Below are 56,908 nucleotides of genomic sequence, written 5' to 3'. Positions count from 1 at the left end.
GAGCGGGAAGCCGGTGGCGGGGCGGAGGAGCCCGGCGAGGTAGCGGCCGAGGGCTCTGGACTCGCGGGAGGTGCCGTCCACGCCGATGCGGGTGGCGCTGGTGAGGGTGTACGGCTCGCCCTCGGGGGTCACGGAGGCGGGGACGGGCACGATCCGGCCGAGCGGGCGGACCTCGGGCTCGGCAGCGACGGTACCGGTGTCCGCGGCGGCCTCGCCGCAGGCGACACCGGTCGCCGCGACCAGGAGCAGGGATCCGATCAGGCGTGGAATCCTTCGGCGCTGTGTCACGGGCGGCTCCCCTTCGGGCGTTGGACGCGTCTGTCGGGTTCTATATCCGCACGGTCACCTTGCGTACCGCCATGACTCCGATCAGTTGAGGTCTGGACCAATCGGCCGGATCGAGGGCCGTATCGCGACCCCCCTGCCCGATATCGGGCAGGATTCTTGCGAAAATGGACCGGGCGCCTCAGTATTCATGGGTGCTCGAACGCCGCTCGTCGCACGACGACCTCATCGACCATCTGGTCCGCAGCACCGCGCTCCAGCGCGGTGAGGCCGCCCGGGTGGTTCTCGACGTGCTGGCGTACTTCGACGAGACGACCGAGGAGTTCGTCCGCCGCCGCCACCGCGAACTGCAGTCCGGCGGCGCCGTGAACGCCGAGATCTTCGAACGGATCTCGGGCGAACTGCCGCACCGGGCCGTGGCGCCGCAGGAGCTCTCGCTCCGGCAGCTGCGCCGCATCGTCTACGGCTGAACCGGCCGGGCACACTCACCGATCTGGAGGGGTAACACCTATATGTGCGGAATCGTCGGTTACATCGGTAAGCGTGACGTCGCCCCACTGCTGCTGGAGGGCCTGGCCCGACTGGAGTACCGGGGTTACGACTCCGCCGGCATGGTCATCACCAGCCCCAAGGCCGCCGGCCTGAAGATGGTGAAGGCCAAGGGCCGCGTGCGCGACCTGGAGGCCAGGGTCCCCAAGCGCTTCACCGGCACGACCGGCATCGCCCACACCCGCTGGGCCACCCACGGCGCGCCGAGCGACGTCAACTCGCACCCGCACCTGGACCCCGAGAACAAGGTCGCCGTCGTCCACAACGGCATCGTCGACAACGCCCAGGAGCTCCGCGCCAAGCTGGAGGCCGACGGCGTCGTCTTCGCCTCCGAGACGGACACCGAGGTCATCACCCACCTCATCGCCCGCTCCCAGGCCGACACCCTCGAGGAGAAGGTCCGCGAGGCGCTCAAGGTCATCGAGGGCACCTACGGCATCGCCGTGATGCACGCGGACTTCAACGACCGCATCGTGGTGGCCCGCAACGGCTCCCCGGTCATCCTGGGCATCGGCGAGAAGGAGATGCTCGTCGCGTCCGACGTCGCCGCCCTGATCGCCCACACCCGCCAGGTCGTCACCCTCGACGACGGCGAGATGGCCACCCTCAAGGCCGACGACTTCCGCACCTACACGACCTCGGGCGCGTCCACCACCGCGACCCCCGAGACCGTCGAGTGGGAGGCCGCCTCCTACGACATGGGCGGCCACGACACGTTCATGCACAAGGAGATCTCCGAGCAGCCCGACGCGGTCGACCGCGTGCTGCGCGGCCGGATCGACGACCGCTTCTCCACCGTGCACCTCGGCGGCCTGAACCTGGACGCCCGCGAGGCCCGCACCATCCGCCGCATCAAGATCCTCGGCTGCGGCACCTCGTACCACGCCGGCCTCATCGGCGCCGGACTCATCGAGTCCCTGGCCCGCATCCCCGCCGACGCCGAGCCGGCCTCGGAGTTCCGCTACCGCAACCCGGTCGTGGACCCCGACACCCTCTACATCGCCGTCTCGCAGTCCGGTGAGACCTACGACGTGCTCGCCGCCGTCCAGGAGCTCAAGCGGAAGGGCGCCCGCGTCCTCGGCGTGGTGAACGTCGTCGGCTCCGCCATCGCCCGCGAGGCCGACGGCGGCGTGTACGTCCACGCCGGCCCCGAGGTCTGCGTCGTCTCCACCAAGTGCTTCACCAACACGGTGACCGCCTTCGCCCTGCTCGCCCTGCACCTGGGCCGCATCCGCGACCTGTCCGTCACCGACGGCAAGCGGATCATCGAGGGCCTGCGCAAGCTGCCCGCGCAGATCGAGGAGATCCTCAAGACCGAGGACGAGATCAAGAAGATCGCCGCGGAGTACGCGGGCGCCCAGTCGATGATGTTCATCGGCCGGGTGCGCGGCTACCCCGTCGCCCTGGAGGCCTCCCTCAAGCTGAAGGAGATCTCCTACATCCACGCCGAGGCCTACCCGGCCTCGGAGCTGAAGCACGGCCCGCTCGCCCTCATCGAGCCGGCCCTGCCGACGGTCGCGATCGTCCCCGACGACGACCTGCTGGAGAAGAACCGCGCCGCCCTGGAGGAGATCAAGGCCCGCAGCGGCCGCATCCTCGCGGTCGCGCACCAGCCGCAGGCGAAGGCCGACCACACCATCGTCGTGCCGAAGAACGAGGACGAGCTGGACCCCATCCTGATGGGCATCCCGCTCCAGCTCCTCGCCTACCACACGGCGCTCGCCATGGGCCGCGACATCGACAAGCCGCGCAACCTGGCCAAGTCCGTCACGGTCGAGTAGCAGCGACCTCGGGGCCTGTCCCCCCGAGCCGCGCCGCCGGGCCTGTCCCCCGGCGGATCTCGGCCTGACACACAGCGGTCCCCGTGCACACCCAGGTGCACGGGGACCGCTGTCCTTTGCGCGGTGGAGCGGGGTGGATCAGCCGGCGGCCGGAGCGCTCGCCGCGCGCCGGAGGGACGTCGGCCAGCCCGCCACCGCCGCCGTGGCGCCGTACCAGGCGACGACGCCGGCGACGGCGGCGACCCAGCCGCCCGCCTTCCCGAGGGCGCCGTTGTCGAGGACGGCGCCGACGCCGAGCAGCAGCAGCGCGACGAACAGCAGCCCGTACACGCCCTGTCCGAAGAGTCCGCTGCCCGCGGAGGCCATGGTCAGCGTGAGCGCGAGGAGCGCCCACAGGAGGAGGAACAGGCCCGCCGCGTCGGCCGAGCCGGTGGCGCCGACGCCGGTCCCCCAGGTGAACCAGAAGGCGCCGAGCGCCGCGTACGCCGTGCCCTCTCCCTTGTCGCCCGCCCTGAGCGCGAGCAGGCCGACGAGGAAGAGCGTGACCCCGCCGACCCAGGTGGCGAGGCCCGCGGCATCCGCTGCCGCGACGTTGTCGATGACCCCCGTGCCGCCCAGGCCGAAGGCCAGCAGGGTCAGTCCGAGTGCGAGGTGTCCGAGAGTGGAGGCGGTGTTTCCCGCGGCGACGTCGTTGTTCACGGCGGGCTCCCTTCAGGTGTGCAGTCGTGCTGCGTGAGCTGCGTGTTCCGGTGAGCTTTATGTACCCTTCACAAGCGCACAATTCACCTGAGGAAGGCCGAATTTATGGCCGGATGACGGTAGTTGGGGAAGCGATCTGACACACCGTGAGGGACGGCACCGGACCGGGTGTCCCTACGGGGCCTCGGCCGGGCACGACGAAGTCCCCCGGAAGGGTGACGCGGGGGGCTTACGGGATGACGATGACGGGCCGCTGGGCGCGGCGCGCGAGGCGGCCGGCCACCGAGCCGAAGATCCGCCCGACGATCCCGTGCGTGGAGCCGACCACGATGGCGTCGGCCGAGTACTCGCGGCCGACCTCCTCCAGCTCGTGGCAGATGTCCCCGCCGCGCTCGACGAGGATCCACGGCACCTCGGAGAGGTGCTCGGCGCAGGCCAGCTCCAGACCGAGGACCTCGGTGCGGTGGTCGGGCACGTCGACGAAGACGGGCGGCTCGCAGCCGGCCCACACCGTGGTGGGCAGCCGGTTGGCCACGTGCACGATGATCAGGCCCGATCCGGAGCGCCTGGCCATGCCGATGGCGTACGCGAGGGCTCGCTCACTGGACGTGGAGCCGTCGAAGCCGACGACGACGCCGTGCCGGAAGGCCGGGTCGCAGGCGTGACGTGGCTGTTCCACCGCGAGGGGGTCGACCGTGGAATCGGCGACGCGCTTGCGGTCCGCGGGTTCGGGGAATTCGTGACCGGCCATCGGTGTCTCGGCGAAGAGGGTCCTCGTGCGAAGGGACGGGGAAAAGAGGGGACGAACGACGGGTGACGGCGGAGCTGTGTCCGGGAATCATCTTCCCAACCCCATACCCCCAAGGGTACGGCGCCACTCCTCTCCTGCCCAGAGCCCGCCCTGTCACGCCCGGCGTGCCCGCCGCTCGCGGGCGGCGCTCCAGGGAGCATGCACGAGCGGCTCGCGATCTGGCAATGCCGGTTGTGCCCTACAGGCGTCCGTACGGGGGCCAAACGGACGTCGCCCAGAGTGACCGGAACGTTCCGCTCCTCGTTGCCACAGGTCCAGCCCACCGTCGCAGGGAGCCCGCCCGTGCCCGCACCATCGACCGCCGCCGGCCAGACCTCCGCCGCCCCCTCCTCCCCCACCCTCGGCGCCCCCCGCGGCCGCCGCCGGGCGCCCGCCCCCGCACCGACCTCCGCCCCGGTCGCGGAGCCGGACCCGGGACCGGCGGCGGGAACGGGAACGGGAACCAGGGGCCCTGCCGACGACGTCGTCCGCTGGGCGGTCTTCTGCTGCGTCCTGGTCCCGGTGGTGCTCGTCGTCTACGGCACCTCGCTCGGCGGGGCCGCCGGGGCGGCGCTCGGGCTCGTCTCGGTGACGGCGGCCTGCCGGGTGCTGCTGCGCCGCTCGGAGCGCGGACTGCGCACCGAAAGCGGCCGCGGCGGCCGCCGCGATCAGGCCTGAGCGGGGCGGGAGCCGCCCCCGCACCCCTTCGAGTTGACAGGTTCGTACACCCGAACCCATATGTTTTCAGCCAAGTTCCATCCGTCGGCGAGTCCTTGGCGGAACGATTGGCCAACCCCGGTAAGGGCACCGGCGAAAGCCCCGTACCCAGGCCCCGTACCCCCCATGTACGGGGTCATTCGCGGTCGCGCCCGCTTCTCCGCGCCATGGGGAGGAGAGAGTTCGCGATCGATTGCTTCACGCCAAGTTGCCTTGTCGACAATCCACCGGATGGAGAACTTGTCACGCCGGCGCCACGGGACACAGTAGATTCGATCATGGGTACCGAAGACTGGGGTCTCGTGCAAAACCGAGGGGAAACGTGCAGGAGCGACACGACCAGGGAGACGCGAACACCGAGGGGGGCTTAGCGTCATGAGCCAGGACTCCGCCGCACCGGAGGTCGCACGGAAGCTGTCCGGGCGCCGCCGTCGCGAAGTCGTCGCGGTGCTGCTGTTCAGCGGCGGCCCCATCTTCGAGAGCTCCATCCCGCTCTCCGTGTTCGGCATCGACCGGCAGGACGCCGGAGTGCCCCGATACCGGCTGCTCGTCTGCGCCGGCGAGGACGGACCGCTCCGGACCACGGGCGGGCTCGAACTCACCGCGCCGTACGGCCTGGAGGCGATCAGCCGCGCGGGGACCGTCGTCGTCCCGGCCTGGCGGTCGATCACCTCGCCGCCGCCGCCGGAGGCACTCGAAGCGCTGCGCCGCGCACACGAGGAGGGGGCCAGGATCGTCGGCCTCTGCACCGGTGCGTTCGTCCTCGCCGCGGCCGGCCTGCTCGACGGCCGCCCGGCGACCACGCACTGGATGTACGCGCCGACGCTCGCCAAGCGCTATCCGTCGGTCCACGTGGACCCGCGGGAGCTCTTCGTCGACGACGGGGACGTACTGACCTCCGCCGGCACCGCGGCCGGAATCGATCTGTGTCTGCACATCGTGCGGACCGACCACGGCACCGAGGCCGCGGGCGCGCTGGCGCGCCGGCTGGTCGTCCCGCCGCGGCGCAGCGGCGGCCAGGAGCGCTACCTCGACAGATCTTTACCGGAGGAGATCGGCGCCGACCCGCTGGCCGAGGTCGTCGCCTGGGCGCTGGAGCACCTCCACGAGCAGTTCGACGTGGAGACGCTCGCCGCTCGCGCGTACATGTCACGGCGGACCTTCGACCGCCGGTTCCGCTCGCTGACGGGCTCGGCCCCCCTCCAGTGGCTGATCACCCAGCGGGTGCTCCAGGCGCAGCGGCTGCTCGAGACCTCCGACTACTCGGTCGACGAGGTCGCGGGCCGGTGCGGCTTCCGCTCCCCGGTGGCTCTGCGCGGCCACTTCCGGCGGCAGCTCGGCTCCTCGCCGGCCGCCTACCGGGCGGCGTACCGCGCCCGGCGGCCGCAGGGCGAGGCCGGCACGGCCGTGCTCGACCCGATCGTGCCCGCCCAGGTCCCGGCGGGCATCCGGCGCCCGTCGCTCGACCCGGGCAAGCCGCAGTCCGACGCCTACGCCCCCGGCCGCGCCTCGCTGCCGGGCCAGCGCAGCGCGCCGTAGTCACGACCCGCACGGCCACAAGCCGCGCACCGCAGGGACCGACGGGCGCCCGGGGACACCTCCCCCGGGCGCCCGTCGGCCTGCCACGAGCCCGGCCCGATCGGCACGGCACCCCCTAAGGTGGACACATGAACGATCGCATGGTGTGGATCGACTGCGAGATGACCGGGCTCTCGCTGACGGACGACGCACTCATCGAGGTGGCCGCGCTGGTCACCGACTCGGAACTGAACGTGCTCGGCGAAGGGGTGGACATCGTGATCCGCCCGCCGGACGCGGCCCTGGAGACCATGCCCGAGATCGTGCGCCGGATGCACACGACCTCGGGCCTGCTCGACGCGCTCGCCGAGGGGACCACCCTCGCCGACGCCGAGGCCCAGGTGCTCGCGTACATCCGCGAGCACGTCAAGGAGCCGGGCAAGGCGCCGCTGTGCGGGAACTCGGTCTCCACGGACCGCGGCTTCCTCGCGCGGGACATGCCGGCCCTGGAGAGCCACCTGCACTACCGGATCGTCGATGTGTCCTCGGTCAAGGAGCTGGCCCGCCGCTGGTACCCGAGGGCGTACTTCAACAGTCCGGAGAAGAACGGCAACCACCGGGCGCTCGCCGACATCCGCGAGTCCATCGCCGAGCTGCGCTACTACCGCGAGGCGGTCTTCGTCCCGCAGCCCGGACCCGACTCGGAGACCGCGAAGCAGATCGCGGCCCGCCACGTCCTGCCCGCCGAATAGCCGCCCGCTCGCGCCCTCGGAACCCGCTCGGGAAAACGTGGGCGCGAGCACCCTCCAGGACCCTGTAGACTTCTTCTCGGCCGGTCAGGGAAACCTTCGGGAAAACCGCCGGTCATGGTGGGTATAGCTCAGATGGTAGAGCACCTGGTTGTGGTCCAGGATGTCGCGGGTTCGAGTCCCGTTACTCACCCTGAAGGCCCAGGCCCCGGTTCGAAAGAACCGGGGCCTGGGTCGTTTTCGTGTTCCTCACGCGCAGGTGAGGGCTACCGGGGGTCGGGTGGGCGATGGGATGGGAGCGCTCCCGCTACCAAAGCGCCGTCAGAACACGGTCAAGGTCCCTACGTCGTCGAAGACGTTCGACGACGCTCGGCCGAACGGGTGAGCGGGAGCGGTGAGTTCCGCCTCCCCGGCGAGCTGCCCCCGGCCGCGCGGAAGGCACCGCACTACGGTCGGACGCCATGGGGTGGAGACGGAGCCGGGACCGGAGACGGACGCGCGGCGGGGCGTACGGACTCGCCCTCGGCCTCCTGCTCGGCCTGGGGCTCTCCACCGGCTGCGCGACCGACCCCGCCGAGCCGCGCCCGACGGGCGCCCGCACCCCGGCCGACGGCCGCGGCCGGCCGGTCACCCTCACCGTCGGCGTGTTCGGCACCTTCGGCTTCCAGGAGGCCGGCCTCTACGACGCGTACATGCGGCTCCACCCCGACGTCGCCGTCCGGCAGACCTCGCTCACCCGCAACGACGTCTACTACCCGCAGCTGCTCACCCACCTCACCGCCGGCTCCGGCCTCGCCGACGTCCAGGCCGTCGAGGTCGGCAACATCGCCGAGGTCCTCGACACCCAGGCGGACCGGCTCGACGAGCTCGGCAGCGCCCCCGGCGTCGACCGGCGGGCGTTCCTGCCGTGGAAGTGGGCGCAGGGCACCACCCGCGACGGCCGCACCCTCGGGCTCGGCACCGACATCGGGCCGCAGGCCGTCTGCTACCGCAAGGACCTCTTCGCCCGGGCCGGACTGCCCACCGAGCGGAACGCCGTCGGACGGCTGTGGGCCGGGGACTGGCGCAAGTACCTGTCGGTGGGGGTCCGCTACCGCGAGCGGGCTCCGGAGGGCACGGCCTTCACCGACTCCGCCTCCGGGGTCCTCGCGGCCGTCACCGGCGGTGTGTCCCCGCGCTTCTACGACGAGCGGGGCGATCTGATCGTGGCGGAGAACCCCGCCGTACGGGCGGCCTGGGACCTCGCCGCCGCGTTCGCCCGGCAGGGACTCACCGCCCGGCTCCAGCAGTTCACCCCCGGCTGGGACCAGGCCTTCGCGAACGGGGCGTTCGCCACCCTCGCCTGCCCCGCCTGGATGCTCGGCTACATCGAGGACAAGGCGGGCCCGGCCGGGCGCGGCCGGTGGGACGTGGCCCCGGCACCCCGGCCCGGCAGCTGGGGCGGCTCCTTCCTCGTCGTGCCGTCCGCCGGGCGGCAGCGCGCCGAGGCGGCCCGGCTCGCCGCCTGGCTGACGGCGCCCGCCCAGCAGGCGACGCTCTTCGCCCGGCGCGGCAGCTTCCCGAGCGCCTCGGCCGCGTACACCCTCCCGGCCGTGGCGGACGCCCGCCACCCGTACTTCGGCGACGCCCCGGTCGGCGCGATCTTCGCCCAGGCCGCCCTGGGTGTCCCCCGCGCTCCCATCGGCCCGAAGGACGCCCTGGTCTGGCAGGCCCTGGCCGACGTCGGGATGCTCCAGGTCGACCAGACGGGCCGGTCGCCCGAGTCGGCGTGGCGGGCGGCGATGAAGGCGATCGACAACGCGCTGGACCGGTGAGCGGGATGCCGGTGACGAGGACCGCGACGGGCTCCGCGCACGGGCCCGGTCCGCACGGCCGGGCCGCCGGCGCCCGCCGTCCGCAGGGCCGTTCCGCGCCTCGGCGCACGCGGACGGGCTCGCGGTGGACGCCGTACGTGCTCGTCGCGCCGTTCTTCGTGTTCTTCGCGGCCTTCGGGGTGTTCCCGCTGGCCGCGACCGCCTGGGCTTCGCTCTACCGGATGGGGCTGACCGCGCCGGACGAGCGGGAGTGGGCGGGGCTGCACAACTACGCGCGCCTGGCGGGCGACGAGTTCTTCTGGAACGCGCTGGCGAACACGGTCACCATCGGGGTCCTCGCCACCGTCCCGCAGCTGCTGCTCGCGCTCGGCGTGGCGCACCTGCTCGACGTGCGGTTGCGGGGCCGGGGCGTGTTCCGGGTGGTGGCGCTCGCCCCGTACGCCACGTCGGTGGCGGCGGCGACGCTGGTGTTCGCGCTGTTCTTCGGCCGGGACCACGGGATGGCCAACTGGGCGCTGGGGCTCGTCGGTCTCGACCCGGTGGACTGGCAGAACGGCCCGTGGGCGTCGAAGTTCGCGGTGGCGTCGATCGTGATCTGGCGCTGGACCGGCTACAACGCGCTGATCTACCTGGCGGCGATGCAGACGGTCCCGCCCGAGCTGTACGAGGCGGCGTCGCTGGACGGGGCCTCGCGGTGGCGCCAGTTCCTGCACGTGACGCTGCCGGGGCTGCGGCCGGCGCTCGCCTTCACGGCGCTGGTGTCGACGATCGGCGCGATGCAGCTCTTCGGCGAGCCGCTGCTGTTCGGCAGCGGGGGCGGGGCGACGGGCGGGGCGGACCACCAGTTCCAGACGCTGGGCCTCTACCTGTACGAGCAGGGCTGGGTGAACCTCCATCTGGGGCGGGCGGCCGCCATCGCCTGGACCATGCTCCTGATCCTGGTCGCGCTGTTCGGGACGGTCCGGCTGCTGCGGTCGGGCCTCGCGCGCCGGGGGTCCGCACGCCAGGAGTCCGTGCGCCGGGGGTCCGCACGCCAGGAGTCCGCGCGCCGGGGGTCCGCGCGCCAGGGGTGGCGGCGATGAGGACGGTGCGGGCCGGCTGGGGCACGTACACCCTGCTCGCGCTGTTCACGGCCGTGTCGCTGTTCCCGCTGGTGTGGACGGCGGTCGCGGCCTCGCGGACCAACACCCGTCTCGCGGCCACCCCGCCGCCCTTCCGGTTCGGGCGGAACCTGCCGCGGAACGTGGAGATCGCGTGGACGGACGCCGGGCTCGGTGAGGCGTTGGCGAACACCGCCGTGGTGGCCGGCGCGGTCGCGGCCGGCACGGTGCTCTTCTCCACGCTGGCCGGTTTCGCGTTCGCCAAGCTGCGCTTCCGCCTCCGGGGCACGCTGCTCCTCCTGGTGGGCGCGACGATGCTGATCCCGCCCCAGTTGGGGGTGGTCCCGCTCTATCTGCTGATCGCGCGGCTCCGCTGGACGGACGAGCTCCAGGCGGTGATCCTGCCGTCGCTCGTGTCGGCCTTCGGGGTCTTCTTCATGCGCCAGCACCTGCGGCGGGCGCTGCCGTCGGAGCTCCTGGAGGCGGCGCGGATGGACGGGGCGGGGACGGTGCGGACGGTGTGGCACGTGGTGCTTCCGGCGGCGCGGCCGGCGATGGCGGTGCTCGGGATGCTGTCGTTCGTGGCGTCCTGGAACGACTTTTTCTGGCCGGTGCTCGCGCTGACGCAGACCGGGAACCCGACGGTGCAGGTGGCGCTCACGGGCCTGGGGCGCGGGGCGGTGCCCGACCAGGCGGTGGTGATGGCGGGGGCCCTTCTGGGCACGCTGCCGCTGCTCGTGGTCCTCGCGCTGTTCGGGCGGCACATCGTGGGCGGGGTGATGCGGGGCGCGGTGAAGGGCTGAGCCGCGTGCGCCCCCCGTTCGGCCCCGTCCGAAATCGTTCACTCGTACGGGCGCGGCAATGATCCACTACGGTCGGCGCCCTGTTAACTTCCCCTTATGTCCCATATCCTCACATTTCATCCGCCTTGGGCTAGGTGACGCCGGATGGGAGTCCTGCGCGACAACCCCGAACTGGCCCTCTTCCTCTGCCTCGCGGCCGGCTACCTCGTCGGCAGACTCCGCGTCGGCCCCATCACCCTCGGCGGCATCTGCGGCACGCTGATCGTCTCGCTGCTGGTCGGCGCCTGGGCCGAGGTCACCGTCTCCGACGACGTGAAGACCATCTTCTTCGCGCTCTTCATCTTCTCGCTCGGCTACCTGGCGGGCCCTCAGTTCTTCGCCCACCTCAACAGGAAGAGCCTGCGCTTCTTCGCCCTCTGCGTCATCGAGGTCGTCTGCGTCGTCGGCATCGCCCTCGGACTCGCCGAGGCCTTCGACCTCGACGTCGGCACCGCCGCCGGCATCCTCGCCGGCGCCGCCACCGAGTCCGCGGTCGTCGGCACGGCCACCGAGGCCATCGGCAACCTCTCCGACCTGACGCAGGAGCAGATCACCCAGTACCAGGGGCACGTGGCCACCGCGTACACCGTCTGCTACCTCTTCGGCCTGGTCACCATCGTCATCTACACCAGCCAGATCATGCCGATGCTGATGCGCATCGACCTCCGCGAAGCCTCCCGCGCGCTGTGGGAGAAGATGCGCGGCAGCGGCGGCAGCCTGGAGGCCGACGAGCTGGAGGCGCTCCCGGGCATGGTCGGCCGCACGTTCCTGGTCACGCGGGCGGACGGCGCCAGGGTCGGCGACCTGGAGCGCTCGCTCGGCGGCCGGGTCACCGTCGAGGCGGTGAAACGGGGCAGCAAGGTCCTCACCCCTCCCCCGCCCGACTTCGAGCTGACGCTCTCCGACCTGGTGCTCGCGGTCGGCCGGCGGGCCAACATCATCGAGGCGGGACGGGTCATCGGCCCCGAGACCCCGGCGGTCCCCGGCCTGGACACCCCGCTCGCCACCACCCAGGTCTCGCTGACCGACAAGGAGGCCGTCGGCAAGTCGATCAACGCCCTGACCAAGGAGCACCCGGAGTTCTCCTCCGGCGGGGTGTACGTGACCGACGTGCTGCGCAACGAGCAGCACCTGCCGGCCACCCCCGAGACGGTCGTCGAGCGCGGCGACGTGCTCACCCTGGTCGGTGCCCGGTCGGGCCTCGGCAAGCTGACGGCCAGGATCGGCGCGACCGTCAAGAACGACGCCACCGACTTCATCTACCTGGGCTTGGGCATCGTCTGCGGTTCGCTGCTCGGGCAGGTCGTCGTCGAGTTCGGCGACGTCCCGATGTCCCTCGGCACCGGCGGCGGCTGCCTGATCTCCGGCCTCCTCTTCGGCTGGTTCCGCTCCCGCACCCAGACCTTCGGCGCGTTCCCCCCGCAGGCCGCGACCACCCTGAAGGACATGGGCCTGGCGATCTTCATCGCCTGTACGGGACTGGTGTCCGGCCCGCAGGCCTGGCCGCTGCTCAAGGAGTACGGGGCGCTGCTGCCGTTCGCGGGGATCGCGATGGTCCTGGTGCCGGCGACGATCTCGCTGGTCGTCGGCCGCAAGCTCCTGAGGATCGAGAAACCGCTGCTCATCGGCGCCATCGCGGGCCAGCAGTGCTCGACCCCGGCGATCACCTCGGTGACGCAGGTGGCCCAGAGCTCGGTCCCGATGCTCGGCTACACGATCACGTACACGCTCTCCAACTTCCTGCTCCCGCTGACCGGCCCGCTGCTCGTCGGCATCCTGGGGGCGTGAGGAGCCGCAATGATCGATTTCCTCGACAGGAACGTCTTCCAGCCCCACCCCGAGCTGCTCATCTTCCTCACCGTCGCGCTCGGCTTCCTCTTCGGCAAGCTCCGCTACAAGGCCATCGCGCTCGGCGCCGTCACCGGCTGCCTGGTGGCCGGTCTGCTGCTCGGCGCGCAGTTCGAGGTCACGATCGACGGCACCGTGAAGAACCTGTTCTTCACGATGTTCCTCTTCGCCCTCGGCTACAAGGTCGGCCCGCAGTTCTTCCGCGGCCTGAAGAAGGACGGCCTGCCGCAGGTCGTCAACGCGGTCGTCGTCTGCGTGACGGGCCTCCTCGTCTCCTGGGGCTTCGCCGTGATGCTGGGGTACGGCCCCGGGCTCTCGGCCGGTCTCCTCGGCGGCGCGCTCACCCAGTCCGCGGTCATCGGCGTCGCCCAGGACGCCATCGGCAACCTGCCGGGGCTCTCCGCCGACCGGATGAAGACCGAGGAGAACCTGGTCGCGATCGGCTACGCGGTCACCTACCCGCTCGGCACGATCCTCTGCGCGATGCTCCTCGCCAACGTCCTGCCCAAGCTCTACAAGCGGGACCTGGCCGCCGAGTCGGCCCGGCTCGCGAAGGAGCTGGACGCCCCGGACGACGACCCCGACCTGGCCGAGGGCTACTACGAGGTCGTCCTGCGCGCGTACGAGATGGACCACTCCCCGCTGGTCGGCCGGACCATCGACGACTTCGAGAACCAGCAGAAGGAACTCGGGCACCGCATCTACATCACCCGGGTCCGGCGCGAGGGGCGGATCCTCGCCCACGACCAGCGGACCGTGCTGCGTTCGGGCGACGTGCTCGCGGTCAGCGCGCTGCGCGGCTCCCTCGTCGACTTCGACGCCCGCACCCACATCGGCCCGGAGACCGACGACGTCGAGCTGCTCGGCTACCGGACGGAGAGCCTGCACGTCGTCGCCTCGAACAAGGAGCAGCTCGGCAGGACCGTCGCCGAGCTGCGCCGCGAGCCGTTCATGGTCGGCGTCTACATCGACAGGATCTACCGGTCGGGCTCGGAGTTCCCGTACCGGCTCACCACGAAGCTGGAGCGCGGCGACACGGTGGTCCTGACCGGCCCGAAGCGGCTCGTGGACCCGGCGGGCGAGGCGATCGGCAAGCCCGTGCCGACCTCCTTCGCCACCGACATGCTCTGGGTGGGCCTCGGCATCTTCCTCGGCGGCTGCGTCGGCATCCCCGGCCCTGACGGTGGCGGGCGTGCCGATCTCGCTCTCCACCTCCGGCGGCGCGCTGATCATGGGCCTCGTCTTCGGCTGGATCCGCGGCAAGTACCCGACGTACGGCAACGTGCCGCCCGGCGCCCAGTGGTTCATGGACACCCTCGGCCTCTGCCTCTTCGTCGCGGTCGTCGGCATCAACGCCGGTCCGAGCTTCACCAGCGGCCTGTCGACGGCCGGCTGGGGGCTGCTCGTCTGGGGCGCGGTCGCGACGGTGCTCCCGCTGATCGTGGGCTTCCTCGTCGGCCACTACGTGCAGAAGATCCGCTTCCCGATCCTCATGGGCGTGCTGGCCGGCGGCCAGACGACGACCGCGGCGATCGGCGCGATCAACGAACAGTCGAAATCGCAGATCCCGACGCTCGGCTACACGATCCCCTACGCGGTGGGCAACGTGCTGCTGACCATCTGGGGCGCCGTCATCGTCATCCTCAACCACTAAGGACCCGCCGTGCCCAAGACCACGTTCACCCGCCAGGAGATCCAGTCCTTCGCACAGCTCTCGCCGTTCGAGCTGAAGGACAGGTTCATCCGGATCGCGCAGGCCGCGCAGGCCGACAAGCCCGGCCAGAAGGAGAAGTCGCAGACGCAGATGCTCAACGCGGGCCGCGGCAACCCGAACTGGGTCGCCACCGGCCCCCGCGAGGCCTTCCTCGCCCTCGGCTACTTCGCGCTCTCCGAGTCGCGCCGGGTGTGGACCGCCGACGACCTCGGCGGCATGCCCGAGCTCGTCGGCTCCGGCGCCCGCTTCGACGCCTTCGTGCGCCGGCACCCGGACCTGCCCGGCATCGAACTCCTGGAGAACTGCGTCGAGTACGCCGTCCAGCGCTTCGGCTTCGACAAGGACGCGTTCGTGCACGAGCTGACCGACAGCTCGATCGGCGACAACTACCCGGTGCCGGACCGGATCCTGGCCCACACCGAGCAGATCGTGCGCGGCTACGTCCACGACGAGATGTTCGACAAGCGCCCGCCGGCCGGCCACCTGTTGCTCTTCGCGACCGAGGGCGGCACCGCCGCCATGTGCTACGTCTTCGACTCCCTGCTCAAGAACGGGATCCTGAGGAAGGGCGACAGGATCGCCCTGATGGTGCCGGTCTTCACCCCGTACATCGAGATCCCCGAGCTCGACACGTACGAGTTCGACGTCGTCACCGTCAACGCGAGCCTCTTCGCGGAGACGGGCGTGCGCGAGTGGCGCTACCCGACCGAGGAGGTCGCCAAGCTGGCCGACCCGTCGGTCAAGCTGGTCTGCGTCGTCAACCCGTCCAACCCGCCGTCGCTCGCGCTCAGCCGGCGCGTCACCGACCAGATCAAGGACATCGTCGCCGGCCCGAACCCGAACCTGGTGATCGTCACGGACGACGTCTACGGCACCTTCGTGGAGGGCTTCCGCTCGCTCGCCGCCGACCTGCCGCGCAACACGCTCCTGGTGTACTCGTACTCCAAGCACTACGGCTGCACCGGCCACCGGCTGGGCGTCATCGGCCTCCACGACGACAACGTGATCGACGGGATGATCGCGGACCTGCCGCAGGCCGAGAAGGACCGGCTGAACAAGCGGTACGGGTCCCTCAGCCTGGAACCGGAGAAGATCCGGTTCATCGACCGGCTCGTGGCCGACTCCCGGCAGGTCGCCCTCAACCACACCGCCGGGCTCTCGCTGCCGCAGCAGGTGATGATGTCGCTCTTCTCCCTCTTCGACATGCTGGAGGAGGGCCAGGCCTACAAGGAGAGGATCCGCGGCATCGTGCGCCGGCGCCTCGACCTGCTCCTCGAAGGCGCCCAGATGAAGATCGCCGACGAACCGAAGCGGGCCGGGTACTACGTCGAGCTCGATCTGCTCGCGGAGGCCGAGCGCGTGCACGGGAAGGACTTCGCGGACTTCCTGGAGAAGAACTACGAGCCCGTCGACCCGCTGTTCCGCCTGGCCGAGCAGACCAGCGTCGTCCTCCTCAACGGCGGCGGCTTCGACGGCCCCCAGTGGTCGGTGCGCGTCTCGCTCGCCAACCTGGACGACCTCGACTACCTGAAGATCGGCCACCACCTGCGGGCGATCTTCGACGACTACGCCGAGGAGTGGAAGACCTCACGCGCCTCCTAGCGGAGGACGAGAACGGGTGCGAAGGGGTGCGCGCCCCGGTCGGGGGTGGGGTGACTCCGACCGGGGCGCGCGGTGTGGGGGGCCTGGGGGGTGTGGGGGTGTGGGGCGTGAGGTGACTGAGGTGACTGAGGTGACTGAGGGGAGCCTGCGGGGGTGCTTACTTGTAGGCGGCGAAGGCCTTCGTGAAGGCCAGGGGCTGCTGGAGGATCGAGGAGCAGGTGGCGTCGGCGTAGTTCACGGCGCCGGCCGCGCACTGCTTGTCCCGGGTCGAGGACCACATCGAGAGCCAGCCGATGCCCTTCGACTTCGCGAAGTCGACCAGCTGGGTGGCGTCGTCGACCTTGAAGACCTCGCTGGCGACGTCGTTGACGCCGATCATCGGGGTGACGGCGACGGCCTTCCAGGCGGCCGCGTCGGAGAGCCCGAGGACGCCCTTGACCTGGGCCTGGGTCGCGGTCGCGGCCTGGATGGCGTACGTGCCCATGTCGGCGCCGTACGCCGGCCCGTAGTCCATCGCCATGATGTTGACGGCGTCGACGCGGACGCCGTTGCGCTTCGCGTCGGCGAGCAGGTCCACGCCCGGCTGGGTCAGGCCCTCGGGCATGACCGGCAGCGTGAAGGAGACGTTCAGGCCGGGGTGCGCCTTCTGGAGCTGGGCGATCGCCTGGGAGCGGCGGGTGTTGGCGGCGGTGTCCGGCAGGGCCGCGCCCTCGATGTCGAAGTCGACCTTGGTGAGCTCGTACTGGTCGACGACCTTGCCGTACGCGGCGGCGAGCGCCGAGGAGGTCGAGCAGTTCAGGGCCAGCTCGTGGCCGGCGGCGCCGCCGAAGGAGACGCGGACGTCACCGCCCTTGCCGCGCAGGGCGCCGATCTGGGCCGCGACCTTGTCGTTCGCCAGGTCGGTGACGCCGCCCCACAGCGGGGCGCAGGCGCCGCCGGAGGTGATGAAGGCGAGGTTGAACTCCTTCACGCCGGTGGCGTCGGCGGTCGCGAGCAGGTCGTACGCCGGGTAGAGCGAGGTGTCGACGTACGGGGCGTACTTCGCGGCCCCGGCGGGAGCCGCCGTCGAGGTCGCGGTGGGCGTGGGGGTGGGGGTCGAGGTGGCGGTCGCGGTGGGCTTCGGGCTCGCGGTGGCGGTGGCGGTCTGCGTGGGTCGCACGGTGGCGGTCGCCGAGGGGGAGGCGGTCGCGGTGGGCTGCTCGGTGGGGCGGCCGCTGGGGGTGGGGGCCGGGCCGCCGGCCGAGCAGGCGGCCTTGTCGATGAGGCAGTTCGCCGGGTCGCCGGCCTCGCCCGCGGCCGCCGTGACGAAGCCGACGGTGACGGACTGGCCGGGCGCCAGCTGCCGGTTCCAGCTCGCGGGCGTCACGGTGACGTGGCGGCCGGAGACGGTGTGCTCGCCGTTCCAGAGCGATCCGATGGTCGTGCCGGCCGGGAGGTCGAACTCCAGGGTCCAGCCGGACCGGACGGCGGACGTCTCGTTGGTGATGACGTACTGGCCGGTGTAGCCGCCGGTCCAGGAGCTGGTCCTGGTGTAGGCGGCGCCGACGGCCGCGGCCTGGGCGGTGCCGGTGAGGGCGAGGACCGCGCCGCCGACGACCGCCGCGGCGACGACCGCGCCGACGACCTTGGTCCTGGTGGTCGCCCTGCGCCGGTGCGAACTCGTAGCCATCGCGTGCCTGCCTCTGCGTGCCGGGGGTGGTGGTGGGGTGCGGCAGCACGCTAGCGACTGGAAAGCGGACAAAAGGGCTTCCGGGGGCGTCGGTTGGGATTCTTACGGTCCGCTTAAGGAAGGCATCGGAACCAGGAAAGGTTCGGCGCCGGGAACCCCGTCCCGGTCAGCCGTCGACGGCCCTCCGGGTCCCCGTGCCGCCGCGCCGGCGCCGGGCCGGGCGGTGGCCGCGCCGGCCGGCCTCGGCGCCGCGGCGGCCGTCGAGCCCGATCCAGACGCGGACCTCGGTGCCGCCGAGCACCGAGTGCCCGATGCGGACGTCGCCGCCGGTGGCCTCGGCCATCCGCCGCACGATGTCGAGGCCGAGGCCCGTGGAGCCGGCCCGGGCACCGCTGTTGCCGCGGGCCAGGGCGGCGGCCGGATCGGCGATGCCGGGGCCGGCGTCGGAGACCAGGACGATGACGGCGTCTTCGCCGTTGTGGACGTCGATGGAGAAGGCGGTGGCCTCGGGGGTGTGGCGGAAGACGTTGCCGAGCAGGGCGTCGAGCGCGGCGACGAGTTCGGGGCGGGCGACCGGGATGCGGACGGGCCGCTCGACGCCCGCGACCCGTACTCGGCGGCCCTCGTCCTCGGCCAGCGCAGACCAGAAGTCCATCCGCTCGCGGACCACTTCGGCGGCGTCGCAGCCGGCGCCGGGCCCGGTCGCCTGGGTCTGCGGCTTCGCCTCCCGGGCGGTGCGGATGATGATGTCGACCTCCCGCTCCAGCTGCTCGACGGCGGCGCGGGTCTGCTCGGCGGCCGGACCCGAGCCGAGCGAGGCCGTGTTGAGCCGGAGCACGGTCAGCGGGGTGCGGAGCCGGTGGGAGAGGTCGGCGGCCAGTTCGCGTTCGTTGGCGAGGAGCTGGACGACCTGGTCGGCCATCGAGTTGAAGGCGACGGCCGCCGACTTGAGTTCCGGCGGCCCTTCCTCGGGGACCCGGGCGCCGAGCCGGCCCTCGCCCAGGTCGTGGGCGGCGCCCGCGAGCCGCTGGGCGGGCTGGACCATGCGGACGCCGAGGCGGTCGGCGACGGCGACGGAGCCCACGATCAGGGCGACGCCGACACCGGCCAGGACCAGCCAGGCGGTGGCGACCCCGTTGGTGACCTCGCCCTCGGGGACGAAGAGTTCGACGACGGCGACCTGGCCGCTGCTGAGCGCGGTGGGCTGGAGCAGCGCGTAGCCGCCCGGCACCTCGGCGATGGATGCCCGGCCGAGGCGGCGGGTCGCGTCGAGCTCCTCCGCGCCGGCCCGCCGGGTGCCGATCTCCACGGGTGCCCCGCCGGGTTCGGCGGCGGGCACGTGGATGGCGAGCCGTCCGGCCGGCCCGTCCTCGGTGGTCGCGACGGCCTTGTCCAGCTCGTCGCGGTCGGTGGTGATCGCGAGGACGGGGGCGAGCCCGGCGGCCCGCCGCTCGGCGTTGGAGAACGCCCGGTCGCGGGCCATCTCCTTCACGACCAGCCCGAGGGGTACGGCGAAGGCCACGACGACCATCACGGTGACGGCCAAGGACACCTTGACGAGCGCCCATCTCACGGCTGCGGCTCCCGGGGCGGCTCCAGCTTCACGCCCACCCCGCGCAGGGTGTGCAGATAGCGGGGCCGGGCGGCCGTTTCACCCAATTTCCGCCGTAGCCACGACAAATGCACGTCGATGGTCTGGTCGTCCCCGTACGACTGCTGCCACACCTCGGCGAGCAGCTCCTTGCGCGGCACGACCACACCGGGCCGCCCCGCGAGGAAGGCCAGCAGGTCGAACTCGCGCCGGGTCAGGTCCAACGGCGCGCCGTCCAGCTCCGCCTGACGGCGCAGCGGATCGACGGTGAGCCCGCCGACCCGGATCGCCCGCGACGGCGGCAGGTCCCCCGCCGAGGATCGCGCCCGGCGCAGGACGGCCGCCATCCGGGCGGACAGGTGGTCGACCGAGAAGGGCTTCACCAGGTAGTCGTCCGCGCCGGCGTGGAGGAGCCGTACGATCTCCGCCTCGTCGTCCCGGGCCGTCGCGATGATCACCGGCACGTCGGTGATCCCGCGCAGCATCTTGAGCGCCTCGGACCCGTCGAGATCGGGCAGACCGAGGTCCAGGATCACGACGTCGAAGCGGAAATGGGCGACCTCGCGCAGCGCCTCCAGAGCCGTGCCGACGCTCCGTACCGTGTGGGAGGCCTCGGTCAGCTGCCGAATGAGGGCGGAGCGCACGAACTGGTCGTCCTCGACCACGAGCACACTTGCCATGGGCCGCACCGTACGCCATTCGGGGGAACCCGAGAGCAATCTCCACCCTCCGGTACGGCCCCTGGCCGAGTGGTGCACTATGTCCCGGTGCGAAGAGGACTCGTTCACGCCCTGGCCTGGTCGCTCGCCACCGGCGCGGCGGTCACCCTGTCCTGGTGGGGAGTGCACACCGTGCTGTCCGGCACCGTCTACGACCCCCCGCGCGCCCTGCCCCTGCCGGCCGGCTCCAGCGTCGGAACGGCCGCCTCCGGCAGCGACCCGCTGGCCTCGTCGAACCGCGGCCCCGATGCGGCCGAGCCGTCCTCCCCGGCCGCCCCCGCGCCCACCCCGAGCGCGAGCCGCACGACCGCCGCCACCCCGTCGTCGCGGCCGTCCCGCGACCCCCGGCCCAGCTCGGCGGCGCCTCCCACCACGTCCGCCCCGGGCACCGGCCCCGGCTCCGGGTCCGGCGTGCAGAGCTATCCGGTCGACGGCGGCCGGGTCACCTTCGACCTCGGCGAGACCTCGGCCGAGCTGGTCTCGGCGACGCCCGCCTCCGGCTGGCAGATGCAGGTGTGGAAGCAGCCGACGTGGATCCGGGTCACCTTCACCAAGGACGGCCGCGAACTGTCGGTCTTCTGCCTCTGGCACGACAGCGCGCCCCGCGTCGAGATCGAGGACCGGGCCACCTGAGGCCCCGTCGGCTCAGCGGAAGACGGACGCCGGCGGTACGGGCGAGGGCTTGGCGCTCGCGTCGGTGACCGGCACCGCTCCCCCGGCGAAGTCGGCGAGCGCCCGTCCGTGCTCCACCCGGCCCGGGTGCGGGTCGGTGGCGACCCGGCGGGTCAGCTCGGCCACCGGGAGCTCCGTGTCCGAGGCGAGCAGCACCGCGTTCCCGAAGCGGCGGCCGCGCAGGACCGTCGGGTCGGCGGTCAGCGCCAGCTCGGGGAAGACGACGGCGGCCGTGGCGATCTGGCCGCGCAGATGGGTCAGCGGCGGGCCGTCCGCCAGGTTCGCCGCGTAGAAGCCGCCGGGCCGCAGCACCCGCCGCACCTCGGCGAGGAACTCCGTGCTGGTCAGATGGGCCGGGGTGCGGGCCCCGCTGAACACGTCGGCGATGACGAGGTCGGCCCAGCCGTCCTGGACCTTCGCGAGGCCGTCCCTGGCGTCGGTCGAACGGACGCGGACACGGGCTCCCGCGTCGAGCGGCAGCTCCCGGCGCACGAGCTGGACCAGGGCCCCGTCGAGCTCCACGATCTGCTGCGTGGAGCGGGGCCGGGTCGCGGCGACGTACCGGGCGAGGGTGAAGGCGCCGCCGCCGAGGTGCACGACCTGGAGCGGCCGGTTCGGCGGGGCGGCGAGGTCGGCGATGTGCCCGAGGCGCCGCTGGTACTCGAAGGCGAGGTGGGCCGGATCGTCCAGGTCGACGTGCGACTGCGGGGCGCCGTCGATGAGCAGCGTCCAGCCGCGCGGGCGCTCCCGGTCGGGTATGAGTTCGGCGAGACCGCCGTCGACGGTCTCGACGACGGGGACGGCCGCCGCCGACCGGTCACGCTGCTTGTTCCTGGCCACCGCCCCATTATCGGTGCACTCGGGACGGGCCCGCCCGGGATGGGTCCGGGGGCCGGGAGGGCGTGCCGGTCAGCGGCAGCCGTCGGCCGCCTCGATCAGCCGGGCCGCCTCGCCGAGCGCCTCGCGCAGGACGACCGGGTCGGTGACCGGGTCGGTGTCGCCCGGGGGCAGCAGCCAGCCGGCCGGCCGGGGCGTGTCGCCGGCGGGCTCGGGCAGCTCCGGCAGCTCGGGGAGGCGCAGGCCGCGTCCCGAGGTCCGCGTACAGGCGCTGCCCGGCATGTCCCAGGCGGCGGCGGTGCCGGGCGGGACCAGGAAGCCGAGGGTGTCGCAGGTCCCGTCGTGCACCACGGGGCCGACGGCGGGGGCGCCGCCGCGCCGCAGGATGTCGACGGCCTCCAGGCCCTGCCGGACCGGCACGGTGACCAGGTCCCAGGGTTCGGCGGCGGACTGGGAGGCGTCACCGTCCGGGGCGGATGCGTGCCGCGTGGCCGACTGCGAACCGATCTCCGACATGGGATCCCTCCTCGCTCCTGAGGAGACACGTGCCGTCTCTCCTTTACGGTTCAACGCCCGTCCGCGTCAACGGCTACGGCGCCATGCCGCCGCAAAGGATGGCAGTTCATGGCAGATCGCAGGCGAGATATCCGATTTGTAGCCAAACTCAGCGTACGCATCCGGTCACAGCAGGTACGTTCTTGCCCGCCGGACACCCGGCAGCACCAGGAGAGGGCTCGCCATGGCGACGTCACGGGCAGTTCCCAATCTCGCCTTCCGCCGGCTTCGCGGACAGCACTCGCCGGCGGAGTTCGCGGCGCTGGTCCGCAGGGCGGCGCGGGAGATCGGCGAACAGGTCGCGTGCGACGCCCGCTACATCGGGCGCGTGGAGGCGGGCGAGATCCGCTGCCCCAACTACGCGTACGAGCGGGTCTTCCTGCACATGTTCCCCGGACTCGGCCTGACCGACCTGGGGTTCTCCGCGCGGGAGACGGTGCGCGGCCGGCGGCAGGCCGTCCCGGCCGGCGCAGCGCCTCCCGCCACCATCACCACCCGGAACGATGAGGAGAGCGACGTGCTGCGTCGCGCATTCATGACGAGCGGCTCCGCCACCCTGGCGACCGCCTCGCTGGGACTCGGCGGCCCCGCCGTCGCGATCCCCGCCCCCCGCGGCACCCACCGGATCGGCGAGACCGAGGTGCGGGCCGTGGAGGACGCCGTACGGCAGATCCGTCTGCTCGACGACCGGCACGGCGCCGACGGGCTCTACAGGGTCGCCGCCCAGCCGCTGCGCACCGCGTACGCGCTGCTCGACACCGGCACCATGACCCGCCGCTCCACCGAGGACCGGCTGCACGCGGGCGCGGGAGAGCTGTCCCTCTCGGTCGGCTGGCTGGCCCACGACTCGGGCCGGCACGAGGACGCGCGCTCGCACTACGCCGAGGCGCTGGCCACCGCGCGCGTGGCGGGGAACGCGGCCCTGGAGGCGCACGCCTTCTGCAACACGTCGTTCCTGGCCCGGGACACCGGCCGCTACCGCGAGGCGGTACGGGCGGCGCAGGCCGGGCTCCGGGCGGCTCAGCCGCTCGACTCGGCGCGGCTGCTGTCGCTGCTGTCGCTGCGGGAGGCGGGCGCGTGGGCGGGGCTCGGCGACCGTACGGCCTGCGAGCAGGCCCTCGGCCGCGCCCACGGCCACTTCGACCGGGGCCCGGCGGACGGCGACCCCGAGTGGATGTCCTTCTTCGGCGAGCCGGAGCGGGAGGCCCTGGAGGCGCAGTGCTGGTCGGCGCTGGGCGAGTGGGGCCGGGCGGCCCGCCACGCCCACCGGGCCACGGTCCTGCAGAACCCGCACTTCGCCCGGAACCTCGCGCTCTACCGGGCCCACCTCGCCAACGACCTGGCGCACGCCGGGCGTCCGGACGAGGCCGCCGTGGAGGCGAGGCGGGTGGCGGACTCCCTCGACGGCATCGCCTCGGCCCGCGTCCGCGGCCTGCTCGCCGAGACCGACCGGATCCTCGGGTCGCGCTGAGCCCCGGTGCCGGCGGCCCGGGCCGGCGCCCCCGTACCGGCGTCCGGTACGGGCGTACGGCCGCCCCGGGCCGCCGGCCCGGCCGGCTTCGGCTACTCCAGGTGGCCGGTGTCGTTCCAGCGCTCGATCGCGGGGTCGCCGTACGCCCAGCCGAGGACCGAGAGGCTCGTCGGGTCGAGGCGGATGCGGGACGCGAACGACACGTCCTCGCCGAGCCAGCGGGCACCGATCGAGCGCAGGATGTGGCCGTGCGCGAAGACCAGGACGTCCCGGTCGGCCGACCGGGCCCAGTTCACGATCTCGTCGGCGCGGTCCGAGAGCTGCGCGAGGGTCTCGCCGTCGGGCACGCCGTCGCGCCAGATGAACCAGCCCGGCTGGACGGCCTGGATCTCGGGCGGGGTCATCCCCTCGTACGCCCCGTAGTCCCACTCCATGAGCGCGTCCCACGGCTCGGCCCGCTCGCCGAAGCCGGCCAGCTCGCAGGTCTCGGCGGCCCGCACCAGCGGGCTGGTGCGGATCTCCACGCCGGGCAGCCCCTGCCAGGGCCCGCGGTGCAGACGCTCGCCGAGCAGCTTCGCGCCGCGCCGCCCCTCGTCGAGCAGCGGGATGTCGGTCCTGCCGGTGTGCCGGCCGAGAAGTGACCACTCGGTCTGGCCGTGCCGGGCGAGCAGGATGCGCGGTGCCATGGGAAGGACGCTCCAGGGGTTCACGGTGCGGGGACGTGCCTCCCCCATCATCGCCCAACCGAATTCCCGGTGACGTCCGGGCAACCCCCCGGCGGCGTCCGGCGTCCCTCCCCCGGGGCGGACACCTGCTGGGGGGACTGAAGCCATGCGCAAGCCACGGTGGTGGGCCGAGCTGTCGCTGATCGCCGTCGTGTACGCGGCGTACACGGGCGGGCGGCTCCTCGTGCGCGGCGACGAGGCGACGGCCGTGGCGCACGGGCTCGCGATCCTGCGGGGGGAGGAAGCGCTCGGGATCGACGCCGAGCACCCGCTGAACCGGCTGTTCACGGACGTCCCGGCGCTGGGGGTCCCGGCGGACTTCGCGTACGCCTCCCTGCACTACCTGGTGACCCCGGTGATCCTCGTGTGGCTGTTCCGGCGCCGCCCCGCGCACTACCGGGCCGCCCGCACCTGGCTGATGGCCTCCACCCTGCTCGGCCTGGTCGGCTTCACCCTGCTGCCGACCTGCCCGCCCCGGCTGCTCGACCCGGCGTACGGCTTCACCGACACGATGGCGCACTTCAGCGCGTACGGCTGGTGGGGCGGCGAGGCCAGCGCGCCGCGCGGACTCGGCGGGATGACGAACCAGTACGCGGCGATGCCCAGCCTGCACGTGGGATGGGCGCTGTGGTGCGGGGTGATGCTGTGGCGGTACGGGCGGACGCCGCTGACGAAGGCCCTCGGCGTCGCGTATCCGCTGGTCACCGCACTCGTCGTGATGGGGACCGCCAACCACTACCTGCTCGACGCGGTCGCCGGCGTGGCCGTCATGGGCGCCGGGCTGCTCCTCGCCCCGTACCTGCTGCGGGCCGCCGCGCGGCGGCGCGGGGAACCGGAAGCTCCCCCGGTTGTCAGTGGCGGATGGGAGACTTCCCCGGGTGAGCGCATCCCCGGACAGCGGTCCGTCCCTACCGCCGCAGACGACACGCGCGCTGCTCGCTGAGCTGCGCGGACCGACCGTCGTGCCGCGTCCGCTGGACGCGCGGGCCCTCGCGGCGCTGGCCGCCAACCCCGGCTGCCGGCGGCGGGCCCTGCTCGACGGCGCCGGGGTCGACAAGTCCGCCCTGGCCGCGAAGCTCGGTTCGCCGGCCCCCTTCGGGCAGTCGCAGTTCGCGATCGTGCGCGGCAACTCCTTCGAGGCGAAGGTGAAGGCGGACGGCGGCCGCGAGCTGCTGCGCCTGATCGGCGCCGACGAGCCGGACGAGGTCGCCGTGCCCGATCTGGCGGCGGCGGGACCCGAGGGCCGGACGGCCCGCACGGCGCTCGCGCTGCGGGAGGCGACCGGTTCCGGCGGGTGGACGCTGCTCGACCATCCGCTGCTCGCCCTGGAGGTGGCGGGCTCGCCGGTGTACCTGGAGCCGGACGCCGTGGTGGTCCGCCCCGACGGCGGGTGGACGGTGGTGGAGATCAAGTCGTTCCCGATGATCGACGGTTCGGCCGACGCGGCGAAGGTGGGCGCGGCGGCCCGGCAGGCCGCGGTGTACGTGCTCGCGCTCGAACGGGTGGCGGCGCGCACCGAGGGCGCGCGGGTCGCGCACTCGGTGGTCCTCGTCTGCCCCAAGGACTTCTCGAACGTGCCGACGGCTTCGGTCGTCGACGTGCGCAAGCAGCGGTCGGTCACCCGGCGCCAGCTGGACCGGCTGACCCGGATCGACGAGATCGCGGGCGCCCTCCCCGAGGGCGTCAGCTTCGACGTGGTGGAGCGCTCGCCGGAGGAGCTCGCGCGGTCCGTGGAGTGCGTGCCCCACCAGTACGCGCCGGAGTGCCTGGCCGCCTGCGAACTGGCCTTCCACTGCCGGTCCCGGGCCCGGGAGGCCGACGCCGTGGAGACCCTGGGCCGTTCGGTGCGGGCCGAGCTCGGCGGCCTGACGACGGTCGGCGCGGTCCTCGCGGCGGCGCGCGGCGAGCAGGGCGACCCGGGTGACCCGGCGGTGGCGGCGCTGCGCCGGGCGCGGGCGCTGCGCGAGGAGGCGCTGTCGGCGGCCGGGGCCACCGGCGGGGAGTCCCTGACCGGAGCGGGGGACCCGGTATGTCGCTGATCTCCATGCTGGCCCGGATGGAGGCCGTCGAGTCGGGCCGGGCGCAGCCGCTGGCGACCGTACGGCACCGGCGGCTTTCGGAGCGGCCGCTCGTCCTCGTGCCGCTGACGACGGCCGGTGAGGCGGGTGCGCCGCTGGGGGCGCTCGTCGGCACCGATCCCGAGGAGCCGCGGCTCCTGGTGGTGGCCCAGCCGCGGGACCGGGACCTGCGGTTCGCGTTCCTCGCCGACCTGGCGGAGGAGGTCCTGCCGTACGTCGACTCGTTCACGGGCGCCGTCGAGGCGGTGGAGCGGAACGAGGTGGACGGGGAGACCGGCAAGAAGGTGAAGGTGGAGGTCGAGCTGTGCGCGGACGCGCCGCAGCTGATCGTGCCGAGCCGGGCGGGTGTGGAGTACGTACGCCTGCTCGGCCGGTCGACGCGGTTCCGGCGGACGGCCGAGCAGGACCCGGAGACGCCGTTCCCCGCGCCGCCGCGGGTGCCGCTGCTCGGGCGCTGGCTGACGCACTTCGGCGAGCGGGCCCGGGTGCCCGGCTCCTCGCTGCTGCTCTCGGCGACCGACCTGCTCAACCGGCACTGGGCGACCGGCCAGTCGTCCCTGGAGGACCAGCACCTGGGCGCGCTGCTCGCCTGGATCGATCCGTACGACGGCGAGCCGGGCGCCGAGGCGGCGCTGCGGGCCGAGGTGGGCCGGGACTCCCAGGGTCAGCTGCTGTGCCCGCCGGCCGGTCCCGCCACCGACCCGGCGTTCGACAACCGGCTCTTGGCGCCCGCGATCGAGCGGTACGACCGGGCCCGGCAGGCGGTGGGCGCGGCCGAGGACGGCGAGGCGGCCGACGCGGGTCTGGTGGAGCTGCACGCGGCCGAGCGGGAGCTGCGCCGGCTGGTCGTCTCGCAGCTGAAGCCGACCTGGGACGCGGTGTGGCGGGCGATCGGGCTGCTGCGGGAGCTGCCGGAGGGGGCCAGGGTCGAGGACCGCTGGACCCGGGACCGCTGGTCGTTCACCGCCCATCGCGACCGCGTCGCCGCGGGCGAGCCGCCGCAGCCGCGCCGGGACGACGCCGTGACGGCGGCCTCGAAGCTGGCCGCCCGCGAGCAGGCGCAGGGGCAGCTGGAGGCGCAGGAGGCGCTGGACGACCCGCTGGTGCTGGCCGGACGGCGGCTCGCGGGCGAGGCGTTCACCGGCGAGGTGGTCGAGGTGACGATGGCCTGGACGGAGTCGAAGCGGCCCGCGCCGCGCCCGCTCGTCACGGTGCGCACGGACGACCGGCCGCACCTGGGCGAGAAGACGAGGGTGTTCCGCTCGCTCGGCGGGAAGCCGCAGGCGGCGGAGTTCGTGGGGTACGAGGAGGACGGCTCTCTGCTGCTGCGGGTCCTGGACCGGATGGGCCGGTCGAGGGAGCCGGCGGAGGGTTCGGTGCCGGAGAAGGGCGAGCGGATCGTCTGGACGCTGTTCGAGCACGAGCAGCGGGTCGGTCCGAAGCTGCCCGATCCGGAGGAGACGCCCTGGACGCACGGCGGTCCGCCCCGGACGGACGCCGTGGAGCTGCCCGACGCCGTGACCCCTGAGGACGTGCTGTGAGCGTGACCGTGTTCGATCCCTCCGCGGAGGCCGGCCGGGCGACGGCCGACATCCTCGCGGACACCCTGCACGGCTCGTCGCGGGGTGTGGTCGTCGACTCCCCGCCGGGCGCGGGGAAGTCGACCCTGGTGGTGCGCGCGGCCCTCGAACTGGCCGCCGCGGGCCGTCCCCTGATGGTGGTGGCGCAGACGAACGCGCAGGTGGACGACCTGGTGCTGCGGCTCGCGGCGAAGGAGCCCGACCTCGAGGTGGGTCGGCTGCACTCGAGCGACAGCGACCCGTACGACAAGGCGCTCGACGCCCTGGACAACGTACGGAAGGCGGCGAAGGCGAGTGAGCTGGCCGGGGTGCCGGTGGTCCTCTCCACCTCCGCCAAGTGGGCGCACGTGAAGAACGTCGAGCCGTGGGCGCACGCGATCGTCGACGAGGCGTACCAGATGCGCTCGGACGCGCTGCTGGCGGTGGCGGGACTGTTCGAGCGCGCGCTGTTCGTCGGCGACCCGGGGCAGCTCGACCCGTTCTCGGTGGTGGGCGCGGAGCAGTGGGCCGGGCTTTCGTACGACCCGTCGGCAAGCGCGGTCTCCACGCTTCTGGCGCACAATCCGGAGCTGCCGCAGCACCGGCTGCCCGTGTCGTGGCGGCTGCCGGCCTCGGCGGCGCCGCTGGTCTCGGACGCCTTCTACCCGTTCACGCCGTTCCGCAGCGGCACCGGGCCGGGGGACCGCTCGCTCTCGTTCTCGGTGCCGTCGGACGGCTCGGGTCCCGACCGGGTCCTCGACGAGGCGGCGGAGTCGGGCTGGGGCCTGCTCGAACTGCCGGCCAGGCACACCCCGCGGACCGATCCCGAGGCGGTCGGCGCGGTCGCGCTCGTCGTGCGCCGGCTGCTCGACCGGGGCGGGGCCGCGGTCTCGGAGCAGTCTGAGCAGCCGGTTCCGCTGACGCCGGACCGGGTCGCGGTCGGCACCGCCCACCGCGACCAGGCGGCGGCGGTCCGGGCCGCGCTCGCGGAGCTCGGCGTCACCGGGGTGACGGTGGACACCGCGAACCGGCTCCAGGGGCGCGAGTACGACGTGACGGTCGTCCTCCATCCGCTGTCCGGCCGTCCGGACGCGACCGCCTTCCATCTGGAGACGGGTCGGCTGTGCGTCCTCGCCTCCCGGCACCGGCACGCCTGTGTGGTGGTCTGCCGGGCGGGCGTGGCGGAGCTCCTCGACGAGCACCCGTCGACGGAGCCGGTCCAGCTGGGGGCGGCGGTGTCGTTCCCCGACGGCTGGGAGGCGAACCACGCGGTCCTCTCCCACCTGGCGGAACACCGGGTGACCTGGACGCCGTGACCCCGCCCCACCGGTGGGACGCCCCCCCCGCACGTCCACACCGGGGCGCGGGAGGGGAGCGGGGGCGCGGGGGACGAGGTTCGCGCCCTTGCGGCACGCGGGACAATGGAAAGCGGCCCGGGATTCCGGGCCGTGCCTGTGCGAGGAGGAGAGGGACGATGGCGGAACCCGCTGAGCGGAGCGGACAGCGGCGGCTTCGGCCGGCCCCGCTGGTCTTCGAGCCTGCCGAGGCGACCGCCGATCCGGAGCATTTCTTCGACCTGGAGTCGATGGAGGATCCGCGGGAGCTCCTCGCCCGTGCGACCGAGCTGACGCTCGCGTTCCGGGCGGCCACGGACCGGGCGACCGAGTTCCAGGCCATCGCCGCCGCCCAGCTCGCGGACCCGCGCCGGTTCGACCGGCTGACGGCCGCGGCCGTCGCCGAGCGGGCCGAGTGGACCGAGGACTACGCGGTGAAGATGATCGAGTTCGGCCGCGATCTGATCCGGGCGAACGGCCGGCCGCCGGAGGAGCAGGCCTGAACCCCGCGCGCCCCCGCGCCCCGGTGCGGGCGGTCGGCGCGTGTGCGCCTGCACGCGCCCCCTGGCATATGCGGAGCGCACGATACTCCCCGCCGCACCCTCCTGTCCGGGATTCCGTGAACCCTCGGAAACCGGTCGGTTACGGCGGGTAGACCTGGACGCATGACGACCTGGCTGCGCGACGAGACCCCGCACGACATCTTCCGGTTCCTCCGGGAGGGTGACGAGGGACGGCACCAGACGGCCCGGGTGACCGCCGACGGGGCCGGCTGGCTCGCCTCGGCCGCGGGCGGGCACGGGACCGCGCTCACCCGCTGGGAGGCCCGGCCGGCCTCGCCCGCGGTGCTGCCCTGCGGAACGGTCTTCGACGTCGTCAACGTGGACCCGGTCTTCGGGCGCCGGATGCTGGACCGGCTGTGGGAGGAGGGCCCCGGCTCGGGGCCGGTCGCGATGCACCGGGGCCGGATGATGCTGTTCGCCGCGCCGGGCACCGCCCAGCGGCTGCCGGCCCTGCTCGACTGGGAGGAGTGGGGGGAGGAGGTCCCCCGGCCGCTCTGCCACGGCGTCGGGGACGCGGTGACCGTGCCGCCGCTCGCGCCCTCCGCCGACGCCGCCGGACCCCGCTGGCTGGTCGCCCCCGACACCCGGCACCCGTGGCTGCCGGGCCCCGAGGTCGTGCTGTGGGCCTGTGTGCGGGCGGTCCGGGCGGTTTCCGCCGCCGACGTGCGGGTATCGATTTTTCCTCCCGCCGATCCGGATGCTAATGTCTACGACGTCAGCAGGCGCCGCTAGCTCAGTTGGTTAGAGCAGCTGACTCTTAATCAGCGGGTCCGGGGTTCGAGTCCCTGGCGGCGCACAGACGGAAGAAGCCCCTCGCGGAAGCGGGGGGCTTCTTCGTGTTCCGGTCCGTGTGCCCGCGGGGGCTCAGTCGACGGCCGGCGGGGTGATGCGTACCGTCCAGCCGCCCGTCGAGGTCCGGTCCGTGACCTCGACGCGGACGCCGGTCCCGGGCACGGTGAGGGTCTCGCCCTCCTCCAGCGGGGCGTCCGCGAGCGGCGGGTAGACCGAGCGGTCCCAGCAGGCATCGGTGCGCGGGTGCGCGTCGACGACCTCGACGGGACCGTCGCCGGAGGCCGCGCCGGCCCGTACCCGGTAGACGAGCACGCCCTCGGTGCACGTCTCGGCGTCGTTGCCCTGGGCGCTGCGGGCCTCGACGGCGAGGACGCTGTCGGGGCCGGTGCGGACGACGGCGAGGCGGGTGCCGAGGGTGCCGCCGGCCGGGGGCGGGGCGTCGCTCGGCTCCAGGCTGACCACCCGGGTGCCGGCGCCCTGGACGCAGGTCACCTGGGCCCGGGAGAGCCAGCCGAGCTTCCACTTGTGCCAGCCGAACATGTCGGGGGCGAGCCCGAACTGGCTGCCCATGACGTCCCAGTCCCCCACATGGGTGTCCCAGTCGCCCTTGCCGTCCACCGGCCGGTGGTAGAGGTCGGGCAGGTCGAAGACGTGGCCGGTCTCGTGGGCGAGGACGTTGCGGTCGGGCGGGTGGCGCTCGAAGACCGTGACGACCCGCTTGATCTCGGTGCCGTCGGCCTCCAGGGGCCGTTCGAGGTTGACGACCTTGGTGGCGTCCGAGTCCACGCCGGGCGCGTCCGGGTCGGCGACCAGGTAGACGATGTCGTACGCGGAGAAGTCGACGTCCGCGTCGGCGGCGGTGATGGCGTCGCGGAGGTACACGGCGCGCTTCCCCGCGTCCCAGTCCCGCCGTATGTCGTACGCGCCCGACGCCTTCGGCATCGGGGTCCAGGTGCGCTGGGCATGCGGGCGGAGGGTGAAGCGCCCGTAGGAGGCGCGGTCGAAGAACTCGCTGGTGGCGGGGAAGTGGTCGGCGGCGAGTTCGGCCGGTTCGGTGAGCGGGTCGGAGTCCGGGAACGACAGGAAGATCATGACCGCGTCGAGGGTGCGGGTGGGGCGCGGATAGGAGCCGTTCCAGGTGTCGAGGCCGAGCGAGTGGTGGGCGGCGGTGCGGGGCAGGGCGCAGGGACTCGCCGTCGGCGCGCCGACGGCGGGGCCCGCGACGAGGCCGGTGGCGGCCAGGGCGGCGAGCGAGGTGAAGGCCGCCGCGCCCGCGCGCAGCCGCGAGCGTTCCACTCCCCCGGGTGGCTGCTGACCCCTCACGTGGACCTCCGGATCGCGAATGCGGGACACCCCACCCACCTTGTGATGGTTTGCGAGGTTTCGCACGTTTCCACTGCCCCGGTCGGGTGAGGGCGCGCCATGGGGTCGACGCGACACGGGCGCACTTCAGCTCACGGAAAGTCACATTCGGTCAGGTCGTCGTCGACCCGTGTCAGACCCGGGCAGAAACGATCGGGCGGCGCACGGGGGTGGCCATCACCACACGGGTGCGCGCCCCCCTCACGCGTCCCGGAGCTGGAACGCTCCCCCGCACGGGCTCTATGATCGGCTCACTCTTCCTTGGCCGACCGTCCCGACCACATGTGACCGGCCCGACTGCACTACGGGAGCGAGCGGTGAGCGGAACCCCCGAAGGACCGGTGCCCCCACAACCGCCGGAGAAGCGCGCACTCACGGAGCGTCACACCGAGCAACCGAGCCCCGCGGGCCGGGCCGGCGAGCGCTCCGCATCCGAACTCCGCGACTACCACGCCGCCTTCCGGGTCTCCCGGCTCGCGATGGCCGTCGTCGACCAGGACGGCACCGTCGTCACCGCCAACGACTCCTTCGGCGCGCTGCTCGGCACCGACGCCGGCGCGCTCCGGGAGCAGCCCGCCGCCGACCTCGTCGACCTCGCCTCCGACGGCCGCACCTGGCACGCGTACCGCGAGGTGCTGCGCGGCCGCCGCTCCCGCTTCCGCTGCACCCGGCGCCTCAAGCACCCCGACGGGCGCTCCCTGTGGGCGGAGATCACCGTCGCCCCCGTGCCCGACAGCCCGCGCGTCCTGCTGTCGGTCGCCGACATCAGCGACCGGCGCGAGCTCCAGGCGCGGCTGCGCCACCTCCAGATGCACGACCCGGTGACCCGGCTGCCCAACCGGGCGCTGTTCTTCGAGCGCCTGTCGGCCGCCCTGGAGAGCGCCGCGCCGGACGCCGCGGAGGCCGCCTCTTGGGCCGCGGAGGAGGCGGTGCCGGTCGGCCCCTCGCACCGGCCGGACCGTTCATACGAGTCGTACGGGTATGGCAGAACAGGGCGGATCGGTCTCTGCTACCTCGATCTCGACGGCTTCAAGGCGGTCAACGACACCCTCGGCCACCGGGTCGGCGACCGGCTCCTCGCCGCCGTAGCCGCCCGGCTGACGGAGTGCGCGGACAGCGACGGCTACACCCGCAGCGGCGGCCACCTGGTGGCGCGGCTCGGCGGCGACGAGTTCGCGATCCTGGTCGAGGACTCCACCGGCACCGAGCAACTGGCGGACCTGGCGCGCTCGGTGCTGTGCGCGCTCCAGCACCCGTTCGACCTGGCCGGCCAGCGGCTCTCGGTCTCCGCGTCGATCGGCGTGGTCGAGCGCTCCGCGCGCGGGACGACGGCGACCGCGCTGATGCAGGCCGCGGACACCACGCTGTACTGGGCCAAGGCCGACGGCAAGGCCCGCTGGACCCTCTTCGACCCGGAGCGCAACGCGCACCGGATGACCCGGCAGGCCCTCTCGTCGACGCTGCGGCCGGCCGTGGACCTCGGCGAGTTCGCCCTGGAGTACCAGCCCCTGGTGGATCTGGCCGACGGCGCGGTGCGCGGGGTGGAGGCGCTGGTGCGCTGGAACCACCCGCAGTTCGGCTCCCTCGCGCCGAATCGGTTCATCGGGATCGCCGAGGAGGACGGCTCCATCGTGGAGCTCGGGCGGTGGGTCCTGAACACCGCCTGCCGGCAGGCCCGGCAGTGGCAGAAGGACCATCCGCGGGAGCGCCCGATCTTCGTGAGCGTCAATGTGGCGGTCCGTCAGGTCTGGGACTCCGACCTGGTCGCGGACGTCGCCGGCATCCTCGCCGAGACCGGGCTGGCCCCGCACCTGCTCCAGTTGGAGCTGACCGAGTCCGCCGTGATGGGCTCGGCCGGCCGGCCGCTCCAGGCGCTCCAGGCGCTGAGCGACATGGGGGTGCGGATCGCCATCGACGACTTCGGCACCGGGTACTCGAACCTGGCCTATCTCAGTCGGCTCCCCGTCTCCGTGCTCAAGCTCGACGGCTCCTTCGTCCGGGGGTTCCAGGACGAGGAGCACGCCAACCCGGCGGACGAGTTGATCGTCGAGGCGCTCGTGCACCTCGCGCACCGGCTCGGCCTCACCGTCACCGCCGAGTGCGTCGAGACCTCGTGTCAGGCCGACCGGCTGCGGCGCATCGGCTGCGACACGGGTCAGGGCTGGCTGTACTCGCGGGCGGTGGCCCCGGACCGGATCGCCGAGCTGATCGGCTCGGAGCCCCTGGCGGTCTGACCGCGCACGACGCCCCGGGTGAAGGGCGCGCCCGATGCCCGGAGCCGTCCGGTGCGGACGGGTCCGGGCATGGAACTGCCCCCGGCCGGAGGGACATTCCGGGCGGGGGCAGTGGTCATGGGGTCAGGTCATGGGGGGTCGGGTCAGGCACTCAGCAGGCGCCGAGGTCCTGCCAGACGCCCCACTCGCCGGTGGTGCCGGGGGTCTCGTTCTGCGTCCACCACTTGGCCTTCCACTTGTGGCCGTTGTGGGAGACCTCGTTGCCCGCGTTGTAGATCGTGCCGGCCACGTACGCCGGGACCGAGCCGCAGCCGGAGGTGGGCGGGGTGGTCGGCGGCGTGGTGGGCGGGGTGGTCGGGGGCGTCGTCGGCGGGGTGGTCGGCGGCGTCGTGGTCGGCGGGGCGGTGGTGCCGCCGAGCGCGGTGTTGATCTGCTTCAGCAGGGTGGCGTTCTCGTCCAGGCCGAGGAGCGAGTACATCATCGCGCCGGCCAGGCCGCGCTGCTTGGCGTAGTCCACGCGGGCCTGGATGGACTTCTGGTTCAGGCCGGTGAAGAACTCGCCGTCCTTGTAGAAGTACGAGGACTTCGACTGGTCGTCCCAGAAGGTGGTGGAGGCGTTGTCGACGATGCCGCCGAGCTCCTTGTAGTGCGCGATGCCGGCCTGCTGGCTGAGCGGGCGGACGTTGGAGCCGCCGGTCGCGGTCTGCGCGAGGCCGTTGGTGGTCCCGGCGGGGACGCCCTTCCAGCCGCGGTAGTAGAACTCGTAGCCGAGGGTCAGCTTGTTGGCGGGGAAGCCGCCGGTGATGCCGTAGGTCGGGTTGCCGTCGATCCAGGAGTCGATGGCCGAGTCGATGCTGTACTTCTCCGTGCCCGGCGCGATCACGTCGGTCGGGTCGTTCGGCGAGGGGTACAGCGGGGACTGGTGGTACGTCGGCCCGTCGCCGTCCCAGGCGCCGTGCATGTCGTACGTCATGATGTTGGCGTAGTCGAGGTACTGACCGATCTTGTCGGTCTCGATGTACTTGATCTTGTCCTGGCCCGCCGGGAGCGCCGAGGTCAGCAGGTACTTCTTGCCGCCGTTGGCCGCGCCGTACTCGTCGAGCTGCTTGCGGAACTCGGCGAGGAGCAGCGTGAAGTTCTGCTTGTCCTCGGGGGCGTAGTGGTTGCCCAGGTGGCCGCCGGAGGAGCCGGGGTACTCCCAGTCGATGTCGATGCCGTCGAAGATGCCGGCCGCCGTGCCCGCGCCGCCGTAGCCGCCCTCGACGGGCAGGTTGCCCTTGATGTACTGGTCGATGCAGGAGGCCACGAGCTTCTTGCGGCTCGCGTCCGTCTTGGCCGCGTCGCTGAAGTACTTCGAGTAGGTCCAGCCGCCGAGCGAGATGTTGATCTTCAGGTGGGGGTACTTCGCCTTCAGTTCCTTGAACTGGTTGAAGACGCCCACGATCGGCTGGTCCCACTTGTCGGCGATGCCGTCGACGGAGTCGGCCGCACTGAAGGACTTCTGGTAGTCGGCGTACGAGTCGCCCGCACCGTCACCCGCGTTGGGGTTGTTGTCGTCACCCGCGGCTTTGTTGGCCTCGAAACAGGTGAGGTTGGTGGGGTGGATGTTGCCGAACGAGTAGTTGATGACGTCCAGCTGGCTCGCGATGCCCCGGGTGTCGAGGTGCTTGGGGTAGAACGCGTTGCCGTAGACGCTCCACTGGTCGTAGTACGCGATGCGCACGTTGCCCGTAGAGGCAGTGGTCGACGTGTCGGCCGCCTGGGCGGAGCCGAGGCCGACGGTCGCGGCAAGCGCGCCGGCGGCGAGGGCCGAGCTCAGGAGCGCGGCGATCAAGGGCTTACGGGGGTGCACGTGCGGCCTCCGATGGGGGGAGTACTGGGTGGTGCCGTACAGGAGCTGAGGAAGTGATAGCTGGCGCGTGAACGGCACGTCAATGGTCTGAACCAGATTGAGGACTAGACCAATTTGACGGAGAAAGCCCTTGTCAGAGGCGTGCAGCACAAAACGGAACCGCCCGCCACCATCGGTGACGAGCGGTTTAAGGTTCACTTAGGACAGATCCGGGGTTCGTTCGAGAGTGAACCAACCGGCCTCCGGAAATCCGGTTTCACCCGGCCGAACCCTCCTCGGGGTACGGCAGCACCGGCAGTTCGTACGCGTCGGCGATCAGCTCGTAGCTCCGCACCCGCGCGTCCCCGCCGTGCCCGTTGGCCGTGATCATCAGCTCGTCGGCGCCCGTCCGCTTCCGCAGGTCGTCGAGGCCGGCCCGGACCTCGTCCGGGGTGCCGTACACGACGTTCGCCAGCCAGCTGTCGACGAACTCCCGCTCCGCGGGGCTGAATCCGTACGCCTCCGCCTCCTCGGGCGTCGGCACCAGGCCGGGCCGGCCCGTGCGCAGCCGCAGCATCGCGAGGGCGCCGGCGAGGACCTCGCGGCGGGCCCGCGCGGCCTCGTCGGCGGCGAGCGCCGAGACGCCGATCATCGCGTACGGGGCGTCGAGGACCGCCGAGGGCCGGAACGAGTCCCGGTAGAGGTCGAGCGCCGGGATCGTGTTCCGCGCCGAGAAGTGGTGGGCGAAGGCGAAGGGCAGGCCGAGCAGACCCGCGAGGCGGGCGCTGAAGCCGGAGGAGCCGAGCAGCCAGATCGGCGGCCGCCCCCGCGGACCCTGCACCGGGCCGGGCACGGCGTGGATCCGGGCGTACGGGTGCCCGTCCGGGAAGTCGTCGTCCAGGAACCGGGTCAGCTCCGCGAGCTGCTCGGGGAAGTCGTCGGCCCCCTCGTTCAGCGAGTCCGTGCGCCGCAGGGCGGCCGCCGTGGCCCCGTCGGTTCCGGGCGCGCGCCCGAGCCCGAGGTCGATCCGGCCCGGGGCGAGCGCCTCCAGGGTGCCGAACTGCTCGGCGATGACGAGCGGGGCGTGGTTGGGGAGCATGACACCGCCCGAACCGAGCCGGATGCGCCGGGTGTGCGCGGCGAGGTGGGCGAGGATCACCGCCGGGGAGGACGAGGCGACTCCCGGCATGGAGTGGTGCTCGGCCACCCAGTGGCGGTGGAAGCCGCGCCGCTCGGCGAGCCGGCTCAGCTCGACGCTGGTGGCGAGCGCCTGTGTCGCGGTCCGCCCGCTGCCGACGGTCACCAGGTCCAGTACGGACAGCGGTACGGGCGCGCTACCCCGCGCCTCTCCTCGAATAGCGTCGGTCACCGTCGAGACCCTCCTCAGCACACGTGCGAATCCTTCTCCGGAGCTCCTCCGGATGCGCAGCCGGACGCGCGTCCGGGTACATCAGGGCTACAACAGGAGGGTGTCTCCGGTTATTCCGGCGAGAAGAGACGGTTCTCGGCCACCGGAAGAGCGCCGGCCGGGTCCGCTTCCCCGTAAAAAATCTCCCGTTCGCCGCCGGCCGGGCACGCACGGGAGCGTCGTCGCGCACCGCCCTGACCTCAGACTCTCCACACCACTCATGACGTGGGCATATGCCAGGAGGGTGCGCCCCAGCGTAGGGCCCGGATCGTCCGCATCATTCTCGCCAACAGCCGCCCCGCAAACGGCCCTTGGCGGTTATCGTGGTACGAAAGCTTGCGGTCACAACCTGGTAGGGGGAAACCGTGGCGCTGAAGCCCGAGCCCACCGCGCCGTTCCACTCGGTGCAATACGCCCTGCGCGTCCTCGAGACGGTGTCACGGCACGGTGGCGGAGTGACGGACGTCCAGATCGCGCGCGAGACCGGCCTGCCCGTGGCCCACCTGTCCTCACTGCTCCTCATGCTCCGGCGCGAGGGGTACGTCGAGCAGGTGGCCGACGGCGCGTACGTGATCGGGGACTCCCTCGTCCTCCTCGGCTCCGGCCTGACCCGCCGCGAGGCCCTGGAGGCCAAGCTCCAGGAGACCCTGACCGAGCTACGCGACTCCGTCGGCGCCGCGGTATACATCAGCCGGTACATCGACGGCGAAGTGAAGATCACGCAGTTCGCCGACGGCCCTCGCACGCCCAAGGTGAACGAGTGGGTCGACTTCCGCTCGGCCGCGCACGCCAGCGCGGTCGGCAAGTGCCTGCTCACGCAGCTCGACCAGAACGGCCGGCGGGACCACCTCTCCCGGCACAAGATCGCCCGGCTGACCTCCCGGACGATCACCAGCGAACGCATCCTCTTCTCGAAGCTCGACAGCCAGCCGGCGACCGTCCCCGTCCTCGACCTCCAGGAGTACGCGGTGGGCACGGTCTGCGCCGCCGTCCCGCTCACGGCGGGCTCCGCCGTGGGCTGCCTGGCACTGTCCCTGCCGATCGAGCACGCCCACCGGCTGCGCGCGGCGGCCGACACGCTCAACCGACGGGCCGCCCCGGTGGTGCTCTCGCTGGCGATCTGAGGACACGCGGACTCCTCGTCCCGCGGGGTGGTCGGAAGCACCCCTCGGGACCAGGTAGTATTTTCTCTGTCAGCAGGCGCCGCTAGCTCAGTTGGTTAGAGCAGCTGACTCTTAATCAGCGGGTCCGGGGTTCGAGTCCCTGGCGGCGCACAGACAGAGAAGGCCCCTCGCGAGAGCGAGGGGCCTTCTTGTCGTGCCCCGGCTGGTGCGCCCTCCCGCTGGTCGCGCCTGCGTCTGGTCGCGCCTCCCGCTTGCCGGCCCCTCCGGCCGTCGCCCGTCAGGCCCGGAGGTAGGTGAGGACGGCGAGCACCCGGCGGTGGGTGTCCTCCGCCGGCGGCAGGCCGAGCTTCGCCAGGATGTTCCCGATGTGCTTGCCGACGGCGGCCTCGGTCACCACCAGGCGCCGGGCGATCTCCGCGTTCGAGTGGCCCTCCGCGACCAGGCCGAGGACCTCCCGCTCGCGCGGGGTCAGCGCACCGAGGGGGTCCCGGTGGCGGCGCAGCAGCTGCCGTACGACCTCGGAGTCGACGACCGTCCCGCCGTCCGCGACCTGGGCGAGGGCCTCGACGAACTCCTCGACCTGCCCCACCCGGTCCTTCAGGAGGTAGCCGACGCCGGTGCCGTCGCCCGAGTCGAGGAGGTCGGCGGCGTAGCTGCGCTGCACGTACTGGCTGAGGACGAGCACCGGCAGGCCGGGCCGCTCGGCGCGGAGCGCGACCGCGGCGCGCAGTCCCTCGTCCTGGAAGCCGGGCGGCATCCGGACGTCGGTCACCACGATGTCCGGCGCGTGCGCGGCGACCGCCTCGCGCAGTCCGTCCGCGTCACCGACGGCGGCGACGACCTCGTGGCCGAAACGGGCCAGGAGCCCTATGAGTCCCTCCCGGAGGAGGACGCTGTCCTCGGCGAGGACGACACGGAGCTTGCGGGGAGCGGTCGGCACGGGATCTCCACTCGGAGCAGGGTCGGCCCGCCCGGCGGGCTCATGATCGTCAGTGTGCCATCGAGGACCGCGATCCGGTCGGCGAGTCCGGTGAGTCCGCTGCCCCGGGCCGGGTCCGCCGCGCCCCGCCCGTCGTCCTCGACGTCGAGCCGCAGCACGCCGCCCGCGTGCCGGGCGGTGATCGCCGCCCGGGTCGCCCCGCTGTGCTTGCCGATGTTCGCGAGCGCCTCGCAGCCCGCGAAGTAGCCGGCGCTCTCCACGCTCACCGGCAGCCGGGGCAGCTCGATGTCGGTGGCGACGGGCACGGCGGAGCGGTCGGCGGCGTCGGCGAGCGCCGCACCGAGGCCGTAGTCGGCGAGGACCTGGGGGTGGATGCCGTGGATCAGCTCGCGCAGCTCGGTGAGGACCTGCCCGGCCTCCGCGTGCGCCTTCGCCAGCTGCCCGGCGAGCGGGCCCGGCGGGGCGTCGAGCCGTGCCAGACCGAGGGTCATGGTGAGGGCGACCAGGCGTTGCTGGGCCCCGTCGTGGAGATCCCGCTCGATGCGGCGCCGCTCCGCCTCGAAGGCGTCGACGAGACGGGCCCGCGAGGCGATGACCTCGCCGATCCCGTCCTCCCTTCCGGTCTCCCTGGGGCTGAGCAGTGCGCGGGCGAGGGCGGCGCGGGCCCCGGCGAAGGCCGCGAGGGGGTAGGCGAGGGCCACCAGGAGCACGGCGCCGAGGAGAGCGGCGGCGAAGGCCTCGGGATAGGAGGTCACCAGATACGCCTTGACGACCTTCGTCTCCGCCCCGTCCAGCGCGTACCGGACCGGGGCCGCGAACAGCGCGACGGGCAGTCCGACGCCGACGCCGAGCACGAGCAGGTCGAGCGGCCACAGCACGGTCGCGAGCAGGAGGGCGTACGCGAGCTCCCGCCAGGTGGCCTGCTCCCCCGCCCGCAGCCGGAGCCACGCGCCGAGCCCGGGGGCGGTGGGCACCCGGTGCGGGTCGGGCGCCGGGTCCCGGTCCGCGAGGCGCAGCCGCCACCGCTCGATCCCGCCGACCGCGGGCCCGGAGAGCAGCAGCAGCGGCAGCCCGACCAGGAGCAGCGAGAACACCCCGAGGACCACGAACAGCAGGCAGACGGCCGCGCCGACCAGCGCGCCGGTCGCCAGATACCCGGCGGCCCGCCACGGCCAGACGCCGAGCGGGAAGCGGGGCCGGGTCAGTGCCTGCCAGGGGTTACGGGGTTCCATGTCCGCCCACGGTAGGCGGGACGCCCGGACGGGGCCATGGGCCTGGAGGGTGCGGCGGGGGTGGGGCAGGCCCTACCCCCGCCCCTACGGGTAGGCCTGGGGGCGGCCGTGTCGCGCGTAGTGGGCATGGAGTGCGTCGAGCGCGGCCCCGGTCAGGGGCTCGTAGGGGGCGTCGGGGGCGGGGCGCCACCAGACGGGGTCCGGGCAGAGGAAGGAGGCTCGGCGCAGGCCCACGCGATGGACCTTGTTGGTCGCGGTGAGGGGCAGTTCGGGCAGGACCCGGACGAAGCGCGGCGGCATCTTCGTGCCCAGGTCCGGCTGGGCGGCGAGGAAGTCGGCGAAGGCCGCGGGGTCGAAGTCCGCACCCTCGCGCAGGGCGAGCGCCGCCATGACCTGGTCGCCCGCGACCGGGTCCGGTACCGCGTAGACGGCGACCCCGGCGGCCCGGTCCCAGCGGGCGAGGATGTGCTCGATCATCGCCGCCGCCAGGTTCTCGCTGTCGACCCGCAGCCGGTCGTCCGTACGGCCCGCGAAGTAGAGGAAGCCGTCGGCGTCCCGGTAGAACAGGTCGCCCGTCCAGTACCACCCGTCGCGCAGCCGGGCTGCCTCGGCCTCGGGGTTGCGCCAGTAGCCCTCGAAGGGCGAGCGGCCCCGGTTGACGAGTTCCCCGACGGCTTCAGAGGTGTTGAGGAGCAGGCCGGTGGGCGAGAAGCGGGCCGGTGCGCAGACCTCGCCCGTCTCGGCGTCGATCACCGCCAGGTCGTCGCCCGGCGCCGCCCGGCCGATCGCCCCGGCCGGGGTGTCAGGGGTCCGCTGGATCGCCGCGCCGCCCTCGGAGGAGCCGTACCCCTCCACGAGCGGGACCCCGAAGCGTTCCCGGAAGCGGGCCGCGTCGACCGCCCCCGCCTCGGTCCCGAAGCCGAGGCGCAGCGGGTGCGTGCGGTCGTCGGGGGCGGGCGGGGTGGCGAGCAGGTACTGGACGGCCCGGCCCACGTAGGTGAAGTAGGTGGCGCCGAAGCGGCGTACGTCGGGCAGGAAGCGGGAGGCCGAGAAGCGGGCCCGCAGGGCGACACCGGCGCCGGCGGCGAGCGCGGGCGCCCAGTCGGCGATCACGGCGTTGCCGTGGAACATCGGCATGCAGACGTAGTGGACGTCGTCCCTGCCGACGCCGAAGTGGGAGACGAGCGAGGTCCCGGCGGCCGCGAGCCGCCCCTGGCTGCAGAGCGCGGCCTTGGGTGCGCCCGTGGAACCGGAGGTGAAGGAGAGCAGGAAGCGGCTGTCGGGGCGTACGGGACCGAGGGCCGCGTCTCCGGGGCGGGCGCCGGCGTAGGGCGCGAGGAGGTCCCGGTAGGCGTCGGTGTCCGTGACCAGGACGCGTACGCCCGGCAGCGGGAGCCCGTCGAGGAGGGGTAGGTGGGCGCGTTGGGTGACCAGGACCCGGCACGCGGTGTGCCGGATGTCCCGGGCGAGTTCGGCGCCGCGCCGGGTCGGGTTGATCCCGGCGACGGCGGCCCCCGCGAGGGCCGCCGCGCTGAGCCAGAGCGGGTACTCCGGCGTGTTGTCGAGCAGGATGCCGAGGTGCGGCTCGCCCCCCGGCACGGGTGGCATCAGGTCCACGAGCAGTGCGGCCCGCGCGGCGGCGCCGGCGGCGACCTGGTGGTGGGTGAGGGTGTGGTGCTCGTCCCTCAGGCCGATCCGATGGTCGCCCCATTGGCGCCGTACGAGCTCCGCGACGGTGTCCGCACCCCTCATGGGCCGGACTGTAACTGACGTATCGTCAGAACTGAACGGCCGCGGCCCGGCGACCGGCCGGACCGCGACGGCTCCCGACCGGCCGACCGGTCAGAATTTGACGTCCGAGCAGGCGTAGAACGCGTTCGCGGTGTCCGCGATCGTCCACACCGCCAGGATCAGGTGACGGCCCGTCTTGCCCGTCGGGATGGTCCCGGAGTGCGAGAGCGTCGCCGGCGGCTGCTGGTTGTTGTAGGGGACGGTCAGGAACGGCTGGGGGTCGAGCGCGGCCCGGGTCAGTTTCTGACTCGGATCCCAGCCGTTCCTGGTGATGTAGTACTTGAAGTCGGTGGTGCGGTGCCGGGCCGTGAACTGCCAGCGGAAGCTGTAGCTCTGCCCCGCCGTGAGACTCGTCGCCGGCCAGGCGCCGCCCCGGGGGTCGTCGAGCTGGGCGAACTGCGTGAGCCCGGCCGAGCAGATCCTGCCGTCGGCGGGACCGGCGGCCGGGAACCCCTTCGGGCCCTCGACCGACTGCGGCTCCCACTGGATGGGGCCGCAGTTGGTCACGGTGCCGTTGGCGCAGAGCTTCTGGCGGCTGATCGGCGAGTCGGTGTACCCGTGGCTGCCGGCACTACCGGTACCGAGCAGGGTGACGCCGGCGACGCCGAGCGCCACCACCGCCGCCCCGACTGACTTGTTGCGCATGCTGTCGCTCCAGGAGAACGTGGGGAGTTCCGTTGGGTCGTGCTGCACGCGTGCGGTCTTGCGGGTGACTTACTTTGGTCTGGACCAAGTACCAAGGTATGGACGGAAGTTGAACATGTCCATCCCTTCACGCACCCTCGACCGGAGCCGTCCGGCCCGTGTAGAACGCCACCGTCAGGTCCTTGACCAGCGCCTTGCGCTCGTAGTCGTCCAGCTCCACCAGACCACGACTGGTCAGCCGGTGGACCACGTCGTCCACCGCGTCCACCACCGACGTCAGGACACTGTCCCGGTGCTTCGCGTCGATCGCCGCGATCCGCCGCCGCTGCATCGCCGCCGCGACCTCCGGGGCGTACTCGATCCTCGTCGGCTGCGCCGAGAACACGTCCACCCCGACCGGAGCGCACTCCGCCGACAGCATCCGCGTCAGCGCCTCCCCGACCGCCTCCGCGTCCCGGAGCGTCGGCGCGTCCTCATGGAACGCGTCCGCCGGCAGCTGCGACAGCACCCGCGCCATCGCCGCCTCCACCTGCTCCCGCAGATACTCCTCGTGCCCGTCGACCCCCAGCGCCGCCCGGACCGTGTCGCGCACCCGCCACACCACCAGGACCACCACGTCGAGGGCCGTCCCCTTGGCGTCCACCGCCGACAGCGGCTCGCTCCTCCAGTGCCGGAGCCTGACGTCCACCCTGCGCCGCAGCAGCAGCGGGCTCACCCACACCAGACCGGTGCGCCGGACGGTTCCCCGGTAGTCGCCGAACAACGTCAGCACCCACGCGTAGCCGACCCGCCCCCGGCCGAGACCGCCGAGCGCGAACAGCGTCGCCACGACACCGAGCGCCAGCAGCGCCCACTGCCCCAGATGAATCCCGTTGTACGGCCGCACCGGCAGCCGCAGCATCCGCGCCGCCTCCTCCGGCACCGCCCCCGTCCACCACACCACCGCCGCCGACCCGGCCACCGCCAACGCCCCGGCCGCCACCCCGACCCACCCGGGCAACACCGGCCCCGGCCGCTCCACCAGCCCCGGATCCGCCGTCGGCGCGGGCCGCGAACCCGACACGGCACCGCCCTGCCGGGACTTCCGTACGCCCTGCGGGGACTGTGGCTGCTGGGGTTGCCGGGGCTGCTTGACCGACTTGGGCTGCCTGGACTGCTTGGCCGGCTTGCCCTGCTTCGCCTGCCCGGCCTGCTCGGCCTGCCAGGCCTGCGCGGTCTGCCTGGCCTGCGCGGCCTGTTCGACTGCCAGAGCGCCCGGCGACTGCACCTTCGACGGGGCCGGAATCGCGGGCCTCGACTTGCTCTTCGACGCGGCCGAGCCGTTCGGCGGCACGGGCGCCGCCATCGCGACGGTGTCGGGCCCCCCGTCGTCACCCACCCTCGTCGGAACAGCACCCTCCGGCTCGTCCCGGAACAGCAGATGCACCGGAATCGACCCGGTCGTCTCCGCCCCGATCACGTTCTTCCGCCGCGCCACCCTCACCACCGCCGCCACGGGCACGGCCACGACACCGACCCCCGCACCGGCGATCCGCCCGAAGTCGGGGACGCGGTCATGGGTTGCGGGGTGGGTGGTGGTGTTGGTGGCGTGGGTGTTGGTGGCGTGGGTGGTGGCCGTGGCGGTGGCGTGGGCCGTGGCGTGGGCGTTGGCGGTTCCGGTGGCTGCGGCGGTGGCGGTGGCCGTAGCGGTGGCGGTTCCGCTGCTGGTCCCGGTCCCGGTCCCGGTCCCGGTCCCGGTCTCGGTCTCGGTCTCGGTTTCCGTGGCGGTGCCGGTGATGGTGGTGGCCACCGGAATCGCCGGCGTGCCACCGGTCCGTACGGCGGCGGACGCGAAGACCTCCGCCGACTTGCGGGTGGCGATCCCGCCCTCGGGCGCGGCCGTGAGCACGGCGGAACCCGAGGGCGGAGCCGATGCCGAAGCTCGGAGCGGACCCGGGCCCGTCTCCTTGGCGGTCCCCTTGGCGGTCTCCGTGATCGACTCCTTGGCCGCCGCCTTGATCGGCTCCTTGGCCGTCTCCTTGGCCGTCTCCTTAGCCGTCTCCTTGATCGCCTCCTTGGTCAGCGTCACGGAGGCTGCCGCACCGTCCGCTTCCTGCGGCTTGGTGGGCACGGGTTCCGCTGCCCGCGGTGCGGAGGCGGCGAGTTGGGCGGCGGGGTGGAAAGCCGGAGCCGTGGAGGCTCCCCGAGATGCCGGTGCCAGGGTCGGGACCGGTGCCAGGGTCGGGACCGGTGCCAGGGTCGGGACCGGTGCCAGGGTCGGGACCGGTGCCGGCGCGGGTCTCGCGGGGGCTTCGCCTGATGCCGGAGCGCCGGACGCGGCCGGGTGGTCGGGGGCGAGGGCCCCGGGTCCGGTGGCGCCGTCGGCCGCCGGAGACCCCGTGTCCGCAGCTGGTGCTGCCCCGCCGGCATCCGCCCCGGAATCGGCGGCGGCGGGGGCGTCGGTGGAGGCGAGGGGGGATGGGGGTTCGGTGGGCGTCGGGGGGGAGGTGCGGGGGAGGGCGCCGTTGGTGAGGCGTCTGGCCGTGCGGGCCGCGTCACGGGAGGCGGCCGCGCCGGAGTCCGCGGGGTTCGGGGTCGATGCGGTCATTCGGGTCCACCTCATGTTCTCGGGGTCATCGGAACAAACGCCGCCAGGTCTCCGGGCCCGGGTAGCCGTCGGCCGCTCCGCCGCGCCAGCCCTGTGCCCGCTGGAACGCCTCGACGTTGCGACGGTCCGCCTCCGTCCAGCGCGGACCGGGTCCCGACAGGTAGTGCTTGCCGAAGCCCCGCTTCACCAGTTGTTTGCCCAGCTTCTCCACATATGCGTTGGATTGACCCGGACGGAAGTAGCCACGCCCAGGAAACCCCGTCGCATTCGTGCTCGGACCGCTCGAACCACCCGATCCGCCGATGCCCCTGCCCCCGCCGGTCACGAGGAGCTTCCACGTCTCGGGGCCGGGAAGACCGTCCGCCTCCCTGCCCTTCCAGCCCTGCGCCAGCTGGAACGCCTGGGTCGCCCGGCGGTCGGCCTCGCCCCACTTCGGGCCGGGTCCCTTGCTGTAGTACTTCTTGCCGCCGCGGTCGACGAGGAGCTTCCCGAGCTGGGTGACGTACGCGTTGTCGGCGCCGGGGCCGAACTTCGCCGCGCCGGGGTACGGCGTCGGCGTCGCGGTCGCGCCGCCGCCGGTCGTGCCGCCGCTGACCACGCCCTTGTAGCGGTAGGCCACGTACCGGTCGGAGTTCTCCCAGTACGCCATGGGCGTCGCCTGCTTCCGCGTGCGCGGCTTGGTCTGCTCGTACGCGATGTAGGAGGTGTGGGTGTAGTCGGTCCAACCGCCGAAGATCGTGACGTGCGAGCCGCGGGTCGGGTTGGCCGGGTTGTGGAAGAGCAGGATGTCGCCGGGCTGGAGCTCGGTGCGGTCGATCCGGTCGGCGAAGCGGTCGAGGCTGCCGGTCCACTCGTTGCTGCGGAGGTTCCAGGCCATCGAGATGTAGCCGGAGCAGTCCTGACGGTAGCCGTCCGACCAGTACTTCTCCATGGAGTACGGGACCTGCGCGGCCACCCACAGCTTGGCGCGGTTGATGATGTCGGCCCGGCTCGTCTGCCGCAGCGAGCCCGTCGAGATCTGACTGGTCGTCGGGGTCGCGTCCGGGTTCGGGTTCGAGACCGGGTCGGTGGGCGGGTTCGGCCCCGACTGGGCGCCGGACCCCGGCGCTCCGTGCAGCGGCCCCCGCCCGCCCTGCGGGGTCTCGGGCCCCGGCCAGGGCGTGACCCCGGGCTCGGCCGCCTCCCGCAGGACCGCCGAGTCGACCGCCGTCGCGTCACCGGAGGCGGCGTCGTCCGTGATGACGGCGGTGCCCGCGGCGCTCCCCGCGTCCGCGGTGCTCACCGCGTCCGCCGCGTCCGCCGGGGTGAACGGTCCCACCGGGGCGGCGGGCTCCGCCGGGCGCGGGAAGGCGGCGGCCACGCCGGCCCCGCCCCCGCCCAGGACCACTCCCGCCGCCGTCACCAGCACCAGCGCGCGGCGGGCACCGTGCGCGGCCGGGTGACCGCCGGCCCGGACGGGCAGGCCCAGCGCGAGGTCACGGCGGTACTGGGCGCAGCCCGGGCAGCCGCAGTCGGCCGCTGGCTCGAACTCCTCGAAGACCGGCACGCTCATGCGATTCCCCTCCACACTCGTCAAGATCTTTTTGACCCTTGTTTCGGGCGCCAGTGTCTCAACTGTCTGGACAAATCGCATTTTGACGGATTGAAGCCCTGATACGACCATCCGACAGGCCGGGGGCGACCGGTATTGGTCAGGAGCACGCCTTCAGGTCAGGTAGAGTTCTCTCTGTCAGCAGGCGCCGCTAGCTCAGTTGGTTAGAGCAGCTGACTCTTAATCAGCGGGTCCGGGGTTCGAGTCCCTGGCGGCGCACGCGAGACTGTGGCCCCTCACCGATGGTGAGGGGCCACAGTCATTCCCTGCGCCGAGTGAACTACCGGGCGTTACGGGCCAGTTCCAGGGCGTAGGCATCGAACACTCCCCCGCCTACGGGCCGCCCCCCGCACTCCCCGTCCGACTCCCCGGGCCTCTTGATCCACAGGTACGCCGCGACCAGCGGATCACCGGTGTCGCGCGTCGGCGGCACGCCGAGGGCCCGGCCGGGCGGATTGCACCAGCTCTGCGCCGGGTCGCCCTCCGCGTACGGGCCGTTTCCGTTCCTGCCGGTGTCGATCACGAAGGGCTTGCCGCCCACCAGGGCCGACAGCTGCTTCCCATACGCGATGCCCGCCTCGGTCGTCCGGTAGTTCGAGACGTTCACCGCGAAGCCGTCCGCCTCTGCGATCCCCGCCTCCCGCAGCGGCAGCCTCAGATCCGCCGACTTCCCCCCAGCCCTCGTTGCCCGCGTCCAGACAGACCGTCGTCGCCGACTGCCGCTTCAGCCTCCGCACCGCCGCCTTCCGCAGCTCGTACCGCTCCACGTGGTGCCGGCCCTCCGGACAGCCGTCCACCCCGTGCATCACCGCGTCCGGCTCCCACACGACCGTCGCCCCCCGCCCGCCGATCCCCCGCGCCACCGCGCCACCGCGCCACCGCGTCCACCCACACCCCGTCCGCCGCGCCGTCCGCCGCACCGCCCGCCGAATACAGACCGCAATCCCTGTTCGGAATGCCGTACAACACGAACAGCGCCTCACGCCCCGCGGCCGTCGCCACCTCCGTCAACTCGGCCAGGTCGGCGTCCCCGCCGCAGGCCACCGCTCCACCAGGCCGGTGCCCTCTTGCGGGCCATCGCTCCACCAGGCCAGCGTCCCGCCCGGGCCACCGCTCCGCCAAGCCGGCACCCCGCCCCGGGCCACCGCTCCGCCAAGCCGGCACCCCGCCCCGGGCCACCGCTCCGCCAGGCCAGCGCCCCCGCCGCGGGCCACCGCTCCGCCAGGCCAGCGCCCCCGCCGCGGGCCGCCGCTCCGCCAGGCCAGCGGCCACCCTCCCGGCGGCCCCCGTGGCACCCAGGGACGCCCACTCCCGCCCACCTCCGTCGTGCGCCCACAGACGACCCGTCCCCCGACCGCCCCGTTGTGGGCAATCGTTCCGCTGGGGCGGAACGGGTGGGCACAACGGACGGCGCCCCCTGCCGGGCCTAGGCTCCCCGCACCTACGACGCCCACCAGGCCCAGACCTCTGACCAGCGCCCCCACCAGGTGGCCCGGGTTACAGACGGGGGGCGGCTGATCGCCGTGGTCGGGTTGTGCCCACCCGTTCCGCCCTTGCGGAACAGTTGCCCACAACCGGGCGGGGCGGGGCCACAACCCGGGGGCGAGCCACGACCGGGGGCGAGCACAACCGGGGGCGGGGCCTACGCGCGGGGTCCCACAACCGGGGGGCGGGGCCCGCAACCGGGGCGGGCACGACCGAGGGGCCGGACCTACGCGCGGGGTCCCACAACCGAGGGGCGGGACCTACGCGCGGGGGGGCACAACCGAGGGGCGGGCCCACGACCGGGCGGGCACAACCGAGGGGCGGGACCTACGCGCGGGGGGGCACAACCGGGAGGGCGGGGCCCACGACCGGGGCGGCACAACCGAGGGGCGGGACCTGCCACCGGGGGGCACAACCGAGGGGGCGGGGCCCACGACCGGGGTGCCGCAACCGGGGGGCCACGCCCGGCAGGCCACATCCGGGGGAGGGGCGGGCGGGGCCCACGACCGCCAAGCCACACCGCGGAGCGGGGCCACATCGGCGGGCGGCCACAACCCGGGGCCGGGTGGGCGACCGGAGGATGCGGGGTGCAGGCCCGCCAGGGGGGCGGGGCGGTGGGGCCCACGACCGACAGGGGCGGGGCCACAACCCTGGGGGCCGACAACCGGAGGGAGCGGGGCGCAGGCTCAGCAGCGGGGCGGGGCGCAGGCTCGGCAGCGGGGGCAGAGTGCGGGCCCGGTAGGGGGCGCAGGCTCAGCGGTGGGGCGCGGCGCAGGTCGAGAAACGGGGGGGCGAGGGGCCCAGGCCCGCCAGGGGGCGGGGGTGCGGCGCGGGCCCGGTAGGGGCGCGGGGCCCAGGCCCGACAAGCGGGGCGGGGGGGGCGGGCCCGGTAGAGGCGCGGGGCCGGGCCCGACAGGGGGGCGCGGGGCCAGGCCCGACAGGGGGCGGGGGCGCGGACCCGGTAGGGGTGTGGGCCCGGTAGGGGCGCGGGGCCCAGGCCCGCCAGGGGGCCGGGGGCGCAGGCCCGGTAGGGGCGCAGGCCCCCTCGGGGTCTCAGGGGCCCTCGGGGTCAAGGACCGGTAGGGGGCAAGGACCGGTAGGGGTCAGGGGCCGGTTAGGTAGGCGGAGATTACGACGTTGGCGGTGTAGGTGTGGGAGGTGGGGTCGAAGGTGCCGCCGCAGGTGATGAGGCGGAGTTCGGAGCGGTGGGGGTCGCGAGGGCCGTAGGCCTTGGTGGGGTCGAAGTGGTCGCGGGGGAAGACCTGGACGTCGTCGACGGTGAATTCGGCGCGGGAGCCGTCCGTACGGGTGACGAGGACCTTGGCGCCGGGTCGGGCGGCGCTGAGGCCGTAGAAGACGGCGGGGCGGGTCTCGGTGTCGACGTGGCCGACGAGGAGGGCGGCTCCGGCGGCGCCGGGACGGGTACCGGGGCCGAACCAGCCGACGGTGTGGGCCATCTCGAAGGGCGGCGGATCGATGGCGCCGGTGCTGTCGAGGCCGCGGGCGACGACGGGGGCGGTGATGCCGAGGGAGGGGATCTCGACGCGGCGGGGTTCGACGGCGGGGAGGGGGTCGCGGGCCGGGGGGAGCGCGACGCCGAGGGGGCGGCCGACCGCGGCGATGTCGCCGGTGGTGGGGGCGGAGAGGCCGCCGGGGCCCTCGGTGATGTCGCGGCCCCAGAGCCAGAGGCCGAGCAGGAGCAGGGCCCAGGCCACGCCGGTGACGAGTCGCCCGGTGCCCGCCGGGCGGGTTCCGGGCGACATGGTCACTGCTCGGTGCTGCCGGGGCCGGTGGCGGGTCCGGCGGTGCGGCGGCGGGAGCTGCGGAAGGCGACGGCGACGGCGGCGAGCGCGGCCATGCCGAGGCCGAGCAGGGTGTACGGGGTGCCGAGGCCGCTGTCGCCGGCGGTCTGGGCGACGCCGGGGGCGGCCGGGGCGGCGAAGGCGGCGGTGCCGCCGCCGCCGGCGCGGACGGGGGCGACGGGGCTCGCGTGGTGCGTCGGCTGGTGGGTGGGCTGGTGCGTCGGCTGGTGGGTCGGGCGGTGGGTGGGCTGGTCGCGGCGGACCTGCAGGGTGCCGACGTCCGGGTGGTCGTGCCCGTCGCAGGTCACGCTGACCTTGTAGGTGCCGTCTTCGAGGCCCGACCTGACGGTGGTGTCGCCGAAGAGCTGGTTCTTGCCGCCGTCACGGCCGGTGAGCTCCGCGTCGGCGACGAACGCCGGGGACTTGGCGGCACCGGTGGTGCCCTTGCAGCCGTGGACGCGGACGTCGACGTCGGCGCCGGGTGAGGCGGTGGGCGGGGTGACGGTGACCCGCACCCCGTCGTGGGCGTACGCGCTGCCGGCGGTGGGTGCCAGCACGAGTACGAGCGCCGCCCCTGCGGCACGGAGAGCAATGGGACCTGAACGCATCGTGACCTCCTGGTACTGGCAGGGTCACCCGGATCGGCGCTCTTCGCATCCGCAGGGGTCGGCGCGGGGGCGGGTCAGACGCGGTCGACGATGTCCGCGATCGAGTCGACGATCTTGGACGGGCGGAACGGGAAGCGGTCGATCTCGGCCTGGCTGGTCAGGCCGGTGAGGACCAGGAAGGTCTGCATGCCCGCTTCGAGGCCGGCGAGGATGTCGGTGTCCATGCGGTCGCCGATCATGGCGCTGGACTCGGAGTGGGCGCCGATCGCGTTGAGCCCGGTGCGCATCATGAGGGGGTTCGGCTTGCCCGCGAAGTAGGGCTCCTTGCCGGTGGCCTTCGTGATGAGCGCGGCGACGGAGCCGGTGGCGGGGAGGGGGCCTTCGAGGGAGGGGCCGGTCTCGTCGGGGTTGGTGCAGATGAAGCGGGCGCCGGCGTTGATGAGGCGGACGGCCTTGGTCATCGCCTCGAAGGAGTACGTCCGGGTCTCGCCGAGGACCACGTAGTCCGGGGAGTGGTCAGTGAGGACGTAGCCGATGTCGTGCAGCGCGGTGGTGAGGCCGGCCTCGCCGATGACGTACGCGGTGCCGCCGGGGCGCTGGTCGTCGAGGAACTTGGCGGTGGCGAGCGCCGAGGTCCAGATGTTCTCGACGGGGACTTCGAGGCCCATCCGGGCGAGGCGGGCGTGCAGGTCGCGGGCGGTGTACATCGAGTTGTTGGTGAGGACCAGGAAGGGCTTCCCGGTCTCCCGCAGCTTCTTGATGAACGCGTCGGCGCCGGGGATCGGCACGCCCTCGTGGATGAGGACGCCGTCCATGTCGGTCAGCCAGGATTCGATCGGCTTGCGCTCTGCCATGGGTGCGGGACTCCTGCCGTACAAACGTGCGGTGTGCTGGGGGCGCCGCGACAGCGCTGTGGCGACGCCCCCAGCGTAATCAGGATGTGGTGACCTTGACCCCGTCGATCGTCCAGTACCAGTTGTTGGCGCCGGTGTAGCGGAAGCGGAAGCTCACGCTGGAGGCGCCGGCGGGGACGGCGACGGCGAGGGACTGCGGCTGGGAGAGGACGTCGGCGGTGTAGCTCCGTACGACCGTCGGCGTGCCGCCGTTGAAGCTCGCCAGGACCTGGGCGCTCTGGGCGCCCTCCTGGCGGTAGAGGGTGGTGAAGTCGAGGGTCACGGTGGACGCGCCGGTGACGCTGTACGCCGGGGTGACGAGGGTCGAGTCGTACGGGCCGGAGAAGGACTTGTCGGCCCACTCGTCGGAGTCGGCGACAGCGAAGACGCCCCGGGCGCGGACGTTGAGCTCGCGGGACTGGTCGCGCTGGGTCCGGGACCAGAACTCGTCGGTGGCGAAGGACCAGCCGCGCCATTCGCTCATGCCGCCGGTGCCCATGGCGTTGTTGACGACGGACCAGCCGCTGGGCGCGGTGTGGGTGAAGCCGAGGATCCCGGTGGGGATGCCGGTCTCGTCGACGCGGCCGGAGAGGGTCGGGTAGAGGGCGTCGAAGGGGTCGGTGGAGCGGAGCTGGATCGGCTTGCCGTCGAGGCCCCAGGCCGGGGCGGGGACGATGCCGAGCTGCTGGAAGACGGTGGGGGCGACGTCGACGAGCCGGGTGTCGATGGGGCGGGCGCCGGCGGCGATGCCGGGGCCCTGGGCGAGGACGAAGGTGCGGCGTTCCTCGATGCTGGAGCCGCCGTGGCCGCCGCCGTCGGTGTGGCCGTGGTCGGTGGCGACGATGACCGTCCACCGCTCGGTGGAGTACGACGGGCGGGCCTTGATCGCGGCGACGAGCCGGCCGAGGTAGCCGTCCTGGACGTCGATGGCGTCGGTGTACTTGGGGCTGGCGGCGCCGTAGGCGTGGCCGATCTCGTCGCTCTCGCCGAAGTAGACGAAGAGGACGTCGGGGTTCTGGTTGCGGAGGACGTCCTCGGTGATGTCGGTGATGACGAGGTCGTTGACCGCGTAGTTGTTGTCGTAGACGAGCTTGGCGTCGGCGCCGGGGGTGACGGTGCCGTGGATGTCGAGTTCCGGCCAGTCGACGGCGGCGAACAGCGAGAGTTCGGGGCGGACCTGGTTCAGCCGGGCGAGGAAGCCGGGGTAGCGGCCGTAGTTCTTGCCGGTGAAGGTGTTGTCCTTCACGCCGTGCTTGTCGGGCCAGACACCCGTGGAGATCGTGGACCAGCCGGGGCCGGAGGAGGTCGCGGCCATCGGGTTGGCGTAGAGCAGCGAGCAGCCGTAGGTGCCGGTCGCCATCAGGGACTTGAGGGTGGGCGCCTGGGCCGCGTCGATCCGGTCGTGGCGCAGGCCGTCCATGCCGACGAACAGCACCTTGTCCTTGCTGGTGCCGTTCGGGAGCGTCGGGGCGGTGACAGCGGCCTGGGCGGCGGGGGCGGCCACGAGTCCGGTCGCGGCGACGGCGGCGGTGGCGCCCGCGGCGGCGAGCACGGTGCGGCGGGAGATGCCGGTGATCGGCATGTCGGAGTCCTCCGTAGGGGGGTGACGGGGAGCGAACACACGCCAACGCCCCCGATCTCTCAGGGGCGTTGGTCCGTACCCGTTATCTTTCCGCGATATGCGGGGGGTGTTCCAGGGTCGTACGGTTAACTCTTGGCTTCCGATCGGATTCCGATCGGCTTCGGATCGGCTTCGGATCGACTTCCGGTCGGCTGCGGGTCGGCTGCCGGTCGGCTGCGGGTAGCTTCCGGTCAGCTGCCGGTCGCGGACTTCCACGCGTCGACGTACGTCGTGAGGTTCTTGTCGATGTCGGACCAGTCCGGCTCGAAGATCTCGACGCCGTCCATCAGCTTGGCGAGTTCGATGGCGTTGGCGTCGGTCGGCTTGACGTCCTTGCGGGCGGGGAAGCCGCCGCCGATGGCGCTGACCTCGCGCTGGGCCCGCTCGCTCAGCATGAAGTCCAGGAGCTTCCTGCCGTTCTCGGTGTGCGGGGCCTTGTTCACCAGGCCGGCGGCGTACGGCAGGGCGAAGGTGGTCGGCTTGCCGCCGTCCTTGGCGGGGAACCAGATGCCGAGGTTCGGCATGGACTTGGCCTGGGCGAAGTTCATCTGGACGTCGCCGTTGGCGACGAGGAGTTCGCCCTTGTCGGTCTTGGGGGCGAGCTTGGAGGTGGAGGACGACGGGCCGACGTTGTTGGCCTGGAGCTTCTTCAGGTAGGCCATGGCCGGCCCCTGGCCGCCGAAGTCGTGCATGGCCTTGATGAGGACGGCGGTGCCGTCGCCGGCGACACCCGGGGTGGAGTACTGGAGCTTGTCCTTGTACTTGGCGTCGAGGAGCTCCTCCCAGGTCTTCGGGGCGGCCGGGAGCTCCTTCTTGTTGTGGACGAAGCCGAAGTAGTTGTTGACGACGGAGATCCACTTGCCGTCGTCGGCCTTGTCGCCGCCGTCGACCTGGTCGGCGCCCTTGGGCGCGTACGACTGGAGCAGGCCCTTGGAGTCGGCCTGCTGGATGAAGGGCGGCAGGGTCACGATGACGTCGGCCTGGGTGTTGCTCTTCTCGCGGAGGGCGCGCTGCACCATCTCGCCGGAGCCGCCCTCGACGTACTTGACCTTGATGCCGGTCTCCTTCTCGAAGTCGGCGAACACCTTGTCGTACCAGCCGTCGCCCGCCTCGCCCTTGAGGCCGTCGGCGCTGTAGACGGTGACGATCTTCTCGTCGGAGGCGGCGGAGGAGCCGCCGCAGGCGGTGAGGGTGGTGGCGAGGGCGAGCGCGCCGGTGACGGCGGCGATCGGCTTGGCGTACGTGCGCATAACGTTGTTCTCTCCTAGCGGGTACGAGCGGTGCGAGCGGTACGAGTGGTGCGAGCGGTAGGAGCAGGACTCGCGGGACCGGCGGTCCGGGCAGGACCTAGCGGTACGAGGCCTTGGTACGGATGCGGGAGACGGCGAGCAGGGCCAGCAGGGTCGCGGCCATGAGGACCACGGCGAGCGCCGAGCCGGTGAACAGGGAGCCCCGGTCGGTGGAGGTGAAGACGAGGACCGGCAGCGGCGTCCAGTCGGGCGGGTAGAGCATCATCGTGGCGCTCAGCTCGCCCATGGAGAGGGCGAAGCAGAGTCCGACGGCGGCGGTGAGGGACGGCAGCAGGAGCGGCAGTTTCACCCGGAACAGGACGTACGAGGGGCGGGCGCCGAGGCCGGCCGCGGCCTGCTCGTACATCGGGTCGAGACGGCGGATGGCGGCCGAGACCGACTGGTGGGCGAAGGCCGTGACGAGCACCGTGTGGGCGAGGATCACGATCCAGCGCGTGCCGTTGAGGAGCACCGGCGGCTGCGAGAAGGCGACGAGCACCGCGAGCCCGACGACCACGGACGGCACGGCGACCGGCAGCATGAACAGGGCGTCGAGGACCCGCTTGCCCTTCTTCCCGAGCGCGGCGGCGGCGAGCGCGGCCCAGGTGCCGACGGTCAGCGCGACCACGCTCGCGGTGACGGCCGTGACCAGGCTGGTGGTCAGCGCCTCCAGGGACTCCCCGCGGACGGCCGCGGTGTAGTGCGCGGCGGTGGGTCCTGAGGGGAAGGCGCCGGACCAGTGGGTGGAGAACGAGGCGGCGACGATGACGAGCAGGGGCAGGGCGAACAGCGGGACGAAGAGGGCCGCGAAGCCGGCCCACACCGCCCACTTGCCCGTACGGCTATGCACCAGCACGGCGGCTGACCCCCCGGTAGAGGACGTAGAGGCCCACGGACAGGGCGACGTTGACGACGGCGACCACACACGCGGCGGCGTAGTCCGATTCGAGGATGGCCTTGCCGTACACGAGCATCGGGAGCGTCGTGACCCCCTTGGCGCCGGTGAACAGGACGATCCCGAACTCGTTGAGGCACATGACGAGGACGAGGCTGCCGCCGGCCGCGAGCGCGGGCAGCGCCTCGGGCAGGATCACCTGCCGGACGATCCGGAGCGGCCGGGCGCCGAGCGAGGAGGCCACCTCCAGCTGCGCGGTCTCCAGCTGCGAGAACGCGGCCAGCAGCGGGCGCATCACGAACGGTGTGAAGTACGTGATCTCCGCGAGCACGACGCCCCACGGCGTGCTCAGGAACCGGAACGGCCCGCTCGCGTCCCCCGTCAGGTCCGTCCACACCCCGTTCGCCACCCCCACCGTCCCGTACAGGAACAGCAGCGCGAGCGTGATCAGGAACGACGGGAAGGACAGGAAGACGTCGATGGACTTCGACACCGCCTTTCCTCCGGGGAACGGCACGAACGCGATCACCACGGCCAGGACGAAGCCGAGGACGAGGCACCCGGCGGTCGACGCGACCGCCAGCCACACCGTCGTGACGAGCGCGTCCCTGAACGACTCCGACGCGAACACGTCGGCGTACGCGCCGGGGGCGAGGGACTCCTGGACGACCAGCGCGAGGGGGTAGAGGAAGACGACGGCGAGGACGGCGACGGGCGGCAGGGCCCAGACCCAGCGCGGGACGGAGGCCTTCGGCACGCGTTCCGCGCCGGCGGAGCGGGTGGGCGCGAGCTCCGGTGCGGGCCGCCGTTCCATGAGGCCCTGCGCCCCGCTACCCACCGTTCACCCCCGCGGCCAGCAGCACCGCGTCCTCGGGCGCGAAGTGCAGCGTGACCTCCGTGCCCAGCGTCGGCGTCTCCCGCAGCTCCCGGACGTCCGCCTTCACCCGGTGCCCGCCGACCTCGACGTACAGCCGGTGGGTGGAGCCGCGCCACTGGA

General features: G+C 73.0%; 47 protein-coding genes, 4 tRNA genes and 1 pseudogene (2 of these 52 running past the window's edge). 25 read left to right on the top strand and 27 right to left on the bottom strand.

Annotation, left to right across the window (positions count from 1 at the left end; genetic code table 11):
- Positions 1-288 carry the 5' end (the start) of a beta-N-acetylhexosaminidase gene (locus MRBLMG1_RS13875; RefSeq protein ID WP_367824116.1) on the bottom strand. Its footprint begins 1,329 nt before the window's first position, so the window shows 288 of its 1,617 coding nt (coding positions 1-288); its start codon is at positions 286-288; the stop codon falls past the left edge of the window.
- A 191-nt stretch (positions 289-479) separates the two neighbouring features.
- Between MRBLMG1_RS13875 and MRBLMG1_RS13870 the strand changes: the two genes are divergently transcribed.
- Both MRBLMG1_RS13870 and glmS read left to right on the top strand, forming a co-directional pair.
- Positions 480-755 (top strand): hypothetical protein, encoded by a 276-nt coding sequence (locus MRBLMG1_RS13870; protein ID WP_367824157.1) that lies wholly within the window; start codon positions 480-482, stop codon positions 753-755.
- 42 nt (positions 756-797) lie between these two features.
- Positions 798-2,615, top strand: coding sequence for a glutamine--fructose-6-phosphate transaminase (isomerizing) (glmS, locus tag MRBLMG1_RS13865; protein WP_367824114.1), 1,818 nt, complete (start codon positions 798-800; stop codon positions 2,613-2,615).
- A gap of 138 nt (positions 2,616-2,753) precedes the next feature.
- Here the strand turns inward: glmS and MRBLMG1_RS13860 are convergent, their stop codons facing one another.
- Positions 2,754-3,314, bottom strand: coding sequence for a GPR1/FUN34/YaaH family transporter (locus MRBLMG1_RS13860; protein WP_367824112.1), 561 nt, complete (start codon positions 3,312-3,314; stop codon positions 2,754-2,756).
- Positions 3,315-3,543: 229 nt separating this feature from the next.
- Complete coding sequence (locus tag MRBLMG1_RS13855; protein WP_015033782.1) at positions 3,544-4,065, bottom strand: universal stress protein; 522 nt, start codon at positions 4,063-4,065, stop codon at positions 3,544-3,546.
- Between the two features lie 342 nt (positions 4,066-4,407).
- Here MRBLMG1_RS13855 and MRBLMG1_RS13850 point away from each other — a divergent pair, with 342 nt between their 5' ends.
- The 10 genes and pseudogenes from MRBLMG1_RS13850 (at position 4,408) to MRBLMG1_RS13805 (ending at position 16,008) form a co-directional block, all read left to right on the top strand.
- A complete protein-coding gene (locus MRBLMG1_RS13850) occupies positions 4,408-4,782 on the top strand; it encodes a hypothetical protein (protein ID WP_367824109.1) in 375 nt (124 codons plus the stop codon).
- A 414-nt stretch (positions 4,783-5,196) separates the two neighbouring features.
- Positions 5,197-6,360 (top strand): helix-turn-helix domain-containing protein, encoded by a 1,164-nt coding sequence (locus MRBLMG1_RS13845; protein ID WP_367824107.1) that lies wholly within the window; start codon positions 5,197-5,199, stop codon positions 6,358-6,360.
- Positions 6,361-6,488: 128 nt separating this feature from the next.
- Positions 6,489-7,091, top strand: a complete 603-nt coding sequence (orn, locus tag MRBLMG1_RS13840; protein WP_367824105.1) for an oligoribonuclease — start codon at positions 6,489-6,491, stop codon at positions 7,089-7,091.
- 117 nt (positions 7,092-7,208) lie between these two features.
- Positions 7,209-7,281: transfer RNA gene (locus MRBLMG1_RS13835), tRNA-His, on the top strand.
- Positions 7,282-7,549: 268 nt separating this feature from the next.
- Positions 7,550-8,902 (top strand): extracellular solute-binding protein, encoded by a 1,353-nt coding sequence (locus MRBLMG1_RS13830; protein ID WP_367824103.1) that lies wholly within the window; start codon positions 7,550-7,552, stop codon positions 8,900-8,902.
- Positions 8,903-8,907: 5 nt separating this feature from the next.
- Complete coding sequence (locus MRBLMG1_RS13825) at positions 8,908-9,984, top strand: carbohydrate ABC transporter permease (protein ID WP_414721579.1); 1,077 nt, start codon at positions 8,908-8,910, stop codon at positions 9,982-9,984.
- On the top strand, positions 9,981-10,805 hold the full coding sequence (locus MRBLMG1_RS13820; protein ID WP_367824101.1) for a carbohydrate ABC transporter permease: 825 nt from the start codon (positions 9,981-9,983) through the stop codon (positions 10,803-10,805). Before MRBLMG1_RS13825 ends, MRBLMG1_RS13820 begins: the two co-directional genes overlap by 4 nt.
- Positions 10,806-10,949: 144 nt before the next feature.
- Positions 10,950-12,632: an aspartate-alanine antiporter gene (gene aspT, locus MRBLMG1_RS13815; RefSeq protein ID WP_367824099.1), complete on the top strand. Its 1,683-nt coding sequence runs from the start codon at positions 10,950-10,952 to the stop codon at positions 12,630-12,632.
- Between the two features lie 9 nt (positions 12,633-12,641).
- Positions 12,642-14,346, top strand: a pseudogene (aspT, locus tag MRBLMG1_RS13810) (aspartate-alanine antiporter).
- A gap of 9 nt (positions 14,347-14,355) precedes the next feature.
- Complete coding sequence (locus tag MRBLMG1_RS13805) at positions 14,356-16,008, top strand: bifunctional aspartate transaminase/aspartate 4-decarboxylase (RefSeq protein WP_367824097.1); 1,653 nt, start codon at positions 14,356-14,358, stop codon at positions 16,006-16,008.
- A gap of 157 nt (positions 16,009-16,165) precedes the next feature.
- Here MRBLMG1_RS13805 and MRBLMG1_RS13800 read toward each other — a convergent pair whose 3' ends face one another.
- The 3 genes from MRBLMG1_RS13800 to MRBLMG1_RS13790 form a co-directional block, all read right to left on the bottom strand.
- The gene (locus tag MRBLMG1_RS13800; protein ID WP_367824095.1) at positions 16,166-17,677 is read right to left on the bottom strand and encodes a cellulose binding domain-containing protein; all 1,512 of its coding nucleotides are present in this window, start codon (positions 17,675-17,677) and stop codon (positions 16,166-16,168) included.
- 166 nt (positions 17,678-17,843) lie between these two features.
- Positions 17,844-19,250, bottom strand: a complete 1,407-nt coding sequence (locus MRBLMG1_RS13795) for a HAMP domain-containing sensor histidine kinase (protein WP_367824093.1) — start codon at positions 19,248-19,250, stop codon at positions 17,844-17,846.
- Complete coding sequence (locus MRBLMG1_RS13790; protein WP_017237144.1) at positions 19,247-19,948, bottom strand: response regulator transcription factor; 702 nt, start codon at positions 19,946-19,948, stop codon at positions 19,247-19,249. The genes MRBLMG1_RS13795 and MRBLMG1_RS13790 overlap by 4 nt, the downstream gene beginning before the upstream one ends.
- A gap of 87 nt (positions 19,949-20,035) precedes the next feature.
- On the opposite strand from MRBLMG1_RS13790, the gene MRBLMG1_RS13785 reads away from it, so the two are divergent.
- Entirely contained in the window at positions 20,036-20,620 is a 585-nt protein-coding gene (locus tag MRBLMG1_RS13785; protein WP_367824091.1) for a hypothetical protein, read from the top strand.
- A 12-nt stretch (positions 20,621-20,632) separates the two neighbouring features.
- On the opposite strand, the gene MRBLMG1_RS13780 is transcribed toward MRBLMG1_RS13785, so the two are convergent.
- Together MRBLMG1_RS13780 and MRBLMG1_RS13775 are read right to left on the bottom strand one after the other, a co-directional pair.
- Positions 20,633-21,499: a spermidine synthase gene (locus MRBLMG1_RS13780; protein WP_367824089.1), complete on the bottom strand. Its 867-nt coding sequence runs from the start codon at positions 21,497-21,499 to the stop codon at positions 20,633-20,635.
- Between the two features lie 69 nt (positions 21,500-21,568).
- On the bottom strand, positions 21,569-22,012 hold the full coding sequence (locus tag MRBLMG1_RS13775; protein ID WP_367824087.1) for a hypothetical protein: 444 nt from the start codon (positions 22,010-22,012) through the stop codon (positions 21,569-21,571).
- Between the two features lie 223 nt (positions 22,013-22,235).
- On the opposite strand from MRBLMG1_RS13775, the gene MRBLMG1_RS13770 reads away from it, so the two are divergent.
- Positions 22,236-23,522, top strand: coding sequence for a tetratricopeptide repeat protein (locus tag MRBLMG1_RS13770; RefSeq protein ID WP_367824085.1), 1,287 nt, complete (start codon positions 22,236-22,238; stop codon positions 23,520-23,522).
- A gap of 92 nt (positions 23,523-23,614) precedes the next feature.
- Here MRBLMG1_RS13770 and MRBLMG1_RS13765 read toward each other — a convergent pair whose 3' ends face one another.
- The gene (locus tag MRBLMG1_RS13765; protein WP_367824083.1) at positions 23,615-24,208 is read right to left on the bottom strand and encodes a histidine phosphatase family protein; all 594 of its coding nucleotides are present in this window, start codon (positions 24,206-24,208) and stop codon (positions 23,615-23,617) included.
- A 145-nt stretch (positions 24,209-24,353) separates the two neighbouring features.
- On the opposite strand from MRBLMG1_RS13765, the gene MRBLMG1_RS13760 reads away from it, so the two are divergent.
- The 7 genes from MRBLMG1_RS13760 to MRBLMG1_RS13730 all read left to right on the top strand — a co-directional run bounded on the left by MRBLMG1_RS13760 (position 24,354) and on the right by MRBLMG1_RS13730 (position 30,577).
- Positions 24,354-25,190, top strand: a complete 837-nt coding sequence (locus MRBLMG1_RS13760; RefSeq protein WP_367824082.1) for a phosphatase PAP2 family protein — start codon at positions 24,354-24,356, stop codon at positions 25,188-25,190.
- The gene (locus MRBLMG1_RS13755) at positions 25,126-26,286 is read left to right on the top strand and encodes a hypothetical protein (protein WP_367824080.1); all 1,161 of its coding nucleotides are present in this window, start codon (positions 25,126-25,128) and stop codon (positions 26,284-26,286) included. The genes MRBLMG1_RS13760 and MRBLMG1_RS13755 overlap by 65 nt, the downstream gene beginning before the upstream one ends.
- Positions 26,277-27,866: a hypothetical protein gene (locus tag MRBLMG1_RS13750; RefSeq protein WP_367824078.1), complete on the top strand. Its 1,590-nt coding sequence runs from the start codon at positions 26,277-26,279 to the stop codon at positions 27,864-27,866. Before MRBLMG1_RS13755 ends, MRBLMG1_RS13750 begins: the two co-directional genes overlap by 10 nt.
- A complete protein-coding gene (locus MRBLMG1_RS13745) occupies positions 27,863-29,200 on the top strand; it encodes an AAA family ATPase (RefSeq protein WP_367824076.1) in 1,338 nt (445 codons plus the stop codon). Before MRBLMG1_RS13750 ends, MRBLMG1_RS13745 begins: the two co-directional genes overlap by 4 nt.
- A gap of 158 nt (positions 29,201-29,358) precedes the next feature.
- Entirely contained in the window at positions 29,359-29,721 is a 363-nt protein-coding gene (locus tag MRBLMG1_RS13740) for a hypothetical protein (protein ID WP_367824074.1), read from the top strand.
- 162 nt (positions 29,722-29,883) lie between these two features.
- Complete coding sequence (locus tag MRBLMG1_RS13735; protein ID WP_367824072.1) at positions 29,884-30,513, top strand: hypothetical protein; 630 nt, start codon at positions 29,884-29,886, stop codon at positions 30,511-30,513.
- A tRNA-Lys gene (locus MRBLMG1_RS13730) sits at positions 30,504-30,577 on the top strand. The genes MRBLMG1_RS13735 and MRBLMG1_RS13730 overlap by 10 nt, the downstream gene beginning before the upstream one ends.
- A gap of 68 nt (positions 30,578-30,645) precedes the next feature.
- Here the strand turns inward: MRBLMG1_RS13730 and MRBLMG1_RS13725 are convergent.
- On the bottom strand, positions 30,646-31,926 hold the full coding sequence (locus MRBLMG1_RS13725; protein WP_414721578.1) for a M6 family metalloprotease domain-containing protein: 1,281 nt from the start codon (positions 31,924-31,926) through the stop codon (positions 30,646-30,648).
- 326 nt (positions 31,927-32,252) lie between these two features.
- On the opposite strand from MRBLMG1_RS13725, the gene MRBLMG1_RS13720 reads away from it, so the two are divergent.
- Positions 32,253-34,169 (top strand): putative bifunctional diguanylate cyclase/phosphodiesterase, encoded by a 1,917-nt coding sequence (locus tag MRBLMG1_RS13720; protein ID WP_367824070.1) that lies wholly within the window; start codon positions 32,253-32,255, stop codon positions 34,167-34,169.
- Positions 34,170-34,320: 151 nt separating this feature from the next.
- Here MRBLMG1_RS13720 and MRBLMG1_RS13715 read toward each other — a convergent pair whose 3' ends face one another.
- Together MRBLMG1_RS13715 and MRBLMG1_RS13710 are read right to left on the bottom strand one after the other, a co-directional pair.
- Complete coding sequence (locus MRBLMG1_RS13715; protein ID WP_367824068.1) at positions 34,321-36,021, bottom strand: glycosyl hydrolase family 18 protein; 1,701 nt, start codon at positions 36,019-36,021, stop codon at positions 34,321-34,323.
- Positions 36,022-36,277: 256 nt separating this feature from the next.
- Positions 36,278-37,369, bottom strand: a complete 1,092-nt coding sequence (locus tag MRBLMG1_RS13710) for an LLM class flavin-dependent oxidoreductase (RefSeq protein ID WP_367824066.1) — start codon at positions 37,367-37,369, stop codon at positions 36,278-36,280.
- Between the two features lie 404 nt (positions 37,370-37,773).
- Here MRBLMG1_RS13710 and MRBLMG1_RS13705 point away from each other — a divergent pair, with 404 nt between their 5' ends.
- Both MRBLMG1_RS13705 and MRBLMG1_RS13700 read left to right on the top strand, forming a co-directional pair.
- Positions 37,774-38,532: an IclR family transcriptional regulator gene (locus MRBLMG1_RS13705; protein WP_017237127.1), complete on the top strand. Its 759-nt coding sequence runs from the start codon at positions 37,774-37,776 to the stop codon at positions 38,530-38,532.
- A 76-nt stretch (positions 38,533-38,608) separates the two neighbouring features.
- Positions 38,609-38,682: transfer RNA gene (locus tag MRBLMG1_RS13700), tRNA-Lys, on the top strand.
- A 127-nt stretch (positions 38,683-38,809) separates the two neighbouring features.
- On the opposite strand, the gene MRBLMG1_RS13695 is transcribed toward MRBLMG1_RS13700, so the two are convergent.
- From MRBLMG1_RS13695 to MRBLMG1_RS13670, 6 genes are all read right to left on the bottom strand, one after another.
- Entirely contained in the window at positions 38,810-39,472 is a 663-nt protein-coding gene (locus MRBLMG1_RS13695) for a LuxR C-terminal-related transcriptional regulator (RefSeq protein WP_367824064.1), read from the bottom strand.
- Positions 39,400-40,704, bottom strand: coding sequence for a sensor histidine kinase (locus MRBLMG1_RS13690; RefSeq protein ID WP_367824062.1), 1,305 nt, complete (start codon positions 40,702-40,704; stop codon positions 39,400-39,402). The genes MRBLMG1_RS13695 and MRBLMG1_RS13690 overlap by 73 nt, the downstream gene beginning before the upstream one ends.
- A gap of 84 nt (positions 40,705-40,788) precedes the next feature.
- Positions 40,789-42,456: an AMP-binding protein gene (locus tag MRBLMG1_RS13685; RefSeq protein ID WP_367824060.1), complete on the bottom strand. Its 1,668-nt coding sequence runs from the start codon at positions 42,454-42,456 to the stop codon at positions 40,789-40,791.
- 90 nt (positions 42,457-42,546) lie between these two features.
- Positions 42,547-43,140 carry a lytic polysaccharide monooxygenase auxiliary activity family 9 protein gene (locus MRBLMG1_RS13680; protein WP_367824058.1) on the bottom strand — a complete coding sequence of 198 codons (594 nt, stop codon included), beginning with the start codon at positions 43,138-43,140 and terminating at the stop codon, positions 42,547-42,549.
- A gap of 127 nt (positions 43,141-43,267) precedes the next feature.
- Positions 43,268-45,208, bottom strand: a complete 1,941-nt coding sequence (locus MRBLMG1_RS13675) for an SPFH domain-containing protein (protein ID WP_367824056.1) — start codon at positions 45,206-45,208, stop codon at positions 43,268-43,270.
- Between the two features lie 544 nt (positions 45,209-45,752).
- Complete coding sequence (locus MRBLMG1_RS13670) at positions 45,753-47,279, bottom strand: peptidoglycan-binding protein (protein WP_367824054.1); 1,527 nt, start codon at positions 47,277-47,279, stop codon at positions 45,753-45,755.
- A 184-nt stretch (positions 47,280-47,463) separates the two neighbouring features.
- Here MRBLMG1_RS13670 and MRBLMG1_RS13665 point away from each other — a divergent pair.
- Positions 47,464-47,537: transfer RNA gene (locus MRBLMG1_RS13665), tRNA-Lys, on the top strand.
- A 61-nt stretch (positions 47,538-47,598) separates the two neighbouring features.
- Here MRBLMG1_RS13665 and MRBLMG1_RS37315 read toward each other — a convergent pair.
- From MRBLMG1_RS37315 to MRBLMG1_RS13620, 9 genes are all read right to left on the bottom strand, one after another.
- Positions 47,599-47,925, bottom strand: coding sequence for a glycoside hydrolase family 6 protein (locus MRBLMG1_RS37315; RefSeq protein ID WP_414721577.1), 327 nt, complete (start codon positions 47,923-47,925; stop codon positions 47,599-47,601).
- Positions 47,926-49,906: 1,981 nt separating this feature from the next.
- Positions 49,907-50,566, bottom strand: a complete 660-nt coding sequence (locus MRBLMG1_RS13655; RefSeq protein WP_367824052.1) for a class F sortase — start codon at positions 50,564-50,566, stop codon at positions 49,907-49,909.
- Positions 50,567-50,568: 2 nt separating this feature from the next.
- Positions 50,569-51,213 carry a hypothetical protein gene (locus MRBLMG1_RS13650; RefSeq protein WP_367824050.1) on the bottom strand — a complete coding sequence of 215 codons (645 nt, stop codon included), beginning with the start codon at positions 51,211-51,213 and terminating at the stop codon, positions 50,569-50,571.
- A 74-nt stretch (positions 51,214-51,287) separates the two neighbouring features.
- Positions 51,288-52,067: an HAD-IIA family hydrolase gene (locus MRBLMG1_RS13645; RefSeq protein ID WP_367824048.1), complete on the bottom strand. Its 780-nt coding sequence runs from the start codon at positions 52,065-52,067 to the stop codon at positions 51,288-51,290.
- A 79-nt stretch (positions 52,068-52,146) separates the two neighbouring features.
- On the bottom strand, positions 52,147-53,688 hold the full coding sequence (locus tag MRBLMG1_RS13640) for an alkaline phosphatase family protein (protein WP_367824046.1): 1,542 nt from the start codon (positions 53,686-53,688) through the stop codon (positions 52,147-52,149).
- Positions 53,689-53,918: 230 nt separating this feature from the next.
- Entirely contained in the window at positions 53,919-54,977 is a 1,059-nt protein-coding gene (locus tag MRBLMG1_RS13635; protein WP_367824044.1) for a 2-aminoethylphosphonate ABC transporter substrate-binding protein, read from the bottom strand.
- Between the two features lie 97 nt (positions 54,978-55,074).
- A complete protein-coding gene (locus tag MRBLMG1_RS13630; protein ID WP_367824042.1) occupies positions 55,075-55,872 on the bottom strand; it encodes an ABC transporter permease in 798 nt (265 codons plus the stop codon).
- Positions 55,859-56,725 carry a 2-aminoethylphosphonate ABC transporter permease subunit gene (locus MRBLMG1_RS13625; RefSeq protein WP_367824040.1) on the bottom strand — a complete coding sequence of 289 codons (867 nt, stop codon included), beginning with the start codon at positions 56,723-56,725 and terminating at the stop codon, positions 55,859-55,861. The genes MRBLMG1_RS13630 and MRBLMG1_RS13625 overlap by 14 nt, the downstream gene beginning before the upstream one ends.
- Before the next feature lie 16 nt (positions 56,726-56,741).
- Positions 56,742-56,908, bottom strand: partial view of an ABC transporter ATP-binding protein gene (locus MRBLMG1_RS13620; RefSeq protein ID WP_367824039.1) — the 3' end only. Its footprint extends 886 nt past the window's final position; only the last 167 of its 1,053 coding nucleotides appear in the window; the start codon falls outside the window, past its right edge; it ends in the stop codon at positions 56,742-56,744.

It is taken from the genome of Streptomyces sp. LMG1-1-1.1 (assembly GCF_040815545.1).
Lineage (GTDB): Bacteria > Actinomycetota > Actinomycetes > Streptomycetales > Streptomycetaceae > Streptomyces.
The sequence above is the reverse complement of the archived record's forward strand: the minus strand, read 5'-3'. Positions and strand labels throughout refer to the sequence as shown.

What these genes read in the sequence shown, in the direction of transcription:
- MRBLMG1_RS13655 (WP_367824052.1), bottom strand. Translation starts at nt 50,566, where the DNA reads ATGTCGCCCGGAACCCGCCCGGCGGGCACCGGGCGACTCGTCACCGGC.
- MRBLMG1_RS13640 (WP_367824046.1), bottom strand. Translation starts at nt 53,688, where the DNA reads ATGCCGATCACCGGCATCTCCCGCCGCACCGTGCTCGCCGCCGCGGGC.
- MRBLMG1_RS13770 (WP_367824085.1), top strand. Translation starts at nt 22,236, where the DNA reads ATGGCGACGTCACGGGCAGTTCCCAATCTCGCCTTCCGCCGGCTTCGC.
- MRBLMG1_RS13855 (WP_015033782.1), bottom strand. Translation starts at nt 4,065, where the DNA reads ATGGCCGGTCACGAATTCCCCGAACCCGCGGACCGCAAGCGCGTCGCC.
- MRBLMG1_RS13625 (WP_367824040.1), bottom strand. Translation starts at nt 56,725, where the DNA reads ATGGAACGGCGGCCCGCACCGGAGCTCGCGCCCACCCGCTCCGCCGGC.
- MRBLMG1_RS13690 (WP_367824062.1), bottom strand. Translation starts at nt 40,704, where the DNA reads ATGGAACCCCGTAACCCCTGGCAGGCACTGACCCGGCCCCGCTTCCCG.
- glmS (WP_367824114.1), top strand. Translation starts at nt 798, where the DNA reads ATGTGCGGAATCGTCGGTTACATCGGTAAGCGTGACGTCGCCCCACTG.
- MRBLMG1_RS13820 (WP_367824101.1), top strand. Translation starts at nt 9,981, where the DNA reads ATGAGGACGGTGCGGGCCGGCTGGGGCACGTACACCCTGCTCGCGCTG.
- MRBLMG1_RS13645 (WP_367824048.1), bottom strand. Translation starts at nt 52,067, where the DNA reads ATGGCAGAGCGCAAGCCGATCGAATCCTGGCTGACCGACATGGACGGC.
- MRBLMG1_RS13775 (WP_367824087.1), bottom strand. Translation starts at nt 22,012, where the DNA reads ATGTCGGAGATCGGTTCGCAGTCGGCCACGCGGCACGCATCCGCCCCG.
- orn (WP_367824105.1), top strand. Translation starts at nt 6,489, where the DNA reads ATGAACGATCGCATGGTGTGGATCGACTGCGAGATGACCGGGCTCTCG.
- MRBLMG1_RS13800 (WP_367824095.1), bottom strand. Translation starts at nt 17,677, where the DNA reads ATGGCTACGAGTTCGCACCGGCGCAGGGCGACCACCAGGACCAAGGTC.
- MRBLMG1_RS13845 (WP_367824107.1), top strand. Translation starts at nt 5,197, where the DNA reads ATGAGCCAGGACTCCGCCGCACCGGAGGTCGCACGGAAGCTGTCCGGG.
- MRBLMG1_RS13825 (WP_414721579.1), top strand. Translation starts at nt 8,908, where the DNA reads ATGCCGGTGACGAGGACCGCGACGGGCTCCGCGCACGGGCCCGGTCCG.
- MRBLMG1_RS13670 (WP_367824054.1), bottom strand. Translation starts at nt 47,279, where the DNA reads ATGAGCGTGCCGGTCTTCGAGGAGTTCGAGCCAGCGGCCGACTGCGGC.
- MRBLMG1_RS13740 (WP_367824074.1), top strand. Translation starts at nt 29,359, where the DNA reads ATGGCGGAACCCGCTGAGCGGAGCGGACAGCGGCGGCTTCGGCCGGCC.
- MRBLMG1_RS13685 (WP_367824060.1), bottom strand. Translation starts at nt 42,456, where the DNA reads ATGAGGGGTGCGGACACCGTCGCGGAGCTCGTACGGCGCCAATGGGGC.
- MRBLMG1_RS13635 (WP_367824044.1), bottom strand. Translation starts at nt 54,977, where the DNA reads ATGCGCACGTACGCCAAGCCGATCGCCGCCGTCACCGGCGCGCTCGCC.
- MRBLMG1_RS13650 (WP_367824050.1), bottom strand. Translation starts at nt 51,213, where the DNA reads ATGCGTTCAGGTCCCATTGCTCTCCGTGCCGCAGGGGCGGCGCTCGTA.
- aspT (WP_367824099.1), top strand. Translation starts at nt 10,950, where the DNA reads ATGGGAGTCCTGCGCGACAACCCCGAACTGGCCCTCTTCCTCTGCCTC.
- MRBLMG1_RS13830 (WP_367824103.1), top strand. Translation starts at nt 7,550, where the DNA reads ATGGGGTGGAGACGGAGCCGGGACCGGAGACGGACGCGCGGCGGGGCG.
- MRBLMG1_RS13790 (WP_017237144.1), bottom strand. Translation starts at nt 19,948, where the DNA reads ATGGCAAGTGTGCTCGTGGTCGAGGACGACCAGTTCGTGCGCTCCGCC.
- MRBLMG1_RS13735 (WP_367824072.1), top strand. Translation starts at nt 29,884, where the DNA reads ATGACGACCTGGCTGCGCGACGAGACCCCGCACGACATCTTCCGGTTC.
- MRBLMG1_RS13750 (WP_367824078.1), top strand. Translation starts at nt 26,277, where the DNA reads ATGTCGCTGATCTCCATGCTGGCCCGGATGGAGGCCGTCGAGTCGGGC.
- MRBLMG1_RS13680 (WP_367824058.1), bottom strand. Translation starts at nt 43,140, where the DNA reads ATGCGCAACAAGTCAGTCGGGGCGGCGGTGGTGGCGCTCGGCGTCGCC.
- MRBLMG1_RS13765 (WP_367824083.1), bottom strand. Translation starts at nt 24,208, where the DNA reads ATGGCACCGCGCATCCTGCTCGCCCGGCACGGCCAGACCGAGTGGTCA.
- MRBLMG1_RS13760 (WP_367824082.1), top strand. Translation starts at nt 24,354, where the DNA reads ATGCGCAAGCCACGGTGGTGGGCCGAGCTGTCGCTGATCGCCGTCGTG.